The following is a 50,648-nucleotide window of genomic DNA, read 5'->3' on the forward strand; positions in this document are numbered from 1 at the left end:
GCTAAGGTGAATTGCTTCCCCTACATCTTCGGCGGTAAATGGGTCTTCCCCTAAGTTTTTCAGATAATCTGTTAGTTTCTCTAATGTTTTTTCATCAATGCCCTTTGGGGTTTTTCTGCTGGAATTGATTAAGTCTCTTTTCCTAAACAAAGCATCGATATCTTGTTGGTCAATTTTATCATGCTTGTTTAAGCGCTGTTTAAAATCTAGGTAATCATCTAAGGCTTGAAGTACTCGAGACATACGGATGGGCTTTACTAAATAATCCATAACCCCCAACTGAATTGATTTCTCTATAGTCGTGGTTTCACGTTCTGCGGTTGTCATCATAAAAGCGCCTTTGAACCCTTTGCTTTTTAATGACTGTATTAAATCAATACCGTTTCCGTCAGGTAGGGTTAAATCCAACATGATGAGTTCAGGTGTAAAGGCTTCTGCTTTTAGCTCTGCTTCTAATAGGCTCTCGCATGCAGCAACCACCTCAAACTGTTTGTGTTGGTTGATGGTGCTTTCTAATACATAACTCGCACGCAAATCATCTTCTACGATCATGACTGAAATTTGTTTCATTCTGCTAGCGCTCGTTTTTCTAAATAGATGCTAAAGACGGTTGTTTCTTTATCACTTCGTTCCCAATCAAGGCTACCTTGATATTGATCAACAATTTTTTTCACTAGGTATAAACCAATGCCATGTTGTTCTGCATGATGCTTGCTACTGACCCCAAAATCTAATATTCGTTTTTCGAGTTCTTTATCGACACCGGCGCCACTGTCTTCTATTTGAATGAGAATATGAGAACTTCGATCACTAATATAGAGGGTTACATAAGGCGCTGCTAAGTGTCGGTTAGACCAAGCTGCAAGCAAGGCATTATCAATTAGATTGCCAACTAAAGTGACTAAAGCGTCGTTCGTATTCGATGAGTATCGTCCTAATTGACAGTCATCATCCATCGTCATGTCGACTTTTAAATCTTTGGCCTTATTGTGCTTAGCAAAAATCAGCCCAGCAACGGCACTGTTTTCCATTGTTTGAATGATGCGGCGTAAAACCTGTTGGTCCCCATCGCTCTCTTGTTGGAGGTAATCAATGGCGTCTGTATATCGTTCCACCTGTAACATCCCAGAGAGAACATTAAGGCGATTTGAGTATTCGTGTGTTTTAGCGCGCAACAGATCTGCATAGTTTTTGGTGGCTGTTAGTTCTTGTTCTAGAGCTTTATCACCCTGATTAGGAAAAAACACAATGACATAGCCAATGTTGCCTTTGCTTATCTGGATCGGATAAAGGTTCGCATTGAACGGCCGGTTTCCAAGGTCAAAGTTTTGCTGAGTGATCTGTTCATTCGCGTCTAAAGCACAATGTGAAAGACTTTGAGATAACGTACTAAGAGGCTTTTTTATCGCTTCTGAGCGACTGGTGGTATTCATCGTTAGCCATTCAATCGCCATGCTATTGATGGCAGTGACTTTTTGTTCATGATCAATGGCAATAATACCATCTCGAATACTGTCTAGAATCAATTCATGCTCTTTGAACTTTTGGACAATTTCTTCAGGTTCTAAAGAAAGAAAGGTGCGCTTTAACTTCGCGATTAGTACCACTGCGATAATGATACCCAGTAGATAAACAAAGATGACCAACAGTCCGGCTTCTTTTAGATGTTGCGCAATAAGCTCGCTGGCCGTTTGAGACAAATACCCGACGCTGACGGCACCGATAACCCCTGTTTTATCGGTAATTGGTGCGAAGTGACGAATGGCTTTACCCAGCGAGCCATTGGCAACACTAGTGAAATCTTTACCTTCATTTAGTGCTGGATAAATGTCGTCACCAATAAAAGTTTGTCCAATCCGAGTCGGATTAGGGTGGCTTAATCGGATCGTATCTTTATTAACAACCACAATATAAGAAGCATCGGTTTTGTTTCTTAGGTTTTCAATATAATCATCAATAGGAAATGTCTGATTCTTATTACTTTGCTGAACAGCATGAATGACTTTTTCATCATGGGCGACCACACGAGCAAGCTCTAGCCCTCGATTACTTATGCCATCAAGGTATGAGTTTTTTAATGTGTAGCCAAATACCAATCCGACAGCGATCACAATAAGAGTGATGGTCGATACCGTAATAAGAGCCAGATAGGATTTAAGCGTCATGCGCGGTTCATTATGAGTAATAGAAGAGGCACGATTATACAGCATAGGAAAGCAAGGGCTAAATAATAGAGAGAAGCGAAGCTTTCCCTCTATTATAAATAGTCAATGAGCTCTTAAGAAAACGCTTGGACAGCAAGGGTCGCCAAAATCAGCATGAAAGCCCCGCCAATACGTGATGAAATCTGAGCGAAAGGCATTAGCTCCATACGCTTACTGGCAGCAAGAACCGCCACATCGCCAGTGCCCCCCATGTTCGCCATACAAAGCCCACCTGTGATAGCTGCTTCGATAGGGTAGAAGCCCATTAGCCAGCCAACTAAACCAGCACCAATCACAGCACCCAAAACAGTAATGAATACCAATAAAAAGTACATTGGAGACAAGGCGGAAATGATCTGATCTAAATTCGTGTAAGCCACACCAATGCCAACTAAAAGCGCTGGGGTTAAGTTATTAACCACAAATTTATACCAAGAATGTGCGGCATGTTCTAAAGCTTTAGGCATTAAGCCAGATACCTTGATGATCGCGATAGAGATGATCATTAATGCATAGGTATGCATGTTAATCACACTGGAAAGCAAGGTGCCAATAAAGAACATGCTAATGGCTAACAATGCGCCAATTCCCAAGATTTTTACATCGAGCGAGTCGTTTGTTTGCTCGGTTTCTTGTTCTTCATTATTTGCGCGAATCAATTGACCATTACCCGTTAGGCTTGGAGCTATTTGTCCTAACTTGTGTAGTAAACCTGCAATAACAATAGCAATGGCATTACCAATAGCGAGCGCTGGTACCATCTGAGACATTAAGCTTTCTGCATTCATGCCTGTTTTACCCGACATGATTTCGACAAGTGGCACAGCGCCTGCACCCATGCCACCGCCCATAATAGGCAAAGCTATTAGCATTACAGAATCAAAGTAGTTTTTGCCGACAATAAAGCCAACAATAGCCGCTAAGCCACAGGCGACAAAAACAGCACCGAAAATGACTGGAATGTATTTTAACGCCGCCTTTTTAAGGGTTTGTGTGCTCATCCCTAGAATAGAGCCTGTTACTAGGCTGGCAACATAAAAAGCCAGAAAACCGCCGCCTTTCATAAAGGTGGTGATTTGGTCAGCCGTACTGGAAGGGAAGATATTGCTATGAAAAAGATACGAAGAGCCAAAAATAACAACAATGGCACCGCCACCAAAAAATTGGTTAATGATAGGCGTCCTGTCACCAACATAGTTCAAAATAAAACCAACAATTGCCATGGCACCTAGCGCACCAATCATGCCACCCGGCATTTTATTTTCAAACGTAGCGAATAGGATAATGGAAGCGGCAATAGCCAAAATGATTTTGCCAGTGCGTTGGTCTTGCACCGACATAGTGTCGTTAGTAAACATTGTGGACTCTCTTTTTCTGCTTGTTTTTAATGTGCGCAGCAGTCTACCAATCTTCATTCCTAGCGGAAGTCATACGCTGTTTAATGAAACTATAAAAACGTTTTGAAAGTTTTGTAACACTTTAAAATAAGTCTTTTTACACAATTGGTTATTCCCTTCTTGTAAACAGACTCTTGGGTTCCTAATGGTTCTTACTGATCCACTTTCGCTTCTTCTTAAACCTCTCGTACAAGGTTGGACTGAACTCGTTTTTAACCCTCAAATACACCGATATCTAAACGTAGTTGCCCTATGGGGGTATCAATATATTGGTGCCTCATGTGGCTAAAGCCGATGGCCTCCATTTGGGAAAAAATAAAGCCATCATTAAAGGAAAGGTTACTACCGCTCAGAGCGGGTAGAAAGCGTCCTGTAATGTGAGCTTCAGGTTGTGTTCTTTCTTCTTGAAGTGCCTCGTGTAGGCTTAAGAATAACCCTCCTTTGTTTAAGGGCTGTTTGATTGTGTTGCTAACACTGTTTTTCATAGTGCGTTGGTTTTTAATTTGTGCACCTTTATTGTTCTTTTTTATGGTTTTTTTTACATTTATATCTAATGGAACAATTTAACTTTTTGATAAATATAAGGTTTTAGTTTTTGGCATAGTATCTGCTTTAATAAGACTGTTCGTACCCTTGGAAAGTCGAGCATTACAATTTAGATTACCAATAGAGAGCTAGGGTTCCGATTAGACGTAAAACATCTGATGGCTGGTCCGAGAGCTTTCGACCTTGAAGTTTAAGGTTACACGGCGGGATAAAAGCCCGGGAGACCAAATGGCGATTTTGCCAAGGGTGCTCCACGTGTAATTAAACAAACTGAAAAGGTAACTTCCCATGAAAAACTCCGCAAAAAAAGTAACCGTTCTACTGTTTTCTCTTCTTATGTCCGTCAATGTCATGGCGAAAGACAATTTTAGTGTGTGTTGGTCTATTTATGTGGGCTGGATGCCTTGGGCTTATGGTGCTCAAGAAGGCATAGTCAAAAAATGGGGCGATAAATACGGTATCGATATCGATGTGGTACAAATCAATGACTATGTTGAATCCATGAACCAATACACAGCAGGCCAATTCGACGCTTGTACCATGACGAATATGGATGCCTTGACGATCCCTGCAGCGGGTGGTGTGGACAGCACAGCATTAATTGTGGGTGATTTCTCTAGCGGTAATGATGCTATTGTATTAAAAGGCACAGATAACTTGGCTGATATTAAAGGCCAAGACGTTAACCTTGTTGAGCTGAGTGTTTCTCATTACCTGTTGGCCCGTGCGCTAGACACAGTGGGTTTAAGCGAATCGGATGTGAAAGTCGTTAACACATCGGATGCGGACATGGTGTCTATTTATGGCACAAAAGATGTGACGTCTGTTGTCACATGGAACCCGCTGCTTAGCGAAATCCTTTCTATGCCGAAAAGCTACAATGTGTTTGATTCTTCAGACATTCCAGGTGAAATCATCGATCTACTTATTGTGAATACTGACACCCTAAAAGACAACCCGAAACTGGGTAAAGCCTTGGTAGGTGCTTGGTATGAGATCATGGGATTGATGAGTGGTACCGATCAAGCGGCGATGGATGCACGTTCTGCTATGGCCGAAGCGTCTGAAACCGATCTTGAAGGTTATGATGCTCAGCTTGCCAGCACAGAAATGTTCTACACACCAAAATCTGCTTTGGATCTAACCAATAGCAAAGAGCTGTTCTCTACTATGAAGAACGTGGCTGAGTTTTCTTTTGATCACGGTATCTTAGGCGACGGCGCTCCAGATGCTGGCGCGATTGGTATTGAAATGCCAGCGGGTGTTTACGGTGATAAAGGCAATATCAAACTTCGTTTTAACCCAACTTACATGCAAATGGCGGCTGACGGCACACTATAACGTCATCCACATAAATGGTGGTGCTTCTTTCTCCCTAGTTTTAGGCGGGAAAGAAACCACCCACATGGAGTGTAAGTATGAAAAAATTCATAAATGCTAAGCCTAATCGAACGGCCACTATCTTACTCGGTCTTTTGCCTTTTGCCTTGCTGATCTTGGTTTATATGATTGGTTCGGATGCCCGTTTGGCCATTAACCCTAGCGATAAGTTGTTGCCGTCTTTTAGCCACATGGGGGAATCCATGATGCGCATGGCGTTTGAGCCGAGTCGACGTACAGGGGACTACTTATTTTGGCAGGATACCCTGAGCAGCTTAACAAGGCTTGGCGCAGGGGTATTGATCGCCGCGTGTATTGGCTTACTGATTGGCACGTTAACCGGTTCTTTACCTTATATTTCCGCCTCTTTTTCTCCGTTACTCACGGTTATTTCACTTGTGCCGCCTTTGGCATTATTGCCGATTTTATTTATCGTCGTGGGCTTGGGGGAAGTGTCCAAAATTGCGCTTATTGCCATTGGTATCACGCCCTTTATTGCACGGGATATTCAGGGGCGAACCAAAGAGATTCCGTCTGAACAATTGGTGAAAGCACAAACCTTAGGCGCGAGTACCAGCCAAATTTTGATCCGTGTGATCTTGCCGCAAATTATGCCGAAATTGATTGACGCGGTGCGTTTGTCATTGGGGGCTGGCTGGTTGTTCTTGATCGCTGCGGAAGCCATTGCTTCGACCGATGGGTTGGGCTATCGAATCTTCTTAGTACGCCGTTATTTGTCCATGGATGTGATCTTGCCGTATGTGGCGTGGATAACCTTATTGGCTTTCTTAGTGGACTATCTGTTGAGGAAAGCCAATCAGCGACTCTTCCCTTGGAATGCGGAGGTGAACTCATGAGCCTTCAAAAAACACAGAGCATGATTCAAGCGAAAAACATTGGCAAACGTTACGGCAATGATGTGATCTTAGAAAGAGTCAATGTGAACGTGGAAGAGGGCGAATTCATCACTCTAGTGGGCGCGTCCGGTTGCGGTAAAAGTACCTTCTTGAAAATGATTTTAGGCATAGAAACCGCCACCGATGGCGAGTTGTTGCTCGATGGCAAAACCATTCCAGACGAGCCGGGGTCAGATCGCGGCATTGTGTTCCAGCAATACTCTGTTTTCCCTCACATGACAGTGTTGGAAAATGTGATCGCCGCGAAAGGCTTTCAGAAATCCTCCATTACTGGGTATTTGTTTGGCAAAGAAAGAAAAGTCGCTAAAGCTGAAGCCTCCGACATGTTAGAGCAAGTGGGGTTAGGCCACGCATTAGGCCGTTACCCACACGAACTGTCTGGCGGCATGAAACAACGCCTTGCCATTGCTCAGGCACTGATTTGCAAACCAAGAATTTTGCTACTAGACGAACCGTTCGGTGCACTTGATCCGGGTATTCGTGCGGATATGCACGCCCTTGTTTTAGATCTTTGGCGCAAGCATAAGCTCACCGTCTTTATGGTGACCCATGACTTAAAAGAAGGCTTTTATCTTGGCTCGCGTCTTTGGGTATTCGATAAGGTTCGTCACGATCCTCATTCACCAAACGCCTATGGGGCATCCATTACCTACGACTTGCCAGTAGGCCAAACCTCAGCACCGCTTTATGAAGAAATAGACAACCGCATTCGACCCATTCCAGACATCAGTATCGATGCGCAGTCCGCGACACCGGAGAACTTATCATGAATCAATATCAAACCATTATTCCAGCGGCAAGCCATTGGTCGCTGCGCGTACGCCGTGGCACGCAAATGACCTTGACCGACATAGAAGGCAACGCCAATGTCGGTATGGTGTTTTATAATCCAGAAAATTTATTAGAACGCTACAACGCACCCGACACCTTAAAAGGCCAGCATACTTTTAAACTGACCAAAGGCCATTGTTTGTATTCTGATATGGGGCGCATTTTTGCGTCCATCATTGAAGACACGGTTGGCTGGCACGAAACGGTCAGCGGCAACAGCCACGCTTCTCATATTGAAAAACAATGGGGGCAGCGCGATTATCAAAACGACCGTAATGGTTGGATGCAAAACGGCCACGATGCCATGCTGGTGGAAATGGCGAAATACGGCTTAACGAAAGCGGATATCACGGCGAACTTGAACCTCTTTAGCCGTGTCGGCACCGATGCTGAGGGCAATATGTCTTTGGTTGATGGCAACAGCCCCGCAGGCTCTAGCGTTACCTTACGTTTCGAAATGGACACCCTAGTGATCCTACACACTTGCCCACACCCATTAAACGGGGCGGCTTCTTACCCTAAAAAACCTATTTCTATTTTGTTAGAAAAAGCCGCACCAGTGGCCGAAGATGATTTTTGCAAAATGTCTCGCCCAGAAAATCAGCGAGGCTTTATGAATAACGAATTGTACTATTTTGGTGCCAGCGGCACGCATTTAGAAACAACAGCGGAGGCCTAAACCATGATTAAAGAAAGTACCCTAAACGCCGCAGACGCAAGCCAAGTGTTTAATATCGATTCGGGGGATTACTTCATTCGTAACATTCCCGCAGGCAGTACTTTTCGCATTGTCGATTTAGAAGGCAACCAAGCCGCTGATACCTTGTTTTATAACGCCAACGACCCGGCTGAACGTTACAGCGCCACCGATACCATCCGTGAACAAGGCAATGTGTATTTGAGTGCAGGATCGGAACTTCGTACCAATCAAAACAATGTGATGATAGAGATAGTGGCAGACACCTGTGGCCGCCATGACACCTTAGGCGGCGCCTGTGCCACGGAAAGTAATACGGTGCGTTACGACCTAGAAAAGCGCTGCATGCACGCCTGCCGTGATAGCTGGATGCTTGCCATTGCTGAAAACCCAGAATATGGCCTGTCTAAGCGAGATATCAGCCATAACATTAACTTCTTCATGAATGTACCTGTGACAGAAGCGGGCGGATTAACCTTTGAAGATGGCATTTCTGGCGCAGGGAAATATGTAGAAATGGTCGCCAAAATGGACATCATTATCCTGATTTCCAATTGCCCACAATTAAACAACCCCTGTAATGGCTACAACCCAACACCCGTTGATCTATTGGTTTGGAATTAACGGTTTGGCATAACGCCCAGAGCATTTTGAATCCGCTTGGTGGACGACCACTCAAGCCTCTGTTTATCACTTCGGGACGGCCCGATAAAGGTTGAGCCATGTTCAATAAAGTTCTAATCGCCAACCGTGGCGCGATTGCCACTCGTATTATTCGTACGCTTAATAAAATGCAAGTGGGCTCGGTTGCCGTATATGCCGAATCCGATGCAAAAAGTCTGCATGTTAAACGCGCTGATGAAGCCTTCTCATTAGGGGAAGGCAGCGCCAGCGAAACCTACCTTGATATGGACAAAATTTTCGCCATTGCCAAACAAGCAGGCGCGGATGCCATTCATCCGGGTTATGGTTTTTTAAGTGAAAATTCGACCTTTGTACGCCGTTGTGAAGAAGCGGGCATCGCCTTCATTGGCCCCACCGCAGAACAGATGATCGAATTTGGATTAAAGCACCGAGCACGTGAACTGGCACAAAACGCCAAGGTGCCTCTGTTGTCTGGTTCCGAGTTGCTAACCTCGCTAGAAGAAGCCTGCCAAACCGCCCATAACATTGGCTACCCTGTGATGCTAAAAAGTACCGCAGGCGGTGGTGGCATCGGTATGCATTTGTGCCATAACGAACAAGACTTGCAAGACAGTTTCGAATCTGTGCGTCGTTTAGGTGCCAATAACTTTGCCGACGATGGCGTGTTTTTGGAGAAATTCATTGGCCGAGCCCGCCACATCGAAGTGCAAATTTTCGCCGATGGCAAAGGCAAAGCCCTCGCCTTAGGTGAGCGGGATTGTTCTAGCCAGCGCCGCAACCAGAAAGTGGTGGAAGAATGCCCAGCGCCAAACCTAGCGGAAGATGTGCGCAAGCAGCTTCACCAAACGGCGGAGTCGCTTTTGTCCTCGGTACAGTATCGCAATGCGGGTACCGTGGAGTTCATTTATGACATGGACACAGAGAAATTCTACTTCTTAGAAGTGAACACCCGTTTACAAGTGGAACATGGTGTGACCGAAGAAGTATACGGTGTAGACTTGGTTGAATGGATGGTGCGCCTTGCCGCAGGGGAAGACCTAGCACTAGAAGACAAGCGTCACCATTTAAAAGCCAAAGGCCACGCAGTACAGGTGCGTATTTACGCCGAAGACCCCTATAAAGATTTCCAACCTTGCCCCGGTTTACTGAGTCAGGTTTTCTTTCCCGACATCGACAACAAAGGCGTTCGTATTGATCACTGGGTAGAAACGGGGATTCAAGTATCACCGTATTTTGACCCTATGATCGCCAAAGTGATCGTGCACCAAGAAAACCGAGAAGCGGCGTTTGCGGCATTAAAAAACACACTGGATGAATGTGTGTTATACGGTACAGAAACTAACCTAGATTACCTGAAGACCCTTGTTATTGACCCGGTTCTATTAAAGGGGGAAGTCAGTACCCGTTATCTAAACGAATTTCGCTATCAGCCAAAGCGCATTGATGTGTTAAGTGGCGGAACACAAACCACCTTACAAGATTTCCCCGGCCGCCAGCACCATTGGAATGTGGGCGTGCCACCGTCTGGCCCGTTCGACAATTACCATTTTCGTTTGGCGAACCGATTAGTCGGCAACGGCTTAGACGCAGCAGCGATGGAGATAACCCTACAAGGGCCAACCTTAAACTTTAGCTTTGCCACCCATGTGGTGATTTCTGGTGCCGAGATTGACGCCAAGGTCGACGGCCAAGCCATAGCATTAAACCAAATCGTTCACATTGGCGCAGGGCAAACCTTGTCATTGGGGCGCATTCAAACCAATGGCGCTCGGGCGTATTTGGCCGTGGCGGGTGGTTTTGATTGCCCAGATTATTTGGGTTCTAAATCCACCTTCACCCTTGGGCAATTTGGTGGACACAATGGTCGCGCCATTCAAACCGGTGATGTATTGCATCTTCTGGGCTCTCAAGAAGCATCGGCGATAAGTGCTTTGCCTACCGAATTATTGCCAGAGTTAAGCTGCGAACACGAATTACGTGTGATCTATGGCCCACACGGTTCTCCCGATTTTTTCACCCCAGAAGACATCGATATGTTCTTCGGCACCGCGTGGGAAATTCACTATAACTCTAGCCGTACGGGCGTGCGCCTGATCGGTCCAAAACCCAAATGGGCAAGACTCGATGGCGGCGAAGCGGGTTTGCATCCGTCTAACATCCACGACAATGCGTACGCCTTTGGCAGCGTGGACTTTACCGGTGACATGCCCGTGATTCTTGGGCCAGATGGCCCATCCCTCGGTGGCTTTGTTTGTCCAGCTACTGTGATTACCGCCGACTTATGGAAACTCGGCCAGCTTCGCGCAGGGGATAAAATTCGCTTTGTGCCTGTTACCTTAGAAGACGCCGTGGCTTTAGAGGCGGCGCAAAATCAAAGCTTGCAAGACTTAACGCCAATTCATCGAGAGTTACCTGCTTGTGCCATCGATACCCCAATTTTGAAAACCTTATCCGCGGATCGATTTGGTGATCAGATCGTGTATCGCGCGGCGGGCGACCACTTTTTGTTGGTGGAATACGGCGAGCAAATGCTGGATATTCGTCTGCGTTTTCGAGCTCACGCGCTCATGCAGTGGCTAGAGAAAAACCCACTGGCAGGCATGCGTGAACTCACACCGGGCATTCGTTCCTTGCAAATCCATTACGACAGTCAACAACTGAGCTACAAAGATTTGTTGGCTCACTTGGAATCTGCTGAGCAAGCATTAAGTACACAACTGGATGAACTGACAGTGCCGTCTCGTACGGTTTATTTACCTTTGTCTTGGGACGATAAAGCCTGCCAAGAAGCCATTGATAAATACGCGCAATCGGTACGCTCTAATGCCCCTTGGTGCCCAAGTAACCTAGAATTCATTCGTCGCATTAACGGCCTAGACAGCATAGAGGATGTAAAAGACATCCTGTTCAATGCCAGCTATTTGGTGATGGGATTGGGAGATGTTTACCTAGGTGCGCCCGTGGCAACACCGGTCGACCCGCGCCACCGTCTTGTGACCACCAAATACAACCCAGCGCGTACTTGGACAGCGGAAAACTCCGTGGGAATCGGTGGCTCTTACCTCTGCGTGTACGGCATGGAAGGCCCCGGAGGGTATCAGTTTGTCGGTCGCACCCTGCAAATGTGGAATCGATACCGCCAAACCAGCGCGTTTACCAAACCTTGGTTACTGCGCTTCTTCGACCAGATTCGCTTTTACGAAGTGAGCCATGAAGAACTGGACCAAATCCGCAAAGATTTTCCTCACGACAACTATGGCATCCGCATCGAAGAAAGCACTTTCTCCCTGTCGGAATACCAAGGTTTTATCGATGACAACAGCGACAGCATTGATGAATTCAAGCAAGGTCGTAACCAAGCCTTTGAAGCCGAACTGGCACGCTGGCACGCCAACGGACAATTCCACTTTGACATGGACGAAGCCCAATCGGTTACCTCGGAAATCACTTGGAGTGAAGACGCGGTTGTCGTCGACAGCCCCGTGTCTGGCAGTGTGTGGCAAACCCAAGTCACCGAAGGCGAGCAAGTTCAAGCAGGGCAGTTATTGGTGATTTTGGAATCCATGAAGATGGAAATTCCTATCTACGCACCGTCCGAAGGTGTGGTGTCGGATGTGCTATTAAAAGACGGTAGCCGTGTGAACGCTGGGCAAGCGATTGTCGTCCTAGAAGAAAAGATTGAAGCATAGAGCAGAGCTTAAGGAGCAAAAAATATGAGTATGCAATTAGAAACAGAAAACGGATTAGACATGGGCTTTAGCGCACTACGTAAGGCCTACCAAGACGGTTCCGCGACACCAGAAAGCGTGATGGCCGGCATTCGTGAACGTGCAGCAGACTACCAAGATCACAATATTTGGATTCACCTATTAACCGAAGCCGAACAAGCCTTTTGGTTGAACAAGTTAAAAGACAAAGACCTCGCATCCCACCCGTTATGGGGCATTCCATTTGCCATAAAAGACAACATTGACCTAGAAGGCATTCCCACTACCGCCGGCTGCCCAGAGTTTGCTTTTACGCCAACTCAGTCGGCCAAGGTCGTGCAACAACTGATTGACGCAGGGGCGATTCCCGTCGGCAAAACCAACCTAGACCAGTTTGCAACCGGCTTAAACGGCACACGTTCTCCTATGGGAGCATGCCATAACTCGTTCAACTACGACTTCATCAGTGGTGGCTCAAGCTCAGGGTCAGCGGTTTCTGTGGCGCTGGGGTTAGCCAGCTTCAGTTTAGGCACAGACACCGCAGGGTCAGGTCGTATTCCGGCCTGCTTTAACAACCTCGTGGGTGTAAAACCCAGCATAGGATTACTATCGGCGACAGGCATGTTACCTGCTTGTCGTAGTTTGGACTGTATAACGATTTTTGCCTACAACACAGACGATGCCAACATCGCCTTAGCCGCGGCAGAAGGCTTTGATGCCACAGACGGCTACAGCCGAGCGAACCCATTTGATAACCAAGCACGCCATTATGGTTTGCGTACAGGGCCATTAAAAGTGGGCATCATTCCTGCTCATCAGCTGAAATTCTTTGGTGATGACTCTTACCAAAAAGCCTACTTAGAGACCTTAGACTTATTAAAAGCGCAGGGCTTCGAATTCCAAGAGATCGACTACGCCCCCTTCGATGAAATCGCCCAATTACTGTACGAAGGCCCTTGGGTCTCAGAACGTTACGTGGCGACCCAGCCGTTAATCGAAGACAACCCAGAGGCCATCTTCCCCGTAGTGCGTGAAATCATCGCCCCCGGTGGCAAACCGCCAGCAACGGCCTTGTTCAAAGCGCAATATCGTATTAATGACTTAAAGCAAATCTGCCTCGCGCAAATGGCGCAGGTGGATTGCTTACTCACCCCCACCGCAGGCCGTCACTTTACCGTTGCCGAAATGCTCGCTGAACCGATCAAACACAACAGTGAATTGGGCTACTACACCAACTTCATGAACCTCATCGACCTTGCGTCTATTGCCGTACCGACAGTGATGACCGAGAACGACATGCCATTTGGTATCACACTGGTTGGACCGACTTTAAGTGACCGTATGCTCATGTCGATTGCTAACCGAATTCAGCAAGCCTTACCCTTGAAAAAAGGCGCGTTGGACGTAATAGCAAACCCCAGCAACACAACCCCAGTGGGCAACAACCAAACCATCGACGTCATGGTGTGCGGCGCCCATTTAGCAGGCCAACCCCTTAACTGGCAACTCACCGAACGTGGCGCCACCTTAAAAACCAAAACCACCACCGCGCCAGTTTATCGCATGTACGCCTTAGCAGGCGGCCCGCCACTGCGTCCGGGATTGGTTTTAAATACTGGCTTAGGGGATGAAGAAAATGGCGAAGCCATCGAAGTCGAAATCTGGTCAATGCCGAGTGAAAACTTTGGCAGCTTCGTCGCCGGCATACCCGCACCGCTCGGCATCGGCAAAGTCCAACTTATTGATGGCAGCTCCGTGGCCGGATTCATCTGCGAACCTTATGGTATAGAAGGCGCGGTAGAGATTACACAGTTAAAAGGCTGGCGAGCGTATTTAGCATCGTTGTCGTAATGTGTTGGTAAGATAAAAAGTAAGGGAAAACGCAAACCACTTTTCTAGGAATAGAGAAGTGGTTTTTTTTGGGCTTTGCCCTTGCCCTTCATTCTTATCAGTTAATCCAAGTTCCATTTAAAGACCCTAGGGGTCGAACACCTTTTCGAGCTGGTGGATTTCAAGTTTTCTGATGAGCTTTTATAGAAAAGGGCTTTGACCCCGGCTGTCATCAGCTGATCCAAGTTCCATCCAAACGCTTTGAGCCATGAGTTTTATTCCGCCCTGCTGAGCGGGTAACTTTTGCCGCTATTAAATTCAGGAAAGCACAAAAGTAACCAAAAGGGCTCTTGTCGGACTTTCAGCCCAAAACGTGTCATTGGCTTTGTTTTACACGATTTTTGGCACAACGATGTAATACGTAAGGTGCTGATGCAGTTTTTTAAATATAAATAAGTCAGTAATCGAATGACTCGGAAACACCATAAGGTCGCGCAATCACTTTCTTATATTAAAAAGGGCGTCGAACGGAGTTAGTCTGGATCGATAGTCAGTAAACCCCCAAAAACTTTGGCCAAAATGACCAATCTTCACACTACAAAACTATCCTTTTCCCTCCCCTTGTGTCTTTGAAGGGGAGGGCGAGGGAGGGGTTATGTCTTTTGGTTCTGTTGTTTTTTTTAGGCTAAACACAGGCTTCTTTGACATGTTTTATTGCCTATACAAAAATGTACTAAATATTGGTACTTGGAGGTTTTCATGGCTAAAAATACAAGCATTAGTTTAGGCAGTCATTTTGATCAGTTTATCGTGCAGCAAGTTGCCGAAGGTCGTTATGCTTCGGCGAGTGAAGTTATCCGCGCAGGTTTACGGAAACTGGAAGACGAAGAGCAAAAACTGAAAGCGCTTCAAGGCCTTATTCAAGAAGGCATCGCCAGCGGTACATCGGAATACAGTTATGATGGATTAATGAAAGAATTGGATGACGAACTGGGTAAATGAGCGTGTTTACTCTATCAAAATCGGCACGTGCGGATTTAAAACAAATAGCGATTTATACGCAGAAAAAATGGGGTGCAGCCCAAGTCCAACGCAGAAGCTACATTGCTGTAGACCGTATTGCAACAGGCTTTTAACATAGGCATTTCTCTGGCTAATCGCCCGGCTACTTGCTCTGGACTGAAACTCAGTTCGAGTAAGCTTTCCACTTTATCGACCTGTTCCTGACTTCGTTTCGTAAACTTGCGAGCCTGTGTTCTGATCGTAGTGACATGAGTGTGAGCAGTCTTAGCGCAATATTCCGTATTGGGGCATCGTCCAAGCTCACGAGCAATCGTTTTATTGCTTCACCCCATCTTTGTAGCGATGGTTCTTGCCGAAAACCCTAGTTTATTTAGGCCTTCAATTTGGTATCGTTCTTTAAGTGTCAGTTGCTTATATTGGTTGTTCATTTTTGACGACCTTGGTGGATTGTGTGAGAACTCGAAGCCTATAGGCAACTGACTCTCTTATCTATACCAAGTGTGTCGGTTATTGTTGAGATCTAAGAAATGCATTACCTAATACCTTAAAACCTCTTAGGATGGATCTCAGGGAATCGTTTTTAGCTAAATTTGGCAGTTCGAGTAATTCTACAGCCTCGTTATGCATACTGGAGAGTTCAGTGAGTAATTTTAGAAAAAATATCGCTCCTTATGTTGAAGCTGAAATCTCAAAGTCAAAAGATAAGGAAAAGTCAGGGTGTTATGATGATTCTTTTGCTCATCTAGAAAATGCTCATGTTTTAGGGCAAGAATCTACTTATTGGCATGTAAAGGTACATTATCTTATGTTCTTATGGGGAATTAGGCACAAGGATGTGAAAGAAGTATTTGGCCAATTCATACGTATAATTGGGGCTGCTGCTTTAACATCAATAAAAGGCGTCCCAATTGGAAATACTGGTGGTAGTAATGTTAGTCCAGTTAAGCCAATGCCAATCAAGCCTGAGCATGCAGAGATAATTGCAAAGGTTAAAAGTAATGCATAACAAGTGCTGACAACCGACTGCCGAAATGGTCACTTTTTTGAAAAAACCGCAAAACAAGCGCCCATTTTATCGGCGGCTGCGGCAGGCGTTAGGTTTCTAAGAGGAAAATCATGTTTACAATTGAAGTAGAAGAGGGTTTAGAACTCGCGCTTGTTGAGCCTAAATTTGCGTCTAAATATCTCGAAATTGTCTCAAATCAGCGAGACTATCTAGGTGAATGGTTAGTTTGGCCTCCTCATGCTGAAAATGAAGAGTTTTTCTTGAGTTTTATCAAAAAGTCATTACATGACTATGCAGACGGAAAGTCACTAGTTTGTGCGATGATGTACCAGAATGAAGTGGCAGGTAATATTAGCTTCAATACTATTAATCACGACTTACAAAAAGTCGAAATTGGTTATTGGTTGCGTCGTGATTTGCAAGGCAAAGGTATCGTCAGCAAGTCACTATCGAAGCTGATCAGCTATGCTTTCACTGAATTGAATATGCAAAAAGTTCAAATATCGGCAGCAGTAGATAACCAAGTGAGCCGTAGTGTTTGTGAGCGGTTAGGGTTTAAACTAGAGGGCGTCATAACTCGTGCTGAAAATCTAAACGGTCGAGTCGTTGATCATGCTGTGTATGGGCTAAGTCGTTCATTTTTAGCCAAAACCTAACAAGCACTTAATGGGATGTTATGTTTCTCGGAGATTCTGTTATGTCAATTAGTCCAATTAATGAAAACTCTTGGGGTGAGAATAAATAGGCGGGGTCGTAGTAAAATTAGATTCAAAGAGGCGCACACCCTAATAGACTTAGTAAAATCAATTAGGATGTGTGTCTTATTGCTCTTTCGCCAGTTCAAACCCTTCGTCAATCCAGCCTGTTATGCCGCCAGCCATGAGTTTTACTTTTCTGCCTAGTTTCGCCAGTTTTAAAGCGCCTTTAGCCGCACCGTTGCAGTGAGGGCCTGCGCAATAAGTGACAAATAAAGTATCTTCTGGCCATTGCTTTAATTTCGATTCGATGATCTTGCCATGAGGTAATGATATGGCGCCGGGGACGTGGCCTTTGTCGTACATTTCTTTGCTACGAACATCGAGTAAAACAAAGGCTTTAGGAGACAGGCTTAAGCCTTCATGGGTATCCCAGCAATCTGTTTCGAATTCGAACTCTTTACCGAAATGTGCGATGGCTTCTTCTGATGATGCGGCTGGAATGGCTGTCACGGGATTTTGCATTGTGTTGCTCCTTGTTTGGTTGGTTGATGTGTTTATTGTGACAGAGCTAAATTAAGACTATGATTGGCATCTTTGCCAATCATAGTAAATAAAATGCCAAAATCACCTGAGCCAATACGCATTGTTACTTTCCTATATGAAAACTTATGTTTGTTTGAGTTTTCTTGTGTCGCTGAAATTTTTGGTCTAGAACGGCCAGAATTACCCCATAAAATCTACGACTTTGAAACTGTGTCATTGGACAATCAGCCTGTTAAAACTCAGTTTGGTGGTGTCATGTCACCTTCTTTGTCGATAAGCGATATTCGTCCTAGCGATACGCTTTTGATACCCGGTTGGCATAGTGTTAAAGCCCCTGTCGATGATGATTTTTTGGACTTTTTACGAGACTTTAACGGGAGGGGGGGGCGTATCGTTACCATTTGCTCTGGTGCTTATCCTGTTGCCAGTGCTGGTTTGTTGGATGGTCGAGGTTTGGCTACCCATTGGCGATATGTTGAGGGCTTTATTGAACAATTTCCTGATGTCGAGGTTTATGCTGACAAGCTGTATGTGGATTGTGGCGATATTATTACCTCGGCGGGCAGTGCGGCGGGGTTGGACGTCTGTTTGCATTTAATTCGCAAAGATTACGGCAGCAAAATCGCGAATGTGGTGGCTCGGCGTTTGGTGATTCCTCCTGTACGAGAAGGTAACCAAGCGCAATTTATTGCACAACCTGTTGCGGTACGAAGTGGTTCTTCTATTGCTCCGGTGTTAGATCTTGTTCGGCAAGATGTTCGGATCTCTTATTCTGTAGAAGACATGGCAAACATTGCCAATATGAGTGAACGTACTTTTATCCGAAAATTTAAATCCGCTACTGGCCAAACACCTAAGGCTTGGGTGATTAATGAAAGAATGTTACTGGCTTTGCAATTGCTTGAAACAACTCGCTTGAGTGTTGAATCGATCACAGAAAAAGTGGGATTTGAAAGCACCACCGCATTTAGGCACCACTTTAGAGAAAAATATAAAACCACGCCAAGTGCATTTCGTGACAAATTTTGTATTGCAGATGATATGGAAGTCGGTTCCACTTCGTACCTATAAATGTCACTTTTTGGTGTTATTTTTTAATGCTCTACCTTTTACTTTCCATTTTTGAGCTAGATATGAAGAAAATATTATTACCCTTGTTGTTTTTGTTCGTCTTTTCCGTTGAGTCTTTTGCACATCCTTTAGTGTTAACCGACAAAGAGCAAACCTTTGTTCAAAATACTCCTAAAGTAAAAATTGGCATGATGCCTGACTTCACGCCTTTCTCTTATTACATTAATGATCAAGTGGTTGGCTTTGAACATGATCTTTTAGACCTTATTTCTCAGAAAACAGGCCTGAAATTTGAAAAGCATATTGATAAATGGACCAATATTTACAACGCGTTCAAAGACAAAAAGCTAGACGTGATAAGCAGTATTTCCTACAAAAAATACAGAGAGCCTTTTACCAAATTTACCAGCGCCTATTACGACATTCCTATCATGATTTTTGTTAAAGATAACTTTGGCGAATATAAGGGACTGAAGAGCTTAAAAGGTAAAAAAGTGGGTGTATTAAAAGACGTTTTTTATATTAAAGAACTTGAAAATATAGGGGGAATGAATTTAGTTTTTTATGATACCTATGAAGAGCTTACGAAAGATCTGGTATTTGGGAAAATAGATGCGTTGATTCAGAACCTGACCAATATAAATCACCTAATAAAAAAACATCTTTATAACAATATCGTTTTAGCCAGTGAACTGACGTTACCTAATACAAAAAAAGAAGATTTGCGCTTTGGGATGCAGCCTGAAAATAGGGTGTTAAGTTCCATTTTACAAAAGGCGCTTAGTTCAATTTCTAAGAAAGAAATGGAAGCGATAAGTGAAAAATGGATTGGTTCTATTAAAGAATACCCCGGCGGTCACATTAAGCTAAACGAGGCTGAAAAAGCGTACATCAACACAAATAGCATTAAGTACTGTATTAACCCAGCAGGTTTACCTTTCGAAGGTCTTAATGAGAAAGGTGAGCATATTGGTATGAGTTCCGATTACTACCGCCTTTTTGAGCAGATGCTTTCTGCTAAATTTGAGCTAGTAAAAACCAGCAGCTGGAACCAATCTGTAGAATTTATAAAGCAAAGACAATGCGACATGCTAGCGTTAGGAATGGAGACCCCAGAAAGGAAAAAATACCTTAATTTCACCAGTCACTATCTAGATGTCCCTTTGGTTGTGGCAACCAAAGTGAATGTCCCCTTTATTAACCACATACTGGATTTAGAAGGTGAGAAAATTGGCCTAATTCGAGGGGATGCCTTCGTAAAAATACTTCGTCAGAAATATCCCTCTTTAACCATAATCGAAGTCGATGATATTACTGAAGGCCTAGACAAGGTAAAAAGCGGTCAGCTCTTTGCTTATATTGATACCTTAGCCAGCATAGGGTACGAATTCCAAGCGAATTATTTTGGTGAATTGAAAATAGCGGGCAAAATTTCTGAGAACTTGAAACTGTCTATTGCCGTCAGAAAAGATGATGAGCTACTGTTAAAAATTCTTCAAAAAGCGGTGAATAACATTAGTAATGAGCGTCACCGGAAAATCTTAACGAAATGGATTCCGATACGATACGAGCAAGGCATTGACTATAAAATAGTCTGGGAGGTCGCCATTGGGGTATTGGTGCTACTATCGCTCATAATGTACTGGAATAGAAAAATCATTAAAGCCAATAACCTATTAAAACAAGCTCAAAAAGACATTGAAGAGAAAAATAGAGAGCTGAATAGGCTGGCATTGACAGATAACCTTACTTCTTTGTTTAACCGAAGAAAGTTAGAAGAGCTTATTCAAGATGAGATTAATAAAAGTCGTCAGACTAATAATGGCTTTTGCCTATCGATATTAGACATTGACCACTTTAAAACAGTAAATGACAACTATGGTCACCAAAGAGGCGATAGCGTCCTCATCGAGATTGCGAATATTCTAAGAGACAATTTAAGAGCAGCAGACTACGTAGGGCGTTATGGCGGTGAAGAATTTATTATCATTTTCCCTGAGTCCAATATTGATGCTGTTAAAGCGATAACAGAAGATTTACGACTGAAAATTGCCCAGTACGATTTTGTAGGCATCGAGCATAAAACCGCTAGTTTTGGCTTAACCTCATTTGACGGTGGCGATACCATAGAGACCCTAATCAAAAGAGCAGACAATGCGCTTTATGAAGCAAAGGAAAGTGGGCGTAATAAGGTAGTGATAAATTGAACTCAATGTTGAATTGGATGAGGTCTTAATGCTGACTGCTGAAATAAAACAATCTATTGATGAGAGTGTACTTTGTTGGTTAGCGACCGTTGATGCGGATGGCTCGCCTAACTGTTCGCCAAAAGAAATATTTACTTATTTTGGCGATACACAACTGATCATTGCCAATATAGCCTCCCCGAACAGTGTCAGTAACATTGAAACCCATTCCAATGTTTGTATTAGCTTTGTTCATGTATTGAAGCAAAAAGGTTTTAAGCTCAAAGGACGAGCTATTTATGCTGATTCAACTGATGCTTCTTACAAAGAGCAACTTGACTTGCTTAAGTCGATTGCTGGAACAGCCTTTCCGATTAAAGGCGTTATTCTTATTGACGTTTCTAGTGCTGAAAGAATTATTGCTCCCGGTTACTATTTAGTAGAAGGAGCAACAGAAGAAAGCCAGATCGAAAGTGCTAAACGTGCATATGGCGTATAAATAGCACAGCTTTCTGTTTATTAAGCTTTCACGCAAACATGGACTGAGTTGGTTGATTTTCCGCCTTGGAATGGATTATCGAAGGTGACTAGATGTGATTCGACTCCTTCAAATACGGTGTTTAGTAAGGCGATAAAATCGTCTTCCGGTGGGTTCTGCGACCACATGGCGAATACGCCGTTTGGCTTAAGTTGTTCTGCCATGTGGGACAGGTTTTCATCAGTGGATGGGCAAGCTTGCCCATCAAAAAACGATTTAAAAAGCATTTTCAGTATTTTATCAATGCGTTACATTATGAACACTAGTTAAGTTATTTTACTCGTAGTTGATGGCGTTTTTAGACGTAGAGAGTTATGAAAATCCGACAAGTAATAAAAGTGGATACTGAAGAATGGTCTCAGATGCGAACGGCTTTGTGGCCTGATACTAAAGACGGGCATCGTGCGGAAATAGAAGAATATTTTGCAGGTACTTCGATTGATATTGAAAAAGCCTATGTGGCCGAGTTAGAGGACGATATCATAGGTTTCCTTGAGCTGAATATTAGAAATTTCGCAGAAGGAAGTCGTAAGCGAAATGTGCCTTATGTTGAAGCCTGGTATATAAAGCCTAAATATCAAAATCAGGGATACGGAAGGCACTTGATGCGACAGGCGGAGCAATGGGCGGTCTCTCTGGGATATTCTGAGTTGGCGAGTGATACCACTATTGATAATGGGAAGAGTATCGCCATGCATAAACGCTTAGGGTTCATGGAAACAGAGCGTGTTGTTTGTTTTTTGAAATCGCTAAAAAATAGGGGAGTGTAGATTTGATTTTACTCGAAGTCCTATTAAGAAAGGTTTTAAATTTCAAAAAAGAAGAGTAATTAAGGTAGCTGTTATGAAGGCGTTTTCTATTCTTATGAGAAAATGTTAATAATATTATTCTAGTCGTTATATACGTAAGCCTTGATTGAGCTTTGCTGATCAAAAATACTGCTGATTTAATGCAAATACATATGTGTTTAAGAGGTTCAATTTGATGGTGTGTTCAGTATTTTTACGGCTATCACTTTTCTGCATGCCATTTCTTCGCACACTCTTTCTCTGCTCATTATCTTTATTTATTTTTATCAGTGCACAGGCGGTTCAGGCTGGCGTCATTGATTTGAGTGCGATGGACAAAACAGCTCAAGGCTTTTCTAATATTAGAACAATACAAATTGCCCATAAGGGTAACCTTATTTGGTCAAAAGCTTATAACCAGGCTGATATTACAGCGGTAACTAATATTAAGTCGGTATCAAAATCTATCATGTCTGCCATTGTTGGTATTGCTATTGAGCGTGGTGTTATTGATAGCGTGGATCAGCAAATTTCCGCCTTATTGCCAGATCAGCTTCCTGATAATCCAGACCCTCGTTTAAAGGATATTAGGATTGCCCATTTGCTTTCTATGCAGGCTGGATTAGAACGTACTTCTGGGCGTAACTATGGCCGTTGGGTAGTCAGTGATAATTGGGTGAAAACCGCCCTTTCATGGCCTTTTGTAGAGGAAGTTGGTGGCAAGATGCAATATTCAACAGGTAATACGCATTTGTTGTCTGCCATTATTATGCAGCAAAGTGGGCAACATACTTATCAGCTGGCCAACACTTGGTTGCAAGGGTCTGGAGTTCGGCTGAAAAGTTGGGAGACAGATCCACAAGGTATTCCTATGGGCGGCAACCAAGTGGGTATGACACCTGCTTCTTTATTAGCTTTTGGCGAGTTGTATCGCCGAGGTGGCGTTACAAAAACAGGTCAACGTCTTATTTCAGCAGAATGGATTAAGGCAAGCTGGACACCAAGGGCGCAATCTCGTTTCCATCGCGGACAATATGGTTACGGATGGTTTATACAGCCTTTTTCTGGTGTACAAGGCTATTACGGCTGGGGGTATGGCGGGCAAATGATTTATGTATTGCCAGAATTAGAGTTAACTATCGCCATTACCTCTCAGGAAAATTTACCCTCTGGGCGTACTGGTTATCGAGACTTACTGCATGAAATGGTGAGTCGAGATATTGTTTCTGTGGTTCGGTCGACCAAGTAATCTAGGCTAGGTGCGAACAAGCCCTCTTATCTTCTGTAGTCAGTCATGCTTTCACACAAACATAGACGGAGTTGGTTGATTTTCCGCCTTGGAATGGATTATCGAAGGTGACTAGATGTGATTCGACTCGTTCAAATACGGTGTTTAGTAAGGCGATAAAATTGTCTTCCGGTGGGTTCTGCGACCACATGGCGAATACGCCTTTCGATTTAAGTTGTGCCGCCATGCGCGATAGGTTTTCGGTGGTGTAGAAGTCGGCGTTGGCTGGGTTGAGGAATTCGGTAGGGGAGTGGTCTATGTCTAGCAAAATGGCATCGAACTTTTTACCTGCGTGTTCAGGGTCAAAACCTGTGCTTGGGTCGATGGCTAAGTCAAAAAAACTGCCCAATACATAGCGGTTGCGTTTGTCTGCATTAAGCTCTTTTCCTAAAGGCACGAGTTCATTTTGGTGCCAGCTTATAACGGTTTCTAACGCATCCACCACCAGTTGTTCTGAAATTCTCTCATCTTTTAAAGCGGCTACGGCGGTGTAACCTAAACCGAGTCCACCGACTACAACACTTAGGTTTTCGCCTTGTACTTGCGCTAAGCCAAGGGTGGATAAGGCTTCTTCTGCATCCACAAACATGCTCGACATGAGAAACTCTTCGCCCAGTTTGACTTCATAGATGTCTCTGTCGCCAAACGCCGGTATGCGTCGTCTGCGCAGGGAAATTTCACCTAAAGGGGAATCTTGGCTATCAATTTCTTCAAACAAAAATGACATGTTTGGTGTGTCCTAAAAGGGATAAGGGCGAGGATTATACATGGATTATGGTATCACTGCCCGATGCGTCTTTTATTATCTTCAACGAGGTGGATGGAGGCTTTTGAGGCTGCTTTTCTCTTAATTCAACTTTATACTGGTGAAAAATGAAAAGGCGTTTTAGTATCGATGAATAATATTTTTCAGCTTCGAGACTTTAAAAAGGTAAGGTGCTGTGATGCTGTTAAGTAACGTCTAAACGTGCATTGTTAGATTTTAATGCTATCTACATTATATTGTCGTTGATGCCAGAGACAAATTATTTAGAGTATATGGTTTGATTAAAAACATTATCACTATTTGTTTTGCTTTTATGCTGATGTCATGCAGCTATCTGAAATATTCAGGCATTCAGAAAGAATATACAAAAATTCAAAATGCTGACCCCAGTCAAGTCAATTTAAAACACATGCTAGATCAGCAAACGTTTTTTATTTGGGGAAAATCTATTGCCAAATCAGATAACTATTCAAACGTATCTATGGCTGTCGCGGCTTACTCCAGTAAATACAAACAGCATGAACGAGTCGGCACAATGTTCTTTAAGGGGACTGGAACACATTACGGTTTGAACCTTCCAGAAGGTGCTTACACTTTACTGATTTATGCAGATATCAATAGAGACAGGGTGTTTCATCAATCTGAAATAGTAGGTATGAGAGAACTTGTTCTAGATATTGCTAAATATCCGGAAAAAACAGTCAAAGATGTAGACATAGAAATAACGGCAAGTTCTAAAGTTATTTGGGCTGAATCTATTGCCATGCCTGACATTATTGAGACGGAGCAATCTCTGTATTATCCAACAGGCACCATCCGTAACCTTGATGACCCAATATTTGATGAAAATATTTCAACGATGGGTATGTATGATCCTGCTTCATTTCTAGAGCATGCACCCACCATGTTCTATGCTTTACAAGAAGACGTTGCGCATAAAATTCCTGTTATTTTTGTACACGGAATTGGCGGTAGCCCGAGATCATTTAAACCCATTATTGAAAGTATGGATAAAGACCGTTACCAAGCTTGGTTTTTCTATTACCCTTCTGGTGGTGATTTAGATCAGTTAGCGGATTTTTTTTATAATATTTTTCTCTCGGGGATCGTGATTCCCAAGCGAGATATGCCTATGATTGTGGTCGCTCATAGTATGGGTGGACTTATCGTTCGCGAAGCTTTTAATAAATACCAAAGGGAGGGAAAAGAAAATAAAGTTGAATTGTTCGTTAGCTTAGCAAGTCCACTCGGCGGTCACCCTTCGGCCGCTTTAGGTGAGAAACATGGCTTGATTGTATTGCCATCATGGAAAGATTTAAATCCAACTAGTCAGTTTATAAAAGAACTTTACAGGCAACCACTACCTGAAATTGTTAATCACCAATTATTCTACGCCTATGGCAATTCGAGTATGCTTAAACTAGGTGAAAACAGCGATGGTGTTGTACCGCTATCTAGTCAATTACGTCCAGAAGCGCAAAGGCAATCTCATAATCAGTTTGGTTTTAACAGTAGTCATATTGGTATTTTAGAAAATAAAGAAATGATTCTTCAGCTATTGGAAAGTATGGCCGGTGTGAAAAATATTTTTCCAGAATCACACATGACATTACTGGTTAATGGTGGCTTCGATGTGGAATTAACAGATGATTATAGCCCTTTCAGCCAGCATTTAATTCGCTATGCAGGGAAGTATATTGTTTTGTTAGCTAAAGGGGTCATAATGCCTATTAACCCTCAGCAAGGGCGCTACATTCAAGCTCTTCAAGGGAAGAGAGTAGCCACTAAGAATGTAGAGATAGAATTTATAAAGTTTATGAGGGAATACCCTGAACTGGTTGATCGTGTTTTGGAAGAGCAATCTAACAAAGTATTGCATTAGATAAATTGCTAAATAAGGAGCGGTATTTTTCAGAAATATTTTCCACTCACTTGGCCGTTGACATTAAATTTCTATCCAATCAATATGTATTTATGAATATAAATCCGACGAAAAAAATAGCTCGAATTATCATCATTCCATAGGAATGGTGGGTTTTTGATGTGCTTATAATTTGTCAAACCCGCCCAAGAGGCGGGTTTTTTGTTCCTGTCTCATGAGGTTAATGAAAACTAATGGAGCGAATATGAATAAAATAGCTGTGTTCGGTAAACCTGGTAGCGGTAAGTCCACCTTGTGTAAGAATTTGGCATCAGCGACAGGCATAACATTGCATGCGTTAGATTCTATTGTTTATCAAAAGAATGGCGATCTGGTAGACAGAGAGACGTTCAATGAGGAGCATGAAAAATTATTATCCTCGGATAGCTGGATCATTGATGGCTTTGGGCCGCTTGGCTCATTCAATAAGCGATTGGAGGCTGCTGATACACTGGTTTATATAGACTTGCCTTATATCACAAGCTATTGGTTAGTGACAAAGCGGCTGGTAAAAGGCTTGCTGGTTAAACCTGAAGGTTGGCCAGATGGCAGCTCCGTTTTAAAGGGGACGGTGCAAAGCTATAAAATGCTAAGGCTGAGCCCAACATTTTGGAACCATGATTTCAGACAAAAATTAGAAAGAATATCAGAGCAGAAGTCTGTGTATGTTATTCGCTCGATTACTGAGTTAAACCGCTTTACAGGTAAATATACTGAAAAAGGACGAGCTTCTTAAATATGGGGTTACGCTGTATTGAGCGCAGAATAGAATATACTCTGAGCTTAATTTTACTATAGTCAGATGCCGTCGATGACCTTTCTCTTATGAAGGGGAAATTAAGATCAAGTTGAATCAAGAAGAAGCGAATAAAGTGAAAAATGAAGAGGCTAGTTGGGCGGTTTGTCCTAAGTGTCAGGGACGTGGCAAAAGAAGTCGAAGCCTGCGTAAGAAGGTGCGGCTTAGCTATCAGAGAGCGCTGGCTGAATTTGAAGCCTCTAATGGTGAAGGTATTGCACCTGTTCGTCCTAAGGGGCACCTTGAACTGTGTTTGAATTGTGCGGGTTCAGGTTTGATTTCTGCGCTTAAGCCTCCTCTCGAAAATACAGAAGAGTATCCTCATGTTGCCATTGTTGGCGGTGGCATAGGTGGCGTTGCGTTAGCTGTGGCCTGTTTGCATCGTGGTATTCCTTTTACCCTTTATGAACGAGACAGCGGTTTTGATGTTCGTTCTCAAGGCTATGGGCTGACATTACAGCAAGCCAGTAAAGCTATTGAAGGTTTTGGTATTTTCTCGTTAGAAAAAGGCGTGGTTTCCACAAGGCACCTAGTGCATACCCCCGAAGGAAAAGTAGTGGGTGAATGGGGTATGAGGAAATGGATTGAGTCCGCTGAGCAATTGTCTGTAAAGAAGGCTTCTCCGAAAAGAACGAATATTCATATTGCGCGCCAATCTTTGCGCTTAGCCTTGCTTGAACAGCTTGGCGGGCATGATGGGGTGCAGTGGGGTCACCAGCTGTTAGGCTTTAAAGAATGTGACGATGGCGTTGATCTGACCTTTTTAGTGAAGGGGCAGGTAGAGGGGGAGAGGAAGCAGGTTAAGGCCGATCTTTTGGTCGGGGCCGATGGCATTCGCAGCGTGGTGCGTGAGCATGTCATTGGTGATGAAACCACGCCATTGCGCTATCTTGGTTGTATTGTGATTTTGGGTATTTGCCCTTTGTCTAACCTTGATGGTCTTGAAAGTGATTTGTTGGATTCGGCGACGGTGTTTCAAACGGCGAATGGCAATGAGCGTATTTACATCATGCCCTATGATAAAGATTCTGTGATGTGGCAGCTGAGTTTTCCTATGGCGGAAGAAGAGGCGAAAGCCTTGAGTGCTTTGGGGGCGAAAGCGCTGAAAGAAGAAGCTTGCCTACGAACTCAGTGGCATGATCCAATCCCTCAGATTTTAATGGCAACTCAGGCTGAGTTGGTGTCTGGGTACCCTGTTTATGATCGTGAATTGCTAAGGTCTGAGTTATTAGAAAAAGCGGGTAACGTGACGCTGATTGGTGATGCGGCTCACCCTATGAGTCCATTCAAAGGACAAGGGGCGAATCAGGCGCTGTTGGATGCTTTAGCATTGGCTCGTAGTATCACAAAAGGTTGTTGGGCTTTATCAAACTGGCGGGAAGAGGGCATTAGGAAAAGTGTATTAGCGCAATACGAAGAAGAGATGTTAGAGCGCAGTGCCATTAAGGTAGAAGGCTCCGCAGAGGCCGCAGAATTTTTGCATTCTGATATTGTGCTAAAAGAGGGTGACGCGCCAAGAGGGCGTTTGCTTAAGGAAGAGCGGCATTAAAACGGATAAAAATTAAGGCATCCTTTTAGAAAATGTGTTTAATTCCGCATTCCTAAAATGAATGCACTCACCTGAAATGTCTAAATTCAGGTGTAATTATCTTTTTAGCGATTTTTTATTATCTGTTACCAATATTGTTATTAGGCCTCATTTTATTAATTTAATTTTTTCTGAAAGTACTTTGCTGAAAACCTCATAGAATGCATTCACTAATGTATTTCTAGAGGATTGCGATGATGAGAGTGCTTTGAATGAAAAAGGCACGGTTGGTGAAAAAGGCTTTACTATAAGGCCTTGTTTATTCAACGTCGCTGCTGTCATTGGGTCCACAATAGAAACGCCACAGCCTTCCAATACTAATGAGCCTATCATCTTACTTTCAGGGGCTTCTATTTGTAATACTCGCTTAATTTCCGCAGTCTCAAAAATGGTGTCTATTTTAAAACGATATTTAGAATTTATTCCCAATGAGATAAAAGGCTCATTCATTAGATGCTCTGGTTTGATAATGGTTTCTGTGGCGAGTCTGTGTCCGGGTGGAAGAATACAGACTGAATCTAAATGGTATTCAGGGCCTTTTTGAAGTGAAACACCAGAATGGGATGACTCTACAAAGCCAATATCAATCTGTGATGAGGTTAATTGCTTAATGATGATGCTGGAGTTTAGGGTTTGAGTTCTTATTTTAATACCAGGGTATAACTGTAAAAATTGCGCGATGGCTTGTGGCATGACGTTCAAACCAGCCGTAGATAAACTGGCGATCTTGAGTTCACCAATTTCTCGTTTTCGAATGTACTCAGCGGTTTTCTCAATTCTATTTAAGCCTATATAGGATCTTAGAACTTCTTCATAAAATGCGAGACCATCGTCGTTTGCAAATAGCCTACCATGGCGCCGATCAAATAATTTAAAGCCTATTTGATCTTCAAGGTCTTTGATTAATCGACTGACGGCGGGTTGCGATATGCACATATAATTTGCGGCTTCGCTAATGCTGCCATTAATGATGACTGCACGAAAGGCCTCGATCATTCTAAAGGTTAACATAGTGGTTTCCTCGCAAAAATGTAGTTAAAACCTTATAACATTTAAACATACAGTGATAGATAATTGATAATTGCTTAATACCTTTCTTTGCGTAGTATGGAATAGCACCCTAAATAACCCTACGAAACTAGAGGAATTTCAATATGAAGCTATCTATATGTGCTAGTGGTCTTGTCGCGGCAGCATTGTTATCTACACCAGCTATGGCAGAAACGAAAACGCTTTATTTAGGAGCCTACGGTGGCTCAACCGAAAAACTCATGATGGAAAAAATTCTTCCAGTGTGGGAAAAAGCTAACAATGCCAAAGTTGTTTATGTGCCGGGCAATTCAACTAAAACGTTGGCTAAGCTTCAGGCACAAAAAAGCAACCAAGAACTTGATGTGGTGTTCCTTGATGATGGCCCTATGTATAAAGCCATCTCTTTAGGTTTTTGCGCCGACATTAAAGATGCTTCTATATTTAATGATGTCTACGATATTGCCAAAATGAAGACAGAAAAAGCCGTTGGTTTGGGCTTTGTCGTAACGGGTTTAGCGTATGACAAGCAAGTATTCAAAGCAAAAGGCTGGGATGCACCTACTTCATGGGCTGATTTAGCGGACCCTAAATACAAAGGGAAGCTTGTTGTTCCTCCTGTTTCTAATACCTATGGCCTCCATGCGCTTGTCATGACAGCACGTCTTAATGGCGGTAGTGAAACCAATATTCAGCCTGGTTTTGACCAAATGATCGACAAGATTGCATCGAATGTTTTGGTGTTTGAACCGTCTTCAGGCAAGTTATCTGAATTATTTCAAACGAAAGAAGTGGCACTTGCCTCATGGGGAAGTGGTCGGATGAAGTCGCTTTCCGATACAGGGTTTCCTGGTGGTTTTGTCTATCCTAAAGAAGGTGGCGTGGCGCTAATGATAGCAACTTGTCCGGTTGTTAATAGTGATGTGCCAGAGCTTGCGCAAAGCTTGATTCAATATCTACTGACGGCTGACGTACAGAAACAAATTGCCGAAGTAAAAGGTTGGGGACCAACCAATATGAAAACAGTTCTTCCTAAAGAGCTAGGCGATTCCATTCCCTATGGTCCAGAAAAAATCAATGCGCTTCAAACAGTAGATTGGACCGTGATAAACCCAGTTCGAGCAAAGTGGACCAAGCAATGGTCCCGTCAAGTTGAAAAATAGCGTCTTTTAGAAATCCTCCCACTTAAGCGGGTGGGGTAATGAGTTCGTTACCTCACTCGATTTTTTTAATGGGTTTTTGTCGATTTTTATTTATTTGGGTAGAGAAAACGCGATAGAGACTTTAGCCTCGCGCGCAATATTTTTGCGTGTATTAATATCCAGTTGTTTTTAACGAATTTTTTAAATCATTGTTTTTTTTATAAAGTTATCAGGTGTTTGATATGTCGTTTTTACGTCTTGAAGGTTTGGTTAAAAGGTTTGACGATTTTGTTGCCGTTGAGGGTATGAACTTAAATGTAGAGAAAGGAGAGTTTGTTTCTTTATTGGGCCCTTCAGGTTGTGGCAAGACGACCACGTTACAAATGATTGCTGGATTTGTTACTCCTACACAAGGGCGGATCTTGATCAATAATCAAGATGTTACTCACCTTAAACCGAGTAAACGAAATTTAGGTATTGTGTTCCAAAGCTATGCTTTATTTCATCATATGACCATTTTTGACAATGTGGCATTTGGTTTGAAAATGCGAAAAATTGATAAAGTAGAATCTGATGAACGTGTCCGTGAAATTCTTTCCTTGGTGCATTTAAAAGATTTTGCTCATCGTTACCCACGTGAGTTATCGGGTGGGCAGCAGCAGCGTGTTGCGTTAGCCAGAGCCATGGTGATTCGTCCCGAAGTTTTGTTACTTGATGAGCCGCTGTCTGCGTTGGATGCCAAAATTCGTGAGGATATGCAGACAGAGTTGCGTTCTATTCAACGTACTCTGGGGACAACGACCATTCTTGTTACCCATGATCAGTCTGAGGCGATGGCGCTCAGTGATCGTGTGGCGGTGATGAATAAAGCCCGATTGGCACAAATAGATAAACCTTTTGCTTTGTACGAACACCCTCGCGATAGCTTTGTGACGGAGTTTCTAGGCAAATCGAATGTATTTGAGGGCAGCATCAAGGATGCCAATGATGGGCTTTCATCCATTGATGTTTCTGGACTAAACCTGCTTGCTAATAATACAGATCATACCATCGGGCAGGCGGTCGACTTTTCAATTCGGCCGGAGAAAATTAGATTTGTAGCACAAGGGAAAGGCGTTATTGATGGCACCATCAGTAGTCGAATTTTTCTTGGCAATCAGTGGGTTTTTCAGGTGGAAACAAGCATCGGAGAATTCTCTGTCGTGAGCTTGAATACTAGCCATATAGATATCGATCAAGGCAGTGTGGTGGGGCTTGACTGGACACCAAGTGAAGTAAGGTTACTGACTAGGGAAGTCGCCTAATGAATACTCTATCAAACCCTGTTAATCAGGTTCGACCTTATCTCTTGAGTTCACCCGCTTTGTTATTGTACATAGGGCTTTTCATGATTCCTTTGATCATGACGCTTATGCTGAGCTTTTACAGCTACGATGTAGATAGGGGCGGTGTTGTTGCTGAGTTTTCCTTCACGAATTATGTCGAAGTATTAAGTGATTCATATTTTCACGGCATTTTCTTTCGTACTTTTGCATTGTCTATTGCTGTGACCGTGCTGTGTGTCTTATTAGGTACACCAGAGGCTTATATTCTCCATCGTATGAGTGGTCGTTGGAAGTCGATTTGCATGCTGGCTATTCTTGGTCCTTTATTGGTTTCGGTTGTGGTGCGTACGCTTGGCTGGGCTATTTTGTTTGGTAGTAAAGGCGTTATAAATGAGAGCTTACTGGCCATAGGTGTCATTGATACTCCTATAAAGCTGATGTTCACCAATACTGGCGTCATCATTGCCCTTGTGCATGTTTTGGTTCCTTTTATGGTTCTCTCGGTATGGGCCTCGTTACAAAAGCTTGACCCTATGATTGAGAACGCCGGCTTATCTTTAGGGGCTTCCCCTTTTATTGTGCTCCGTCAAATTGTTGTTCCACAAATCATGCCGGGTATTTTATCGGGAAGTCTGATTGTGTTCGCGTTGACAGCGAGTGCTTTTGCGACGCCTTCTATTCTCGGTGGTCGTCGGTTAAAGGTGGTTGCTACAACTGCTTATGATGAGTACCTAGGTACGTTGAATTGGCCATTAGGTGCTGCCATCGCCGTACTGTTATTGGTGGCTAATGTCATCATCATCACAACCTACAACAAGTTTATAGAACGCAAATATTCGCAGGCATTCAAATGAATAAGAATTCACCTCTCGCGCTATTATTCAATATCGTCTTTTTGACATTTATGTTGGCACCACTGGTTATTATTTGCTTGGTTGCCTTTACCTCAAATGGCTATATTTCTCTGCCAACGAATGGTTTTTCATTGCGCTGGTTTAGAGCCATTTTTGAGGACTCTCAATTTGTTGATGCCTTTTATTTGAGTATCAAATTAGGGGTTGTTTCGGCGACTATCGCGATACTCATTGCGGTTCCTGCCGCGCTTGCTTTTGCTCGTTATGATTTTAAAGGGCGGAGCGTATTTATGGCACTTTTTCTATCACCAATGATGGTGCCTCATATTGTTCTGGGCGTCGCTTTTCTGAGTTTTTTAACCACTATCGGCTGGTACGGCACATTTATAGGGATAGTGCTTTCTCATGTCATTATTGTGATGCCTTATGCGCTAAGGTTGGTTTTATCCTCGGTTGTAGGTCTAGATCAGAGGGCTGAGAAAGCGGCTGTTTCTCTAGGGGCATCAAACTGGGTTGTGTTTCGTCATGTTACCTTGCCTATGATTCTCCCCGGTGTTGTTGGTGGGTGGGTGCTTTCTTTTATCACCAGTTTTGATGAAGTCACCATGAGTGTTTTTGTCGCCTCACCAAGCACCACAACGCTTCCCGTCAAGATGTACGCGCACATTACCGAAACCATTGATCCTTTAATTGCCTCTCTTTCTGCCCTGATGATCTTTATTACGATGGCAGTCATGTTCTTGCTGGATCGCTTTTATGGTTTGGACAAAATTCTTGTCGGGAAAGGTAAGTAAGCCATGCCTGATTATGATGTCATCGTGGTGGGAGGCGGGACTGTAGGTATGTCCATTGCTTATGGTCTTGAGCGGTTGGGTAAAAAAACGGCTGTGTTTGATCAAGGCGATGATGCGATCCGAGCAGCGGTAGGCAACTTTGGTTTAGTGTGGGTGCAAGGAAAAGGCATTGGAAGCCCAGAGTATGCCGATTGGACAAGGCGTTCAGCAGAACTTTGGGAGCAGTATGGAAAAGAACTGCAAGAACAAAGCGGTATAGACATAGCTTATTCCCGATCAGGCGGTTTCCATTTTTGTCTTAGTGATGAAGAACTTGAGTCTCGTACTTCGCAAATGTCCCAACTCGCGGAAGAAAGTGAGGGGGATTTTAGCTATGAAATGTTAGATCGACATTCGTTATTAGAACGCTTACCGGCTATCGGCCCAGAGGTAAAAGGCGCGTCTTATAGTCCGCTCGATGGACATGTTAACCCTTTGCTTCTACTACGTGCTCTGCATGTTGCTTTCAAAAGCAAAGGAGGGGATTTGTTGGTTGAGTCCGTTCTTGATATTACATTTGATGATTCCGTCTTTACGGTAAGTTCAACGTCGTATGTGAAAACCGCTACTCAAGTGGTATTAGCTGCAGGTTTGGGGAGTGAAAAACTGGCTCCTAAACTGGGTTTAACGACGCCTCTTTATCCGCAACGAGGGCAAATATTAGTCACCGAAAAAACCGCCCCTTTCTTGGATTATCCGACGTCATTAATACGGCAAACAGGTGATGGCAGTGTGCTCCTAGGAGACTCTCATGAAGATGTTGGTTTTGATACTGGGACAAGTTCCGGTGTTATGCATGATATTGCGCAACGTGCCTGCGATATTTTCCCTTACTTAGAAAAATTACGCATCGTTAGGGCTTGGGGAGCATTACGCATCATGAGTCCAGACGGCTTGCCTATTTACGATCAATCGACTCAATACCCCGGGGCGTTTACGGCAACTTGTCATAGTGGCGTGACGCTTTCAGCTGCTCATGCTCTTGATTTTGCAAGCTTTATTAGAGAAGGAGAATTACCTTTTTCCCTAGAAAAATTCAGTGAAAGGAGATTTTATGTTCACTAAAGTGACTTCTGGTGAAGTTCAAACCATCACAATTCAATTTGAAGGTGAAACGTTAGTAGTGCGTAAAGGCCTTAACGTTGCCGCGGCTTTGTTAGAGGCTGGAGTTAAGCAATTTCGCGAAACACCAGTATCAGGACAAGCACGAACGCCATTTTGCATGATGGGGGTTTGCTTTGATTGTCTCCTTATTATTGACGGTATGCATAACCAGCAATCCTGCATGATCGAAGTAGCAGAGGGAATGAAAATCGAGCGTCAATTGGGCATGGCAACCATCGAATTTAATGCTTCTGCAGAACAAGGACTCTAAAATGACGGATACTTTTGACCTAATCATTATCGGTGCTGGTCCTGCTGGTATGGCAGCGGCGGAGCTTGCTGCAAAACATGGCGCTAGCATACTCATACTTGATGAGCAGGCAAGACCTGGTGGGCAAATCTATCGGGCTGTTGAAATAATGGCGAATCGAAATAGAGTCGAGCTTGGCGACTCTTATCATGCGGGATTAACGCTTGTTAACGCATTCCGTGACAGTCATGTTCAATACATCCCCAAAGCTTCTGTGTGGCAAGTATCACAAGGTGGGGAGGTGGGTTATTCCTTTGATGGCACTGCGCATATTGTCATAGGCAAGCAAGTGATTATCGCAACTGGTGCCCAAGAACGTCCTTTTCCTATTCCCGGTTGGACATTATCCGGTGTGATGACCATGGGCGCGGCTCAGATCTTATTAAAAGAATCTGAATTGGCCATAGAAGATGCGGTTTTTGCAGGGTGTGGACCGCTTTTCTATTTGGTTATCCATCAATATTTAACGGCTGGTATTCCTATTAAGGCAGTTATTGATTTGACTCCGAAGGGGAATTATTTAAAGGCGCTTCCTCACTTATTTAGTGCGTTACCCGCTTTGCCCAAAATATATGAAGGGTGGAAATGGAAGAGAGAAATAATCAAATCGAACGTACCCTATTTTTCAGATGTGAGCGATTTGAAAATTCTCGGAGAGGAGGGTGTAACGGGTATTTCATACAAACAAGGTTCGACATGGAAGACGTTAGACGCTAGCCATATTCTTCTTCATCAAGGTGTTGTTCCAAATGTGAATATTAGTTTGGCAGCAGGTTGTAAAAGCAGTTGGAATGAAGACCAAGCTTGCTGGAGAATTAATGTGGATGATTGGTTTCAATCGAGCGTTAAAGGCGTCAGGGTAACGGGAGATGGCGCCTCAATAGGTGGCGCTTTGGCGGCAGAGCAGCGTGGTCGTATTGCCGCCGTAGGAGCTTTAGTTCAGCTTGAAAAAATAACGGCAACGGAAGGTGACCATTTAGCAGCGCCGTATAAAGCAGCATTAGCAGCAGAAATGCGAGTTCGACCTTTTCTCGATGCTTTATTTAAACCGTCTGACACTTTTCGAATCCCTCAACATGACAACACCATTGTTTGCCGCTGTGAAGAAGTGACTGTGGGGCAAGTTCGTCAGGTAGTTGGTATGGGGTGTGCGGGACCTAATCAGTTAAAAAGTTTTAGTCGCTGTGGAATGGGCCCTTGTCAGGGGCGTTTTTGTGGTCTCACTGTGTCTGAGCTCATATCAGAAACCTTGAAAAAACCAGTAAGCGCTGTAGGTTACTATCGCTTACGTCCCCCCGTTAAGCCTTTGCTATTACAAGAGTTGGCTAACCTGAAAATAACAAAGGGAGATAGCTTGTGATAACTAACGCGATAACATCCGCTTCTCGCACTGCCGATGCCATTATCATTGGAGGCGGGCTACATGGTTGCTCGACGGCACTGCAATTGGCAATGCGTGGTATGTCGGTCATCATCATCGAAAAAGATTATGTGGGTAGGCATGCGTCTGGCGTCAACGCAGGGGGAGTCCGACGATTAGGGCGAGACCTTGCAGAGGTTCCGCTTTCTGTTGAATCGGCAAAAATGTGGCATGACATTGAATCGCTTGTTGGTGATGACTGTGGTTTTGTTGCATCACGTCAAATCAAAGTGGCGGAAACGGAAGAACACATGGTTCAACTTCAGAACCGTGTACAACAAGTCAAAGCGCTTGGTTTTGATCATGAGAAAATGATTGATCAAAAAGAGCTTCGTGAGAAATTACCTGCTATATCGGATCATTGTGTAGGGGGGTTAATCGTTGAAGGAGATGGGTCCGCGAACCCATTTCGAACGAGTCAGGCATTTAGGCGACAGTGTGAGAGTCTTGGTGTGCAGCTTAAAGAAAATACAGTGGTAAGCCGCTTTGAAAAAAAAGAAGGTGTGTGGCATATCCATACCAGTATGGGAAAGTTCGAATCGCCTAATTTGGTAAATTGTGCTGGTGCATGGGGCGGAAAAATGGCTGAAATGCTAGGCGAGTCGGTTCCCATTGATACTCGGGCTCCGATGTTGATGATTACCAGCCGTATTCCTCCTTTCATAGACTCTGTGGTTGGTGTTCAAGGTAGACCTCTATCATTTAAACAGTTTGTTAATGGAACTGTTTTGATAGGAGGAGGGCATGTAGGAAAGGCAAATCCAGATACTAATGAAACACTTCTTAAATATGAAGGGCTCGCCATCAACGCGAATATTGCTATGACTCTTTTTCCTCAAATACGTCACGCGAAGATCGTTCGATCATGGGCCGGTATTGAAGGGTATTTACCTGACAATATCCCTGTTATTAGTAAAAGTAACATTGATGGGGCTTTTCATAGCTTTGGGTATTCTGCCCATGGTTTTCAGATGTCTCCCATTGCTGGAAAAATTCTCAGTGAATTGATTATTGATGGTAAAAGCGAACTGTCCATAGACGCTTTTAGTATTAATCGTTTTTCTAATGATAGTCTTAAACCATAATCTCGAAGTGTTATCGATACGATTATTTACCTCTAATTTATAGGAAAAACCATGATAGAAAGAATGGAAACCAAGGCTCGTATGAGCCGTATTGTTAAACATAATGGAACGATTTATTTATGTGGACAGGTATGTGAGGATGCAACTCAAGGCATAAAAGAACAAACAGCAACTATGTTGGATAAAGTAGACAAATTATTACAGGATGCTGGTAGCGATAGAGAGCATATTCTTTCTGCAACCATTTATATAAAGTCCATGCAATATTTCGCGGACATGAATAGTGTTTGGGATAGCTGGGTTCCAGAGGGTTTTGCACCTGCTCGAGCTTGTGTAGAGGCTAGCATGGCACGTGATTCACTACTTGTTGAGATTTCAGTGATAGCCGCTGAAAAATAAGTCTTAATGAAAAAGTTTTAAATCAAAGGTGGATTTATCCACATCCACCTTTGATTTCATTTAATGAGTCGACTTATAGGGTATCTTAAGATAACGCTTTTGCAGTTGAAACAAGATCAACCCCGCTAAAATAATGGCACTGGCTTGATATAAAGCTCCCACCATGTCGGAATGATCTCCATGGGTAAGTTGTAATTTCCACTGAAACACATCGAATAGATAGTCCAATAACAAACCACAGCTTACGGCGCTGACGACGACGGCGATTAAATATAAGGCGAGTTCGCGTTTGCCGAGTTCATTTTTGATTACCATCAAGGTGGCGATGTTGGTTGCGGGACCTGTTAGCATAAAGACCAATGCTGCGCCGGGGGTTATGCCGGACAATAGTAAGCCAACCGCTAATGGGGTGGAGGCTGTTGCACAAATGTACATGGGCACTGAAATTAAAACGATGACCAACATGGCAAACACACCTTGTCCGTACTGAGTGAGAAAGTTTTCAGGAACGAAGGTGGTTACCACGGCCGCAAAGAAGATGCCGATCAGAAACCAGACCATAAAGTCGCGTAATAATTGCCCATAACCAAACACAAAAGAAGCTTTGACTTTGTCGAATAGGCTCTTTGGTTTAGCCGTTTTTTTATGGCAACAGCTTGAAATAGCTTTTTCGCTTGTGTCGTTGTTTTGTGTATCAGCGCTTTTTGAGTTGTTTATTTGGTTTTTGTTTATTTTGCTGCCAAATAGAGCGATCAAACTGCCTGCCATAATGGCAGAGAGAATGGCGGAAATGGGTCTGGCGATGGCCATTAGAGGCCCCATTAGAGCATAAGTGACGCCAATAGAGTCTACACCTGTTTCAGGAGTAGACACCAAAAAGCTGGCGGTACTTGCTTTGCTTGCACCACTTCTTCTAATACCCATTGCGACAGGGATCACCGAACAGGAACACAGTGGTAAAGGCGCACCAATGAAGGCTGCGGTGACCACGCTGTTGCTTTTTCCTAGGGTCGATTCAATCCACTTTTTAGGTACAAGTTGATTAATTGCGCCAGCAATGAACATCCCAGCTAAAAGAAAAGGGGCGGATTCAGTAAAAAGCATAATAAAATTGGTTATAAAATCCACGTTATTCTCCTTCTTCTAATGCGCTAATAATAGAGCAAAACTCGGCACTTTCTTGTCCACCACAGCAGTAATGATGAAGTTTAGAAAGTGTTTCCTTCATCTGTTCTAATCGTTGGATTTGCTCTTCAATTTCTTGCAGCTTGTTGTGTGTAATGGCTTTTGCTTCCGCACAGACATGCTGACTTTTGTCGGTTTTAATGGCGAGTAAAGAGGATGTTTCCGCCAAGCTAAAACCACAGGCTTTGCTTCTTTTGATAAATTTCGCGGTGATTAAGTCCTCGTTCGAATAGTGACGATAGTTGTTATCGCCCCGTTTTGACGGTTTTAACAAGCCTGATTTTTCATAATATCGTAATGTGTGGGCACTAATGCCGGACTGTTTTTCTAAATCGCCGATCTTCATAAAAACACCTACTGCTCATTTAATACCTTTATGATAAACCTTAGAGTATGGTTTAAGGTCAAGGCTTTTTGCTTTCTGTTTTTTTAATTTGAAAGAATAGGAATAATTGAATGCTTAATAGCGATAAATTAATTGCTGGTAGTAAATGGAAAAGCGTTTAGTATCAATGAATAATAATTGAACACATGGCTGCGCCTATTGGGGTTGCTTGATAACGCAGGTCAATGATTTGTTGATTTTCCTCCGTTCTGGCACTTTGCGCTGACATTACGGCCCATTAACACGGCGTTAGAGCACAACAAGAGTTGAGATTAAGATGTTTTCAGCACTCAAGCTATCTCTACAACGCAAGCCCTCTTATCAAGCGATTCAGGCTAATGTACTGTCAGGCTTAACGGTGGGTGTGATTGCGCTTCCGCTCTCAATGGCGTTAGCCATTGCCAGTGGTGTGCCACCACAGCATGGTCTGTATACGGCGATTGTGGCGGGCATTGTTATTGCTCTAACTGGTGGCTCTAGGGTTAATATTTCTGGGCCGACCGCTGCATTTGTTGTCATTCTGCTGCCAATTGTTCAGCAATTCGGCTTAGGTGGCTTGTTAGTCAGTGGGTTTATGGCGGGGTTTATTCTTATTTTCATGGGGATAGGTAAGCTTGGTAAGTTGATCGAAATTGTTCCGTATCCGGTAATTGTTGGGTTTACCGCAGGCATCGGTGTTGTTATTGCTACTTTTCAAATAAAAGATTTTCTAGGTCTGAGTATTGAATCCCTAGACGGTAATTACCTAGATAAATTGTCAGCTCTTTTTTATGCATTACCCTCTATTGATTGGAAAGAAGCCTTAATTGGCGTCTTAACCATGGCAGTGTTACTCGTTTGGCCAAGATTCCGCTCTAGAATCCCCGCCCATCTTGTTGCCTTGTTTGTGGGGAGTCTTTTTGTTTGGGGGCTTGGTTTTTATATTTCCGATTTTTCTGTTGCCACTATTGGCAGTCGTTTTTCATTCGATATAAACGGACTAACGGGGAACGGGATTCCCTCTGTTTTGCCGACCTTTGATTGGCCATGGAATTTACCCGGTACGGACGGCACTGCTATTGGCATCAGTTTTGAACTTGTCCGGTTGCTTCTACCATCCGCGATTACTATTGCTATTTTGGGCTCTTTGGAGTCTCTGTTATGTGCGGTGGTCGCCGATGGTATGTCTGGGAAAAAACATAATCCAAATGATGAGCTTATCGGTCAGGGAATCGGTAATATCATTGCGCCATTGTTTGGTGGCATACCCGCGACGGCGGCGATTGCCCGAACGGCGGCGAATATTAAATTGGGCGGTAGTTTGCCTTTATCATCTGTTATTCATAGTGTGTTTATCGTCGTGAGTATCTTACTGCTGGCGCCACTATTGTCATATATACCTATGGCTTCAATGGCGGCATTGTTGTTAATAGTGGCTTGGAATATGAGTGAGGCTAAACATTTTGTTCGCACCATAAAAGTCGCGCCTAGGGACGATGTACTTGTCTTGATACTGTGTTTTCTACTGACTGTTTTGTTTGATATGACAGTGGCTGTTGCGGTGGGAATAGGGTTAGCGGCCATGCTGTTTATTCGAAGAAGTATTAGTCTTAGCCAAGTTTCAATGGTTGAGGTGGATCATGCTAAGTATGATCTGCCTAATAGCATTGTTGTATATGATATTAATGGCCCCTTGTTTTTTGGCTCTGCTCAAAAAGCGCTGACCACCATTGCTGCAGTGAGATCCGATTTACGAGTAGTGATACTGGATATGTCGGATGTCACTCTGCTGGATATGAGTGCTATTGTCGTTATGGAGTCGATTGTTGCTGATTTGCAAAATAAAAACATTGGCTTGGTGATAGGTAATTTATCGCCGCAGATGATATTAAAGCTCAAGCGTGCCGGAATCCGTAAGCAATCTGGTAAGCTGTTCTTCTCAAGGACGCTAGATCACAGTTTCGAAGCCGCGAGGAAGATGCTCTAACCATGCTTCGTCAAATAACAATAAACCCATCAAAACACTTAATCATACAAGGCGATAAACCGACATCATGACGAGAAAAATCTTAAGTTTGAAGGGAAAAAGAGCGAAAGACGCTGAACCTGTTGATGAGGTGGTTGAGGATTTGTTTCCTAATGACCCACAAAAGCGTTTTTTAAATGGTGTTGCCATTCATCCTGCTCCCTGTATTTGCTTGTCATCGGGTTCTCAGCAACTTTCTATGCGTGCGATGGATTTGATCTCGCCAATTGGCATGGGGCAGCGGGGTTTAATTGTGGCGCCTCCAGGTTCTGGAAAAACCACCATGCTAAAGCATATTTGTCAGGCGGTGGCAGAAGCTTATCCAGATATAAAGCTCTATGCCTTGTTGATCGATGAGCGACCTGAAGAAGTGACGGATTTTAAGCGCAGTGTGTCGGCAGAAGTCCATGCATCATCTTCGGATGAAAGCTATACCCAACATGTGCGTGTGGCCGATGATTTGCTCGACAAGGCCCGTGCGCAAGCGGGCGAAGGTCATGATGTAATGATTGTAATTGATTCCCTTACAAGGCTTTCGCGTGTACACAATGCAGACCGTAAAAGTAGCGGACGAACCATGTCCGGTGGGCTTGATACTAGAGCCTTGGAAATACCTCGTAAGTTATTCGGGGCGGCCAGAAATATCGAAAACGGCGGGTCGCTGACGATTCTAGCGACCATTCTAGTAGATACGGGAAGTCGGATGGATCAGGTGATTTTTGAAGAATTTAAAGGCACAGGTAATATGGAAATCGTATTATCACGGGAGGCCGCGAGCCATCGGGTTTTTCCTGCGCTGGATATTGCGAAAAGCAGTACGCGCCGTGAAGAGCTGCTTATTGATAGCAAAGATATTGTGAAGGTCAGAGCATTACGAAGGTCTCTTACCCACCTTAAAGCGGTGGAGGGCGCTACGAAATTGGTTGAGTTACTAGAAGCCTACCCAACCAACGCCGAGCTGTTGAAGGCTTTCTCGTCGCTAAATTAATCTCTTCTGGTTGAATTTTTCGTTGCTTGCGGGGTAAATAATTGAACGGCGTGTATGAGTGGGTTTTTATAGAAAAGACACAATGTGACGGGACCTAGGAAGCTATATAAAGAACTAGGGAAGTGAAGAAAAAATCATACCGCTCGAATCAATTAGCATGGTCCGAATGAAACGCCGATAGCTCCCGGTAAAAGCATGATCTAGTCAGCATGTTTTTATCGAGAACTATGCCTATTTTATTCGAAATATCTGCTTATTTTGCGGGAGCACCTGCCGTTTAGACGCTTTTCTTATGCCTTTATTGCTACCTATGCTGGGTTCTCTATCATCAAAGGTACAAAAATTAGGTGCTTAGACTGGCTGATGCTCCTTTTGTTAAGAGATCTGATTCTGTTAACGTGGAATGTGTATCATTGGTTATCAAAGTAATGTTATCGTCTTCTTGTTTGGCATCTTTTTTTTCGGATGGCTTTGTGATGCCGGTAAATTTACCACCAGATTCAATGATCAAGTTATCACTATAGACGGTGCCGTTAACGCAACCAGAACTTAAAATCTGGATATAGGTAGCATGACAAGTGCCTTCAAAATAACCATTAACAATTAAATGCTCTGTGGTAATTTCTCCCTGCATGTTACCTGATTCGCTGATTTTAATTTGATTAGTTACTTCAACTTTACCTTCAACGAGCCCATCAATTTGTAGGCGATTTTCTACTTTGATATGTCCGTTAATTGCGCAGCCTTCTGCGATGAGAGTTGTAGCTGACGACTGACTCTTAACTCTATTTTTTCCACCAAAGATTCCCATCGTACACCTCTTACACTTTTAAAAATTGCATCAAAGTTGTCAACATTCCAATCCAAAAACTGTTTTGGATTTAATGGTCGTCCAATAAACCTTACCTCATAATGAAGGTGTGGCCCAGAAGATAACCCACTGTTTCCTGAATAAGCGATTAAATCGCCTTTTTTTACGAAATCTCCTTTTTTAGCAACGAACTTACTCAAATGAGAATAAGAACTTGAAAATCCATAGCCATGCAGGATTCGAAGATAGTTGCCAGAGCCTTTTTTACTCGGGCGTGTTACTTCTACTGTCCCATCCGCTGGCGCATAAACAGGAGTGCCTGTATTAACCGCGAAGTCTTGCCCACGGTGAAATTTCATTATCCCTGTGACAGGATGTTTTCGTTTCCCATAACCAGAAGATGTCCGTGCATTTTTTACTGGCGGACCACTTGGGATTTGCGTCAACATTGCTACCCGTATTGATGAAGTGATTGCTGCCGTATCTAAACGGGACTCAAGCTCGTCACCCTTATGGTTATCCATGTCTAAAAGGTTTTCTAAATCTCCTAATCGATCAGAGACGATTTGCATGCGCTCTTCCCGTTCTGATAAATCATGCTCTAAGCTTATTTTTAATGCTGTGAGTGATGTGATCTCTTTACTTAAAGACGTTGATTTATGTTCTAGTTCAAGCAGCTTGAGCTTAGAAAATTCTGCGTTGTTTACTAGGTAGTAAATGGCGACGGCTGATACCACGATACTAATAAATGTCATGTAAGCGATGAATTTTAATGCATGACGCATTTTCTTGCCAAAGCTAATGTGCTTGGTTCCATGAATCGAAGAGACGGATACTGTTACATGATCTTTCATCGCTTTAGTTTCTTACCAACATCATAATTTACTGTTTAGAGAGAGCATACTATCTGATTTTGTATACTTTTGTATATTCGAGAATTCCTTTTTACATAATTATAACTTTCACTCAAGTATCAGGGTGGTGTTCGCCTTTACTTAGTATCACCAATTGGCTTGATTGACATTACGCCCTACGATGACGACTTTTTCTTACGTTCATAGGGCATTTTATGGGGACCATTTAAAAGAGATCTGGCGCCTAACGATTCGCTTTGCGAACATAATTTAAGATTGAAACAGGTACCACTTTTCTTACCGAAAAGCCTTCTATTTCTTTGCGTTTAATGATGTGTTTTAAACGGCTCTCGATGGCGCACAGGTTTTTAAAGTCGCCCATGGCAACAAAAGAGATGGCTTCCCCTGTGGCACCAGCACGACCGGTTCGGCCAATACGATGTATGTATTCTTCCGGTTTAAAGGGGAGGTCGTAATTCACCACGCGACTCAATTCGCCAATATCCAAACCGCGGGCGGCAACGCCAGTGGCAACTAAGTATTTGAGTTTGCCGGATTTGAAGTCGGTCAAAATCTTTTCACGCATGGTTTGGCTTCTATCGCCATGGATGGAATCGGCTTCAATGCCACGTTTTGCTAACTGGGAGACCAGCTTGGCAGCACCGTGCTTTTTCTCGATAAAAATAAGCGCCTGATCCCACTTTTGCTCGTTAATTAAGTGACTTAGTAGTGCCGATTTTGTGTCTTTATCTACGGTGATTAACCACTGCTTTATATTGGCTGCCGCTTTGGTCTTGGGAGAAATAGAGATTTCTGTAGCAGGTTTGCTCATTTTGTCATCAGAAAAACCGTAGGCGAGGGCATGCACGTCGTCGGTCATGGTGGCCGAAAACAACAGGTTTTGTCTGTCGCTGGGTAAGCGATCGATGATTTTATTGATATCGCCAACAAACCCCATATCCACCATTCTATCTGCTTCATCTAATACCAGAACTTCAAGTTCATCAAAATGCAGGGCGCGTTGATGAGCTAGATCAAGTAGTCGGCCCGGTGTAGCAACTAGGATATCGATGCCTTCGATTAAACGCTGTTTTTGTGGTTCGGAATCTACACCACCATAAACTGCCATAGAACTTAGTTTAAGGTGTTTGCTGTACTGGGCAATACTGGCCTCTACTTGAACCGCCAATTCACGGGTGGGTACTAAAATAAGTGCCCGTATGCGTTTACCTCTTAATGTACCTGTCTTCTTGAATCTTTCTAATATGGGTAGAACAAAAGCCGCTGTTTTACCGGTTCCTGTTTGCGCGGTAGCGATCAGGTCTTTGCCCGATAAAATAATAGGAATGGCTTGTTTTTGGATTGCCGTAGGAGTGGTGTAGCCCAGTTCTTTAGTCGCTTGTACAAGAGGGTTAGATAACCCCAATTTTGAAAATGGCATAGAGGCTCGACAGGTTGTCATCAGGAGAGTGACAGGCAGTATAGCGTAAAAGTTGTCGTGGAGTTTGTCTAAGATTGTAAAAAAAACTATGGTTTGTTCGTTGTTTGAGTACCGTTGCTCGGCTAGTCTAAGCCGTTAGGTCTTATACAAAAGTTAGAATAGGGCGAATTAATTGAGGTGAATATATGACAAGAAAAAGAATATTATTTACAGGTGGGTCGGGCAAAGCTGGCAAGCACGTCGTAGCGTATTTACTAGAGCAAGGACATCGAGTAATGAACGTCGACCTAGTCCCGTTGGATCACCCCGGAGTAGATAACTTAATTGCTGATATTACAGATTCTGGGCAGATGTTTAATGCCATGAGCTCTTATGCTGGCTTTGACGAAATGGAGCCCGGTACTGGTGTACCAGCATTCGATGCTGTGGTGCATTTTGCTGCTGTGCCTAGAATCTTAATTAACCCTGATAATGAAACCTTTCGAGTGAATACCATGGGCACTTATAACGTGATTGAAGCGGCGGTTAAGTTCGGTATTAAGAAGGTGATCATTGCTTCGTCAGAGACGACCTATGGCATCTGTTTTTCCGATGGCGAGACGAATCCTCAGTCGTTACCGCTGGATGAGGACTATGATGTTGATCCCATGGACAGCTACGGTTTATCTAAAGTAGTGAATGAAAAAACAGCGCGTAGTTTTCAGCGCCGTTCAGGGGCCGATATTTACGCGCTTCGCATTGGCAATGTGGTTGAGCCACATGAGTATGCAGAATTGTTTCCTGATTATTTTAAAAATCCTGAAGTACGTCGTAGAAATGCGTTTTGCTATATTGATGCACGGGACTTAGGGCAGATTGTTGATCTTTGCTTGAAAAAAGACGGTCTTGGTTATCAGGTTTTTAATGCTGGAAACGATCATAATGGGGCCATTATCCCCAGTAAAGAGTTAGCTGAACGCTTTTTCTCTGGCGTGCCGATTACCCGTGAACTGGGCGAGCATGAAGCACTATTTTCGAACCGTAAAATTCGTGATGTGCTTGGCTTTAAAGAACAGCATAACTGGCAGAAATATGTCAATGCCCCTAAAGTATAAAGAAAGGTACAGATGAATTACGATGAGTTTAATGCTTTTTGTGGCTCTTTTTCTGCAACGACCTATGTTGTTCAGTGGGGCGGTTCACATGTCTGGAAAGTCGGAGGTAAAGTGTTTGCTGTTGGAGGGTGGGCAAAAGATAAAACGCCTGCATTTACATTTAAAACATCAGAATTGAACTTTGCTTTTTTAAGAGAAAGTGACGGCTATCGACCTGCTCCCTATTTAGCTAGCCGTGGTATGTTGTGGATACAGCAATATACAAACAAACAAGAGCAAGATGAGGCGTTGCGTTATTACTTGAGTGAATCCTATCGTCTAGTGTCATTAGGGCTCACTAAGAAAAAACAAAAAGAGCTTGGCTTAAATCAAGACTGATATTGTAAAAAAGGATCATAATTAAGTGGCTCAAAAGACCTTATAGCCGCTGGCTCTGCTTACCTTCCCTAGTTTAGCTAGCTATTCTTCGCCCTTCAGCAAGGCGTGGTAGAAACTCAAGTTAGGGTGGATTAAATTATGCTTGATATAAATTTTCTTACGATTTTTTTGGGCTGGTGCTCAATAATTAATGTTGGTGTTTTGATATTTTCGTTTTTATTTATTTCTGTATTTAGGAACTTAGTTATCAACATTCACAGTGGTTTAATGGGGGTTAAACCCAGCGAACTTCCCCAGCTCTATTTTCACTATATGAGCATGTATAAAATCATTATTGTCGTTTTTAATATTGTTCCGTATTTCGCAATAAAAATAATGACTTAGTGTAAGCCCTATATACTAGGGAAGCATAAACATTAAGCATTGTGATTTTAAAAGAGATTCTTTCATTTTATGTTTCATTTCAGTTGAAAAGCGGAACAAAGCTATGATGTTTTGGTCTGATCAACAAAATTAACTCGTTCTTATTCAGTGATGATAAGTATTTAAACTTAAATTGGAAAATTAAATGAATCGTTCTTCGACACATAAGCCACGTCCCATGGTTGATCTGATTGTTAGCGTTGTATTGCCGTCTTTTATTTTAATGAAATTAAGTGGTGAGGATGAGTTGGGGGTCAGTGGGGGCTTGATCCTTGCTCTTGCTTTTCCGCTTGGGTGGGGCGTTTTTGAATTAATAAAGCATAAGAAGTTTAACTTTATTGCTTTGTTAGGGCTGGTGAGTGTTTTGCTGACAGGTAGCATAGGTTTGTTCGAGCTTGATAATAAATGGTTAGCGATTAAAGAAGCGGCGATACCAGCCATAATAGGCATTGCTGTATTGGTATCTTCTTTTACACCTTATCCGCTTGTTAGGGCCTTATTGTTTAATGCATCGGTCATGGATGTGGACATGATTAAGCAAAAACTGGAAGAAAACAGAAGTACTGTGGCATTTGAAAAAAAGATGATGCGGGCAACGTATTTTGTGGCTGGCTCTTTTGCCTTTTCAGCGGTAATGAATTACGTATTAGCCAAGTGGATTGTTACCAGTCCTGCTGGAACAGAAGCCTTTAATGAAGAGCTTGGCCAAATGACGTTATACAGTTATCCAATGATTGCGCTTCCTTCTATGGTGATGATGATGGCTATATTTTATTACCTATGGCGCAGCATTAATAAAGCAACCGGTTTAAAACTAGAAGATTTGATGGTTAAAAAATGAGTCTAAAAAAGCTAAAGCTTGTTACGGTTTTTTGTATCTATGGTTTTCAATGACGTCTCTTACGGTTTCTAGTGCGTTTTGTAATGTATCCATATCCACAGAGCCTAATGCTAAGCGAATGGCATGGGGGACAATGGGGGAGGTGGAGAAAGGCTCTGCGGTAGAGGCTGATATTCCCTGTTCAAGCAGTACTTTTACTACTTGATCCGATCGGCCTTCTTCTAGTAAAGGCAGCCACGCAAAATATGAGTGTGGGTGGTTTTGATACTGATAGCCTGTAAAAACTTCAACGAATAAGGTTTGTCTTTTAGCGGCATCGATACGCTTTTCTTGTTCTAGCTGTGCAACCGTGCCGTCCTCTATCCAATTGCAAGCCAATGCGGTGATAATAGCGGGTGTATTCCATGTGGAGGCACGAATTGCACGTTCCAATAAGGAAACCCATTTATTCGGCGCTGTGATAAATCCAAAACGTAATCCAGTCGCGACATTTTTGGAAAGGCTCGAAACATAGACGGTTCGCTCAGGTGCAAGCATAGCAATAGGTTGCGGTGCATTTAGTTCCAAAAAAGCATAGGGCGCGTCTTCAATAATGACTAGGTCATGGCGACGAGCGATTTCCACAATATCGTGACGTTGTGATTCACTCATGACCCAACCGAGAGGATTGTGCACAGTAGGTTGAAGGTATAAGGCCTTTACTTTTCGTTGCGTACAAATCTCTGTTAGGTAGTTTATATCAAGACACTGTTGTCGATTAGGAATAGGAAGCAATTCTATTCCTAATGCTTGCGCCAGTGCTTTTATTCCCGAATAAGTCAATGCATCAACGGCCATTACATCACCCGCTTTTAGAAGTGCCATGGCGGTGGAGATTAAACCATGTTGAGCTCCTCCAACGATCAGAGTGTTTTTCGCATCTGTTATTAAGCCTCGACTGCGCAGGTGGTTGGTAACAATGACGCGTTCATGATCTCGACCTGCATGTGGCTGATAACGTAATAAACTTTCTAGATCTCCTGATAATGCGAGTTGTCGTAGAGCAAGCCGTAACTGATCGGATTGTTGAGGCAGTGATGGATAATTAAAGTTGAGGTCAATGATATCGTCAATCATAGGCTGTTGGTCTGTTCCCCAGCCTTTTGGCAATGACACTTCTCTTACAAAAGAGCCTCGCCCCGTTTCGCCAGCTACTAACCCCATTCTAATTAGCTCTCGGTAAACTTTTGAAGCGGTTGCTAAGGCAATGCCATACTGTTTAGCTAGTTGTCTATGGGTAGGTAATTGAACGCCCGGTGTTAATTTTCCTGATCGAATGTCTGATGCAAAGACATCGACAATGTTTTTATAGCTAGCTTTAGCCATGTCGAAATGTACCTATGACAATTTTTTGATTGTATTAGATTACGGGGTTACTGTTTTTCCATCAAATTACTTTAAGGGAAAACATGAATGAAGATATCTATTCTCACATTTGAGGGTTTTAATGAACTCGATTCTTTAATTGCGTTTGGTATTTTGAGTCGTGTTAAAAAGCCTGATTGGCAGGTTTCTATTACCAGCCCGACATCACAGGTTTGCTCTATGAATGGTTTGGTATTAGAAGCAACAAAGACCTTATCTGATATAGCAGATGACGATGTGGTATTGATTGGTAGTGGTTTGAAAACAAGAGAGGTTGTTGCGGATGAATTGCTCATGGCTCAGCTTAAGCTTGATCCAACTCGTCAGTTGATCGGTGCACAATGCTCTGGTGCACTTATTTTAGAAAAACTGGGGTTATTAAAAAAAATGCCAGTTTGTACAGATTTGACCACCGCACCTTGGGTGAAAGAAACGGGGGTTAAGGTTTTAGATCAGGCCTTTTATGCAGAACAAAATATTGCTTCATCTGGTGGTTGTTTGGCGTCATTGTATTTAGCCTGCTGGGTCATTGCTAGAGCTGAAGGTCTCGAAGAAGCCAAAGAGCAAATGCATTACTTTGCGCCAGTTGGTGAAAAAGAGGCCTATGTCGAAGCAATGGTGCGAAATATATCTCCTTATCTAGGGAAGGTCTGAATAAGTCTACTAAGACTCAGTCTTTCAGAGAAATCGTCAAATAAGGCGCGACTCTGATGTAATGTAAGTACCTTTCAAAGAGGCGCAACGCAGTGTGGCGGTTTCTATGAAAGACCCGCAGGGCATGGTCTAAAAGCCTGAATTCTTTGTTGAGCACCTCGACAATAGGGCAACTATTCACATTCGGTACTCGCCTTGAATAACAGGCTTTTATCCACATGCTGAGACAAGAGGACTTGTTCAGATCTTCCCTAATAGCAAATTCAGTTTCTTACCCAGATTGAATCGCTATTGAAGGCTGGGCTATGATGTGTCGAG

Annotated in this window: 49 protein-coding genes and 1 riboswitch; of the genes, 35 read left to right on the forward strand and 14 right to left on the reverse strand. The window is 43.3% G+C overall.

Annotated elements, in window-relative coordinates; translation table 11 throughout:
* The 4 genes from I8J31_RS08070 to I8J31_RS08085 form a co-directional block, all read right to left on the reverse strand.
* The coding region (locus tag I8J31_RS08070) for a response regulator (protein ID WP_199467773.1) at positions 1 to 570 on the reverse strand (570 nt) is incomplete at its 3' end.
* Positions 567 to 2,210 (reverse strand): ATP-binding protein, encoded by a 1,644-nt coding sequence (locus I8J31_RS08075; RefSeq protein WP_199467774.1) that lies wholly within the window; start codon positions 2,208 to 2,210, stop codon positions 567 to 569. The genes I8J31_RS08075 and I8J31_RS08070, both read right to left, overlap by 4 nt.
* A gap of 68 nt (positions 2,211 to 2,278) precedes the next feature.
* Entirely contained in the window at positions 2,279 to 3,562 is a 1,284-nt protein-coding gene (locus I8J31_RS08080) for a 2-hydroxycarboxylate transporter family protein (protein WP_199467775.1), read from the reverse strand.
* 251 nt (positions 3,563 to 3,813) lie between these two features.
* The gene (locus tag I8J31_RS08085; protein ID WP_199467776.1) at positions 3,814 to 4,086 is read right to left on the reverse strand and encodes a hypothetical protein; all 273 of its coding nucleotides are present in this window, start codon (positions 4,084 to 4,086) and stop codon (positions 3,814 to 3,816) included.
* A gap of 178 nt (positions 4,087 to 4,264) precedes the next feature.
* Positions 4,265 to 4,372, forward strand: a riboswitch (guanidine-I (ykkC/yxkD leader).
* Between the two features lie 63 nt (positions 4,373 to 4,435).
* Here I8J31_RS08085 and I8J31_RS08090 point away from each other — a divergent pair.
* From I8J31_RS08090 to I8J31_RS08140, 11 genes are all read left to right on the forward strand, one after another.
* The gene (locus tag I8J31_RS08090; RefSeq protein WP_199467777.1) at positions 4,436 to 5,488 is read left to right on the forward strand and encodes a putative urea ABC transporter substrate-binding protein; all 1,053 of its coding nucleotides are present in this window, start codon (positions 4,436 to 4,438) and stop codon (positions 5,486 to 5,488) included.
* 77 nt (positions 5,489 to 5,565) lie between these two features.
* Positions 5,566 to 6,384: an ABC transporter permease gene (locus I8J31_RS08095; protein WP_199467778.1), complete on the forward strand. Its 819-nt coding sequence runs from the start codon at positions 5,566 to 5,568 to the stop codon at positions 6,382 to 6,384.
* Entirely contained in the window at positions 6,381 to 7,214 is an 834-nt protein-coding gene (locus I8J31_RS08100) for an ABC transporter ATP-binding protein (RefSeq protein WP_199467779.1), read from the forward strand. The genes I8J31_RS08095 and I8J31_RS08100 overlap by 4 nt, the downstream gene beginning before the upstream one ends.
* Positions 7,211 to 7,954, forward strand: a complete 744-nt coding sequence (locus I8J31_RS08105; RefSeq protein WP_199467780.1) for an urea amidolyase associated protein UAAP1 — start codon at positions 7,211 to 7,213, stop codon at positions 7,952 to 7,954. The genes I8J31_RS08100 and I8J31_RS08105 overlap by 4 nt, the downstream gene beginning before the upstream one ends.
* Positions 7,955 to 7,957: 3 nt before the next feature.
* Complete coding sequence (locus I8J31_RS08110) at positions 7,958 to 8,596, forward strand: urea amidolyase associated protein UAAP2 (protein WP_199467781.1); 639 nt, start codon at positions 7,958 to 7,960, stop codon at positions 8,594 to 8,596.
* Positions 8,597 to 8,694: 98 nt separating this feature from the next.
* Entirely contained in the window at positions 8,695 to 12,306 is a 3,612-nt protein-coding gene (uca, locus tag I8J31_RS08115; RefSeq protein ID WP_199467782.1) for an urea carboxylase, read from the forward strand.
* Between the two features lie 24 nt (positions 12,307 to 12,330).
* Entirely contained in the window at positions 12,331 to 14,175 is a 1,845-nt protein-coding gene (gene atzF / locus I8J31_RS08120) for an allophanate hydrolase (RefSeq protein WP_199467783.1), read from the forward strand.
* 738 nt (positions 14,176 to 14,913) lie between these two features.
* Positions 14,914 to 15,156 carry a type II toxin-antitoxin system ParD family antitoxin gene (locus I8J31_RS08125; protein WP_199467784.1) on the forward strand — a complete coding sequence of 81 codons (243 nt, stop codon included), beginning with the start codon at positions 14,914 to 14,916 and terminating at the stop codon, positions 15,154 to 15,156.
* Entirely contained in the window at positions 15,153 to 15,290 is a 138-nt protein-coding gene (locus I8J31_RS08130; RefSeq protein WP_199467785.1) for a type II toxin-antitoxin system RelE/ParE family toxin, read from the forward strand. Before I8J31_RS08125 ends, I8J31_RS08130 begins: the two co-directional genes overlap by 4 nt.
* A gap of 527 nt (positions 15,291 to 15,817) precedes the next feature.
* Entirely contained in the window at positions 15,818 to 16,183 is a 366-nt protein-coding gene (locus tag I8J31_RS08135) for a DUF3703 domain-containing protein (protein ID WP_325101181.1), read from the forward strand.
* Positions 16,184 to 16,293: 110 nt separating this feature from the next.
* Positions 16,294 to 16,839, forward strand: coding sequence for a GNAT family N-acetyltransferase (locus I8J31_RS08140; protein ID WP_199467787.1), 546 nt, complete (start codon positions 16,294 to 16,296; stop codon positions 16,837 to 16,839).
* A gap of 165 nt (positions 16,840 to 17,004) precedes the next feature.
* On the opposite strand, the gene I8J31_RS08145 is transcribed toward I8J31_RS08140, so the two are convergent.
* The gene (locus tag I8J31_RS08145; protein WP_199467788.1) at positions 17,005 to 17,403 is read right to left on the reverse strand and encodes a rhodanese-like domain-containing protein; all 399 of its coding nucleotides are present in this window, start codon (positions 17,401 to 17,403) and stop codon (positions 17,005 to 17,007) included.
* A gap of 93 nt (positions 17,404 to 17,496) precedes the next feature.
* On the opposite strand from I8J31_RS08145, the gene I8J31_RS08150 reads away from it, so the two are divergent.
* The 3 genes from I8J31_RS08150 (at position 17,497) to I8J31_RS08160 (ending at position 21,180) form a co-directional block, all read left to right on the forward strand.
* Positions 17,497 to 18,495, forward strand: coding sequence for a helix-turn-helix domain-containing protein (locus tag I8J31_RS08150; RefSeq protein WP_199467789.1), 999 nt, complete (start codon positions 17,497 to 17,499; stop codon positions 18,493 to 18,495).
* Positions 18,496 to 18,557: 62 nt separating this feature from the next.
* Positions 18,558 to 20,702 carry a transporter substrate-binding domain-containing diguanylate cyclase gene (locus I8J31_RS08155; protein WP_199467790.1) on the forward strand — a complete coding sequence of 715 codons (2,145 nt, stop codon included), beginning with the start codon at positions 18,558 to 18,560 and terminating at the stop codon, positions 20,700 to 20,702.
* Positions 20,703 to 20,730: 28 nt separating this feature from the next.
* Positions 20,731 to 21,180, forward strand: a complete 450-nt coding sequence (locus tag I8J31_RS08160) for a pyridoxamine 5'-phosphate oxidase family protein (RefSeq protein WP_199467791.1) — start codon at positions 20,731 to 20,733, stop codon at positions 21,178 to 21,180.
* A gap of 20 nt (positions 21,181 to 21,200) precedes the next feature.
* Here I8J31_RS08160 and I8J31_RS08165 read toward each other — a convergent pair whose 3' ends face one another.
* On the reverse strand, positions 21,201 to 21,446 hold the full coding sequence (locus I8J31_RS08165; RefSeq protein ID WP_233402658.1) for a hypothetical protein: 246 nt from the start codon (positions 21,444 to 21,446) through the stop codon (positions 21,201 to 21,203).
* An 87-nt stretch (positions 21,447 to 21,533) separates the two neighbouring features.
* Between I8J31_RS08165 and I8J31_RS08170 the strand changes: the two genes are divergently transcribed.
* A complete protein-coding gene (locus I8J31_RS08170) occupies positions 21,534 to 21,989 on the forward strand; it encodes a GNAT family N-acetyltransferase (RefSeq protein ID WP_199467792.1) in 456 nt (151 codons plus the stop codon).
* 214 nt (positions 21,990 to 22,203) lie between these two features.
* The gene (locus tag I8J31_RS08175) at positions 22,204 to 23,256 is read left to right on the forward strand and encodes a serine hydrolase domain-containing protein (RefSeq protein WP_199467814.1); all 1,053 of its coding nucleotides are present in this window, start codon (positions 22,204 to 22,206) and stop codon (positions 23,254 to 23,256) included.
* Between the two features lie 43 nt (positions 23,257 to 23,299).
* Here I8J31_RS08175 and I8J31_RS08180 read toward each other — a convergent pair whose 3' ends face one another.
* Positions 23,300 to 24,022 (reverse strand): polyamine aminopropyltransferase, encoded by a 723-nt coding sequence (locus I8J31_RS08180; protein WP_199467793.1) that lies wholly within the window; start codon positions 24,020 to 24,022, stop codon positions 23,300 to 23,302.
* A gap of 316 nt (positions 24,023 to 24,338) precedes the next feature.
* Between I8J31_RS08180 and I8J31_RS08185 the strand changes: the two genes are divergently transcribed.
* From I8J31_RS08185 to I8J31_RS08195, 3 genes are all read left to right on the forward strand, one after another.
* Entirely contained in the window at positions 24,339 to 25,943 is a 1,605-nt protein-coding gene (locus I8J31_RS08185) for an esterase/lipase family protein (RefSeq protein ID WP_233402659.1), read from the forward strand.
* Positions 25,944 to 26,187: 244 nt separating this feature from the next.
* Positions 26,188 to 26,718, forward strand: coding sequence for a P-loop NTPase family protein (locus I8J31_RS08190; protein WP_199467794.1), 531 nt, complete (start codon positions 26,188 to 26,190; stop codon positions 26,716 to 26,718).
* A 112-nt stretch (positions 26,719 to 26,830) separates the two neighbouring features.
* Positions 26,831 to 28,327, forward strand: coding sequence for an FAD-dependent oxidoreductase (locus I8J31_RS08195; protein WP_233402660.1), 1,497 nt, complete (start codon positions 26,831 to 26,833; stop codon positions 28,325 to 28,327).
* A gap of 147 nt (positions 28,328 to 28,474) precedes the next feature.
* Here I8J31_RS08195 and I8J31_RS08200 read toward each other — a convergent pair whose 3' ends face one another.
* Positions 28,475 to 29,377 (reverse strand): LysR substrate-binding domain-containing protein, encoded by a 903-nt coding sequence (locus I8J31_RS08200; RefSeq protein WP_199467795.1) that lies wholly within the window; start codon positions 29,375 to 29,377, stop codon positions 28,475 to 28,477.
* A 143-nt stretch (positions 29,378 to 29,520) separates the two neighbouring features.
* Here I8J31_RS08200 and I8J31_RS08205 point away from each other — a divergent pair, with 143 nt between their 5' ends.
* From I8J31_RS08205 to I8J31_RS08245, 9 genes are all read left to right on the forward strand, one after another.
* Entirely contained in the window at positions 29,521 to 30,558 is a 1,038-nt protein-coding gene (locus I8J31_RS08205; RefSeq protein WP_233402661.1) for an ABC transporter substrate-binding protein, read from the forward strand.
* A gap of 221 nt (positions 30,559 to 30,779) precedes the next feature.
* Positions 30,780 to 31,841 carry an ABC transporter ATP-binding protein gene (locus I8J31_RS08210; RefSeq protein WP_199467796.1) on the forward strand — a complete coding sequence of 354 codons (1,062 nt, stop codon included), beginning with the start codon at positions 30,780 to 30,782 and terminating at the stop codon, positions 31,839 to 31,841.
* A complete protein-coding gene (locus tag I8J31_RS08215) occupies positions 31,841 to 32,716 on the forward strand; it encodes an ABC transporter permease (protein ID WP_199467797.1) in 876 nt (291 codons plus the stop codon). Before I8J31_RS08210 ends, I8J31_RS08215 begins: the two co-directional genes overlap by 1 nt.
* Positions 32,713 to 33,510, forward strand: a complete 798-nt coding sequence (locus tag I8J31_RS08220) for an ABC transporter permease (RefSeq protein WP_199467798.1) — start codon at positions 32,713 to 32,715, stop codon at positions 33,508 to 33,510. The genes I8J31_RS08215 and I8J31_RS08220 overlap by 4 nt, the downstream gene beginning before the upstream one ends.
* Before the next feature lie 3 nt (positions 33,511 to 33,513).
* Positions 33,514 to 34,614 (forward strand): NAD(P)/FAD-dependent oxidoreductase, encoded by a 1,101-nt coding sequence (locus I8J31_RS08225; protein WP_199467799.1) that lies wholly within the window; start codon positions 33,514 to 33,516, stop codon positions 34,612 to 34,614.
* Complete coding sequence (locus I8J31_RS08230) at positions 34,604 to 34,924, forward strand: (2Fe-2S)-binding protein (RefSeq protein ID WP_199467800.1); 321 nt, start codon at positions 34,604 to 34,606, stop codon at positions 34,922 to 34,924. The genes I8J31_RS08225 and I8J31_RS08230 overlap by 11 nt, the downstream gene beginning before the upstream one ends.
* 1 nt (position 34,925) lies before the next feature.
* Positions 34,926 to 36,323, forward strand: coding sequence for an FAD/NAD(P)-dependent oxidoreductase (locus I8J31_RS08235; protein ID WP_199467801.1), 1,398 nt, complete (start codon positions 34,926 to 34,928; stop codon positions 36,321 to 36,323).
* Positions 36,320 to 37,468: an NAD(P)/FAD-dependent oxidoreductase gene (locus tag I8J31_RS08240; protein ID WP_325101182.1), complete on the forward strand. Its 1,149-nt coding sequence runs from the start codon at positions 36,320 to 36,322 to the stop codon at positions 37,466 to 37,468. The genes I8J31_RS08235 and I8J31_RS08240 overlap by 4 nt, the downstream gene beginning before the upstream one ends.
* Positions 37,469 to 37,519: 51 nt before the next feature.
* Positions 37,520 to 37,867, forward strand: coding sequence for a RidA family protein (locus I8J31_RS08245; protein WP_199467802.1), 348 nt, complete (start codon positions 37,520 to 37,522; stop codon positions 37,865 to 37,867).
* Between the two features lie 60 nt (positions 37,868 to 37,927).
* Here the strand turns inward: I8J31_RS08245 and I8J31_RS08250 are convergent, their stop codons facing one another.
* Positions 37,928 to 38,995, reverse strand: a complete 1,068-nt coding sequence (locus I8J31_RS08250) for an SO_0444 family Cu/Zn efflux transporter (RefSeq protein ID WP_325101183.1) — start codon at positions 38,993 to 38,995, stop codon at positions 37,928 to 37,930.
* A 1-nt stretch (position 38,996) separates the two neighbouring features.
* Positions 38,997 to 39,398 (reverse strand): Zn(2+)-responsive transcriptional regulator, encoded by a 402-nt coding sequence (gene zntR / locus I8J31_RS08255; protein WP_199467803.1) that lies wholly within the window; start codon positions 39,396 to 39,398, stop codon positions 38,997 to 38,999.
* A 316-nt stretch (positions 39,399 to 39,714) separates the two neighbouring features.
* Here zntR and dauA point away from each other — a divergent pair, with 316 nt between their 5' ends.
* Together dauA and rho are read left to right on the forward strand one after the other, a co-directional pair.
* Positions 39,715 to 41,403 (forward strand): C4-dicarboxylic acid transporter DauA, encoded by a 1,689-nt coding sequence (gene dauA, locus I8J31_RS08260; protein ID WP_199467804.1) that lies wholly within the window; start codon positions 39,715 to 39,717, stop codon positions 41,401 to 41,403.
* A 67-nt stretch (positions 41,404 to 41,470) separates the two neighbouring features.
* Positions 41,471 to 42,430, forward strand: coding sequence for a transcription termination factor Rho (gene rho, locus I8J31_RS08265; RefSeq protein WP_199467805.1), 960 nt, complete (start codon positions 41,471 to 41,473; stop codon positions 42,428 to 42,430).
* Positions 42,431 to 42,773: 343 nt separating this feature from the next.
* On the opposite strand, the gene I8J31_RS08270 is transcribed toward rho, so the two are convergent.
* The 3 genes from I8J31_RS08270 to I8J31_RS08280 all read right to left on the reverse strand — a co-directional run bounded on the left by I8J31_RS08270 (position 42,774) and on the right by I8J31_RS08280 (position 45,536).
* Positions 42,774 to 43,241: a bactofilin family protein gene (locus I8J31_RS08270; protein ID WP_199467806.1), complete on the reverse strand. Its 468-nt coding sequence runs from the start codon at positions 43,239 to 43,241 to the stop codon at positions 42,774 to 42,776.
* On the reverse strand, positions 43,145 to 44,095 hold the full coding sequence (locus tag I8J31_RS08275) for a M23 family metallopeptidase (RefSeq protein ID WP_199467807.1): 951 nt from the start codon (positions 44,093 to 44,095) through the stop codon (positions 43,145 to 43,147). The genes I8J31_RS08270 and I8J31_RS08275 overlap by 97 nt, the downstream gene beginning before the upstream one ends.
* Positions 44,096 to 44,339: 244 nt before the next feature.
* A complete protein-coding gene (locus I8J31_RS08280) occupies positions 44,340 to 45,536 on the reverse strand; it encodes a DEAD/DEAH box helicase (protein ID WP_199467808.1) in 1,197 nt (398 codons plus the stop codon).
* A gap of 185 nt (positions 45,537 to 45,721) precedes the next feature.
* Here I8J31_RS08280 and I8J31_RS08285 point away from each other — a divergent pair, with 185 nt between their 5' ends.
* From I8J31_RS08285 to I8J31_RS08295, 4 genes are all read left to right on the forward strand, one after another.
* Entirely contained in the window at positions 45,722 to 46,630 is a 909-nt protein-coding gene (locus tag I8J31_RS08285; RefSeq protein WP_199467809.1) for an NAD-dependent epimerase/dehydratase family protein, read from the forward strand.
* A 12-nt stretch (positions 46,631 to 46,642) separates the two neighbouring features.
* A complete protein-coding gene (locus tag I8J31_RS08290; RefSeq protein WP_199467810.1) occupies positions 46,643 to 47,008 on the forward strand; it encodes an MmcQ/YjbR family DNA-binding protein in 366 nt (121 codons plus the stop codon).
* A 138-nt stretch (positions 47,009 to 47,146) separates the two neighbouring features.
* A complete protein-coding gene (locus I8J31_RS21210; protein ID WP_369122886.1) occupies positions 47,147 to 47,392 on the forward strand; it encodes a DUF6868 family protein in 246 nt (81 codons plus the stop codon).
* Between the two features lie 184 nt (positions 47,393 to 47,576).
* Complete coding sequence (locus tag I8J31_RS08295) at positions 47,577 to 48,272, forward strand: VC0807 family protein (protein ID WP_199467811.1); 696 nt, start codon at positions 47,577 to 47,579, stop codon at positions 48,270 to 48,272.
* Between the two features lie 21 nt (positions 48,273 to 48,293).
* Here the strand turns inward: I8J31_RS08295 and I8J31_RS08300 are convergent, their stop codons facing one another.
* Positions 48,294 to 49,637, reverse strand: a complete 1,344-nt coding sequence (locus I8J31_RS08300) for an aminotransferase-like domain-containing protein (protein ID WP_199467812.1) — start codon at positions 49,635 to 49,637, stop codon at positions 48,294 to 48,296.
* Positions 49,638 to 49,724: 87 nt separating this feature from the next.
* Here I8J31_RS08300 and I8J31_RS08305 point away from each other — a divergent pair, with 87 nt between their 5' ends.
* Entirely contained in the window at positions 49,725 to 50,330 is a 606-nt protein-coding gene (locus I8J31_RS08305) for a DJ-1/PfpI family protein (protein WP_199467813.1), read from the forward strand.
* The last annotated feature ends 318 nt before the right edge of the window (positions 50,331 to 50,648 follow it).

It is taken from the genome of Marinomonas transparens, assembly GCF_016463975.1.
Lineage (GTDB): Bacteria > Pseudomonadota > Gammaproteobacteria > Pseudomonadales > Marinomonadaceae > Marinomonas > Marinomonas transparens.

Bases quoted from the DNA above. Each gene is read 5' to 3' on its own strand.
- I8J31_RS08075 (WP_199467774.1), bottom strand. From the start codon at position 2,210: ATGCTGTATAATCGTGCCTCTTCTATTACTCATAATGAACCGCGCATG.
- I8J31_RS08080 (WP_199467775.1), bottom strand. From the start codon at position 3,562: ATGTTTACTAACGACACTATGTCGGTGCAAGACCAACGCACTGGCAAA.
- I8J31_RS08085 (WP_199467776.1), bottom strand. From the start codon at position 4,086: ATGAAAAACAGTGTTAGCAACACAATCAAACAGCCCTTAAACAAAGGA.
- I8J31_RS08090 (WP_199467777.1), top strand. From the start codon at position 4,436: ATGAAAAACTCCGCAAAAAAAGTAACCGTTCTACTGTTTTCTCTTCTT.
- I8J31_RS08095 (WP_199467778.1), top strand. From the start codon at position 5,566: ATGAAAAAATTCATAAATGCTAAGCCTAATCGAACGGCCACTATCTTA.
- I8J31_RS08100 (WP_199467779.1), top strand. From the start codon at position 6,381: ATGAGCCTTCAAAAAACACAGAGCATGATTCAAGCGAAAAACATTGGC.
- I8J31_RS08105 (WP_199467780.1), top strand. From the start codon at position 7,211: ATGAATCAATATCAAACCATTATTCCAGCGGCAAGCCATTGGTCGCTG.
- I8J31_RS08110 (WP_199467781.1), top strand. From the start codon at position 7,958: ATGATTAAAGAAAGTACCCTAAACGCCGCAGACGCAAGCCAAGTGTTT.
- uca (WP_199467782.1), top strand. From the start codon at position 8,695: ATGTTCAATAAAGTTCTAATCGCCAACCGTGGCGCGATTGCCACTCGT.
- atzF (WP_199467783.1), top strand. From the start codon at position 12,331: ATGAGTATGCAATTAGAAACAGAAAACGGATTAGACATGGGCTTTAGC.
- I8J31_RS08125 (WP_199467784.1), top strand. From the start codon at position 14,914: ATGGCTAAAAATACAAGCATTAGTTTAGGCAGTCATTTTGATCAGTTT.
- I8J31_RS08130 (WP_199467785.1), top strand. From the start codon at position 15,153: ATGAGCGTGTTTACTCTATCAAAATCGGCACGTGCGGATTTAAAACAA.
- I8J31_RS08140 (WP_199467787.1), top strand. From the start codon at position 16,294: ATGTTTACAATTGAAGTAGAAGAGGGTTTAGAACTCGCGCTTGTTGAG.
- I8J31_RS08145 (WP_199467788.1), bottom strand. From the start codon at position 17,403: ATGCAAAATCCCGTGACAGCCATTCCAGCCGCATCATCAGAAGAAGCC.
- I8J31_RS08150 (WP_199467789.1), top strand. From the start codon at position 17,497: ATGCCAAAATCACCTGAGCCAATACGCATTGTTACTTTCCTATATGAA.
- I8J31_RS08155 (WP_199467790.1), top strand. From the start codon at position 18,558: ATGAAGAAAATATTATTACCCTTGTTGTTTTTGTTCGTCTTTTCCGTT.
- I8J31_RS08160 (WP_199467791.1), top strand. From the start codon at position 20,731: ATGCTGACTGCTGAAATAAAACAATCTATTGATGAGAGTGTACTTTGT.
- I8J31_RS08165 (WP_233402658.1), bottom strand. From the start codon at position 21,446: ATGCTTTTTAAATCGTTTTTTGATGGGCAAGCTTGCCCATCCACTGAT.
- I8J31_RS08170 (WP_199467792.1), top strand. From the start codon at position 21,534: ATGAAAATCCGACAAGTAATAAAAGTGGATACTGAAGAATGGTCTCAG.
- I8J31_RS08175 (WP_199467814.1), top strand. From the start codon at position 22,204: ATGGTGTGTTCAGTATTTTTACGGCTATCACTTTTCTGCATGCCATTT.
- I8J31_RS08180 (WP_199467793.1), bottom strand. From the start codon at position 24,022: ATGTCATTTTTGTTTGAAGAAATTGATAGCCAAGATTCCCCTTTAGGT.
- I8J31_RS08190 (WP_199467794.1), top strand. From the start codon at position 26,188: ATGAATAAAATAGCTGTGTTCGGTAAACCTGGTAGCGGTAAGTCCACC.
- I8J31_RS08200 (WP_199467795.1), bottom strand. From the start codon at position 29,377: ATGTTAACCTTTAGAATGATCGAGGCCTTTCGTGCAGTCATCATTAAT.
- I8J31_RS08205 (WP_233402661.1), top strand. From the start codon at position 29,521: ATGAAGCTATCTATATGTGCTAGTGGTCTTGTCGCGGCAGCATTGTTA.
- I8J31_RS08210 (WP_199467796.1), top strand. From the start codon at position 30,780: ATGTCGTTTTTACGTCTTGAAGGTTTGGTTAAAAGGTTTGACGATTTT.
- I8J31_RS08215 (WP_199467797.1), top strand. From the start codon at position 31,841: ATGAATACTCTATCAAACCCTGTTAATCAGGTTCGACCTTATCTCTTG.
- I8J31_RS08220 (WP_199467798.1), top strand. From the start codon at position 32,713: ATGAATAAGAATTCACCTCTCGCGCTATTATTCAATATCGTCTTTTTG.
- I8J31_RS08225 (WP_199467799.1), top strand. From the start codon at position 33,514: ATGCCTGATTATGATGTCATCGTGGTGGGAGGCGGGACTGTAGGTATG.
- I8J31_RS08230 (WP_199467800.1), top strand. From the start codon at position 34,604: ATGTTCACTAAAGTGACTTCTGGTGAAGTTCAAACCATCACAATTCAA.
- I8J31_RS08235 (WP_199467801.1), top strand. From the start codon at position 34,926: ATGACGGATACTTTTGACCTAATCATTATCGGTGCTGGTCCTGCTGGT.
- I8J31_RS08245 (WP_199467802.1), top strand. From the start codon at position 37,520: ATGATAGAAAGAATGGAAACCAAGGCTCGTATGAGCCGTATTGTTAAA.
- zntR (WP_199467803.1), bottom strand. From the start codon at position 39,398: ATGAAGATCGGCGATTTAGAAAAACAGTCCGGCATTAGTGCCCACACA.
- dauA (WP_199467804.1), top strand. From the start codon at position 39,715: ATGTTTTCAGCACTCAAGCTATCTCTACAACGCAAGCCCTCTTATCAA.
- rho (WP_199467805.1), top strand. From the start codon at position 41,471: ATGACGAGAAAAATCTTAAGTTTGAAGGGAAAAAGAGCGAAAGACGCT.
- I8J31_RS08270 (WP_199467806.1), bottom strand. From the start codon at position 43,241: ATGGGAATCTTTGGTGGAAAAAATAGAGTTAAGAGTCAGTCGTCAGCT.
- I8J31_RS08275 (WP_199467807.1), bottom strand. From the start codon at position 44,095: ATGAAAGATCATGTAACAGTATCCGTCTCTTCGATTCATGGAACCAAG.
- I8J31_RS08280 (WP_199467808.1), bottom strand. From the start codon at position 45,536: ATGCCATTTTCAAAATTGGGGTTATCTAACCCTCTTGTACAAGCGACT.
- I8J31_RS08285 (WP_199467809.1), top strand. From the start codon at position 45,722: ATGACAAGAAAAAGAATATTATTTACAGGTGGGTCGGGCAAAGCTGGC.
- I8J31_RS08290 (WP_199467810.1), top strand. From the start codon at position 46,643: ATGAATTACGATGAGTTTAATGCTTTTTGTGGCTCTTTTTCTGCAACG.
- I8J31_RS21210 (WP_369122886.1), top strand. From the start codon at position 47,147: ATGCTTGATATAAATTTTCTTACGATTTTTTTGGGCTGGTGCTCAATA.
- I8J31_RS08295 (WP_199467811.1), top strand. From the start codon at position 47,577: ATGAATCGTTCTTCGACACATAAGCCACGTCCCATGGTTGATCTGATT.
- I8J31_RS08300 (WP_199467812.1), bottom strand. From the start codon at position 49,637: ATGGCTAAAGCTAGCTATAAAAACATTGTCGATGTCTTTGCATCAGAC.
- I8J31_RS08305 (WP_199467813.1), top strand. From the start codon at position 49,725: ATGAAGATATCTATTCTCACATTTGAGGGTTTTAATGAACTCGATTCT.